The sequence below is a fragment of the Streptococcus sp. GMD4S genome (assembly GCF_000296955.1).
The window spans coordinates 1-54,598 of the sequence record NZ_AJRE01000033.1 but is presented as its reverse complement, the minus strand read 5'-3'; the positions used below and the strand labels follow the sequence as shown (position 1 = coordinate 54,598).

The 54,598-nt window shown below is 42.5% G+C and carries 52 protein-coding genes and 1 riboswitch; of the genes, 40 read left to right on the top strand and 12 right to left on the bottom strand.

Translation table 11 applies throughout. From position 1 onward, the window contains the following. From GMD4S_RS02875 to dltD, 9 genes are all read left to right on the top strand, one after another. Window positions 1–624: AzlC family ABC transporter permease (locus GMD4S_RS02875; RefSeq protein ID WP_000630714.1), on the top strand; the 624-nt coding region annotated here is incomplete at its 5' end. Beyond that, entirely contained in the window at window positions 614–937 is a 324-nt protein-coding gene (locus GMD4S_RS02870; RefSeq protein ID WP_000253936.1) for an AzlD domain-containing protein, read from the top strand. The genes GMD4S_RS02875 and GMD4S_RS02870, both read left to right, overlap by 11 nt. Before the next feature lie 103 nt (window positions 938–1,040). Next, the gene (locus GMD4S_RS02865; protein ID WP_000724967.1) at window positions 1,041–1,883 is read left to right on the top strand and encodes an amino acid ABC transporter substrate-binding protein; all 843 of its coding nucleotides are present in this window, start codon (window positions 1,041–1,043) and stop codon (window positions 1,881–1,883) included. Window positions 1,884–2,037: 154 nt separating this feature from the next. Further along, window positions 2,038–2,892, top strand: coding sequence for a MetQ/NlpA family ABC transporter substrate-binding protein (locus tag GMD4S_RS02860; protein WP_000694511.1), 855 nt, complete (start codon window positions 2,038–2,040; stop codon window positions 2,890–2,892). Window positions 2,893–3,010: 118 nt separating this feature from the next. Next, window positions 3,011–4,384: a M20 family metallopeptidase gene (locus GMD4S_RS02855; RefSeq protein WP_000231793.1), complete on the top strand. Its 1,374-nt coding sequence runs from the start codon at window positions 3,011–3,013 to the stop codon at window positions 4,382–4,384. Next, window positions 4,377–5,438: a methionine ABC transporter ATP-binding protein gene (locus GMD4S_RS02850; protein WP_000085691.1), complete on the top strand. Its 1,062-nt coding sequence runs from the start codon at window positions 4,377–4,379 to the stop codon at window positions 5,436–5,438. Before GMD4S_RS02855 ends, GMD4S_RS02850 begins: the two co-directional genes overlap by 8 nt. 1 nt (window position 5,439) lies before the next feature. Continuing rightward, window positions 5,440–6,132, top strand: coding sequence for a methionine ABC transporter permease (locus tag GMD4S_RS02845; protein WP_000137509.1), 693 nt, complete (start codon window positions 5,440–5,442; stop codon window positions 6,130–6,132). 158 nt (window positions 6,133–6,290) lie between these two features. Further along, window positions 6,291–7,445, top strand: a complete 1,155-nt coding sequence (gene dltB / locus GMD4S_RS02840; protein ID WP_001105737.1) for a D-alanyl-lipoteichoic acid biosynthesis protein DltB — start codon at window positions 6,291–6,293, stop codon at window positions 7,443–7,445. 47 nt (window positions 7,446–7,492) lie between these two features. Further along, window positions 7,493–8,665, top strand: a complete 1,173-nt coding sequence (gene dltD, locus GMD4S_RS02835; RefSeq protein ID WP_000593512.1) for a D-alanyl-lipoteichoic acid biosynthesis protein DltD — start codon at window positions 7,493–7,495, stop codon at window positions 8,663–8,665. A gap of 174 nt (window positions 8,666–8,839) precedes the next feature. Here the strand turns inward: dltD and GMD4S_RS02830 are convergent, their stop codons facing one another. Continuing rightward, the gene (locus GMD4S_RS02830) at window positions 8,840–9,409 is read right to left on the bottom strand and encodes an MptD family putative ECF transporter S component (RefSeq protein ID WP_000739510.1); all 570 of its coding nucleotides are present in this window, start codon (window positions 9,407–9,409) and stop codon (window positions 8,840–8,842) included. 133 nt (window positions 9,410–9,542) lie between these two features. On the opposite strand from GMD4S_RS02830, the gene GMD4S_RS02825 reads away from it, so the two are divergent. The 5 genes from GMD4S_RS02825 to nrdI all read left to right on the top strand — a co-directional run bounded on the left by GMD4S_RS02825 (window position 9,543) and on the right by nrdI (window position 14,242). Beyond that, window positions 9,543–10,157, top strand: coding sequence for a YesL family protein (locus GMD4S_RS02825; protein WP_000514461.1), 615 nt, complete (start codon window positions 9,543–9,545; stop codon window positions 10,155–10,157). Further along, entirely contained in the window at window positions 10,135–11,805 is a 1,671-nt protein-coding gene (locus tag GMD4S_RS02820; protein WP_000800572.1) for a sensor histidine kinase, read from the top strand. Before GMD4S_RS02825 ends, GMD4S_RS02820 begins: the two co-directional genes overlap by 23 nt. An 11-nt stretch (window positions 11,806–11,816) precedes the next feature. Next, window positions 11,817–13,103 carry a response regulator transcription factor gene (locus GMD4S_RS02815; protein WP_000278921.1) on the top strand — a complete coding sequence of 429 codons (1,287 nt, stop codon included), beginning with the start codon at window positions 11,817–11,819 and terminating at the stop codon, window positions 13,101–13,103. A gap of 58 nt (window positions 13,104–13,161) precedes the next feature. Beyond that, complete coding sequence (locus tag GMD4S_RS02810; RefSeq protein WP_000740038.1) at window positions 13,162–13,695, top strand: ABC transporter permease; 534 nt, start codon at window positions 13,162–13,164, stop codon at window positions 13,693–13,695. A gap of 76 nt (window positions 13,696–13,771) precedes the next feature. Beyond that, window positions 13,772–14,242 carry a class Ib ribonucleoside-diphosphate reductase assembly flavoprotein NrdI gene (gene nrdI / locus GMD4S_RS02805; protein WP_000724244.1) on the top strand — a complete coding sequence of 157 codons (471 nt, stop codon included), beginning with the start codon at window positions 13,772–13,774 and terminating at the stop codon, window positions 14,240–14,242. An 80-nt stretch (window positions 14,243–14,322) separates the two neighbouring features. Here nrdI and GMD4S_RS02800 read toward each other — a convergent pair whose 3' ends face one another. The 3 genes from GMD4S_RS02800 to argS all read right to left on the bottom strand — a co-directional run bounded on the left by GMD4S_RS02800 (window position 14,323) and on the right by argS (window position 18,054). After that, entirely contained in the window at window positions 14,323–15,585 is a 1,263-nt protein-coding gene (locus GMD4S_RS02800; RefSeq protein WP_000084703.1) for an NRAMP family divalent metal transporter, read from the bottom strand. Window positions 15,586–15,782: 197 nt separating this feature from the next. Further along, on the bottom strand, window positions 15,783–16,028 hold the full coding sequence (locus GMD4S_RS02795; protein WP_000084866.1) for a hypothetical protein: 246 nt from the start codon (window positions 16,026–16,028) through the stop codon (window positions 15,783–15,785). Window positions 16,029–16,362: 334 nt separating this feature from the next. Further along, window positions 16,363–18,054: an arginine--tRNA ligase gene (gene argS / locus GMD4S_RS02790; RefSeq protein ID WP_001092718.1), complete on the bottom strand. Its 1,692-nt coding sequence runs from the start codon at window positions 18,052–18,054 to the stop codon at window positions 16,363–16,365. A gap of 154 nt (window positions 18,055–18,208) precedes the next feature. Between argS and argR the strand changes: the two genes are divergently transcribed. Together argR and mutS are read left to right on the top strand one after the other, a co-directional pair. Further along, window positions 18,209–18,655, top strand: coding sequence for an arginine repressor (gene argR, locus GMD4S_RS02785; protein ID WP_001231483.1), 447 nt, complete (start codon window positions 18,209–18,211; stop codon window positions 18,653–18,655). Between the two features lie 50 nt (window positions 18,656–18,705). Then, on the top strand, window positions 18,706–21,240 hold the full coding sequence (gene mutS, locus GMD4S_RS02780) for a DNA mismatch repair protein MutS (protein WP_000179928.1): 2,535 nt from the start codon (window positions 18,706–18,708) through the stop codon (window positions 21,238–21,240). Window positions 21,241–21,280: 40 nt separating this feature from the next. Here the strand turns inward: mutS and GMD4S_RS02775 are convergent, their stop codons facing one another. Together GMD4S_RS02775 and GMD4S_RS02770 are read right to left on the bottom strand one after the other, a co-directional pair. Further along, window positions 21,281–21,739 carry a DUF3021 domain-containing protein gene (locus GMD4S_RS02775; RefSeq protein ID WP_000743970.1) on the bottom strand — a complete coding sequence of 153 codons (459 nt, stop codon included), beginning with the start codon at window positions 21,737–21,739 and terminating at the stop codon, window positions 21,281–21,283. Beyond that, window positions 21,736–22,176 carry a LytTR family DNA-binding domain-containing protein gene (locus tag GMD4S_RS02770; protein ID WP_000861939.1) on the bottom strand — a complete coding sequence of 147 codons (441 nt, stop codon included), beginning with the start codon at window positions 22,174–22,176 and terminating at the stop codon, window positions 21,736–21,738. Before GMD4S_RS02770 ends, GMD4S_RS02775 begins: the two co-directional genes overlap by 4 nt. Window positions 22,177–22,384: 208 nt before the next feature. Between GMD4S_RS02770 and mutL the strand changes: the two genes are divergently transcribed. After that, window positions 22,385–24,334 (top strand): DNA mismatch repair endonuclease MutL, encoded by a 1,950-nt coding sequence (gene mutL / locus GMD4S_RS02765; RefSeq protein ID WP_000078275.1) that lies wholly within the window; start codon window positions 22,385–22,387, stop codon window positions 24,332–24,334. 141 nt (window positions 24,335–24,475) lie between these two features. Here mutL and GMD4S_RS02760 read toward each other — a convergent pair whose 3' ends face one another. Beyond that, the gene (locus GMD4S_RS02760) at window positions 24,476–24,982 is read right to left on the bottom strand and encodes a helix-turn-helix domain-containing protein (protein ID WP_008277272.1); all 507 of its coding nucleotides are present in this window, start codon (window positions 24,980–24,982) and stop codon (window positions 24,476–24,478) included. Window positions 24,983–25,154: 172 nt separating this feature from the next. Here GMD4S_RS02760 and GMD4S_RS02755 point away from each other — a divergent pair, with 172 nt between their 5' ends. From GMD4S_RS02755 to GMD4S_RS02745, 3 genes are read left to right on the top strand one after another with little or no spacing between them, the layout of a single operon-like run. Beyond that, on the top strand, window positions 25,155–26,387 hold the full coding sequence (locus GMD4S_RS02755; protein WP_000657470.1) for an MFS transporter: 1,233 nt from the start codon (window positions 25,155–25,157) through the stop codon (window positions 26,385–26,387). A gap of 12 nt (window positions 26,388–26,399) precedes the next feature. Beyond that, the gene (gene ruvA, locus GMD4S_RS02750; RefSeq protein WP_000273401.1) at window positions 26,400–26,993 is read left to right on the top strand and encodes a Holliday junction branch migration protein RuvA; all 594 of its coding nucleotides are present in this window, start codon (window positions 26,400–26,402) and stop codon (window positions 26,991–26,993) included. Window positions 26,994–27,002: 9 nt separating this feature from the next. After that, window positions 27,003–27,569: a DNA-3-methyladenine glycosylase I gene (locus tag GMD4S_RS02745; RefSeq protein ID WP_001126063.1), complete on the top strand. Its 567-nt coding sequence runs from the start codon at window positions 27,003–27,005 to the stop codon at window positions 27,567–27,569. 79 nt (window positions 27,570–27,648) lie between these two features. On the opposite strand, the gene GMD4S_RS02740 is transcribed toward GMD4S_RS02745, so the two are convergent. The 5 genes from GMD4S_RS02740 to GMD4S_RS02720 form a co-directional block, all read right to left on the bottom strand. Then, on the bottom strand, window positions 27,649–27,912 hold the full coding sequence (locus GMD4S_RS02740; RefSeq protein ID WP_000166112.1) for a SemiSWEET family transporter: 264 nt from the start codon (window positions 27,910–27,912) through the stop codon (window positions 27,649–27,651). 105 nt (window positions 27,913–28,017) lie between these two features. Continuing rightward, window positions 28,018–29,052, bottom strand: a complete 1,035-nt coding sequence (locus GMD4S_RS02735; RefSeq protein ID WP_000255130.1) for a S66 family peptidase — start codon at window positions 29,050–29,052, stop codon at window positions 28,018–28,020. A 167-nt stretch (window positions 29,053–29,219) separates the two neighbouring features. Next, window positions 29,220–29,567 carry a TfoX/Sxy family protein gene (locus tag GMD4S_RS02730; protein ID WP_000331822.1) on the bottom strand — a complete coding sequence of 116 codons (348 nt, stop codon included), beginning with the start codon at window positions 29,565–29,567 and terminating at the stop codon, window positions 29,220–29,222. Between the two features lie 15 nt (window positions 29,568–29,582). Next, the gene (locus GMD4S_RS02725; protein WP_000077993.1) at window positions 29,583–30,260 is read right to left on the bottom strand and encodes a DUF1129 domain-containing protein; all 678 of its coding nucleotides are present in this window, start codon (window positions 30,258–30,260) and stop codon (window positions 29,583–29,585) included. An 11-nt stretch (window positions 30,261–30,271) separates the two neighbouring features. After that, entirely contained in the window at window positions 30,272–31,216 is a 945-nt protein-coding gene (locus GMD4S_RS02720) for a magnesium transporter CorA family protein (RefSeq protein ID WP_000815617.1), read from the bottom strand. 136 nt (window positions 31,217–31,352) lie between these two features. Between GMD4S_RS02720 and uvrA the strand changes: the two genes are divergently transcribed. The 20 genes from uvrA to nrdD all read left to right on the top strand — a co-directional run. Then, window positions 31,353–34,184 carry an excinuclease ABC subunit UvrA gene (uvrA, locus tag GMD4S_RS02715; RefSeq protein WP_001152875.1) on the top strand — a complete coding sequence of 944 codons (2,832 nt, stop codon included), beginning with the start codon at window positions 31,353–31,355 and terminating at the stop codon, window positions 34,182–34,184. Then, window positions 34,177–35,238, top strand: a complete 1,062-nt coding sequence (locus GMD4S_RS02710; protein ID WP_001042876.1) for a M24 family metallopeptidase — start codon at window positions 34,177–34,179, stop codon at window positions 35,236–35,238. Before uvrA ends, GMD4S_RS02710 begins: the two co-directional genes overlap by 8 nt. 55 nt (window positions 35,239–35,293) lie before the next feature. After that, window positions 35,294–35,445, top strand: a riboswitch (M-box (ykoK) riboswitch). Window positions 35,446–35,640: 195 nt separating this feature from the next. Further along, window positions 35,641–38,301, top strand: a complete 2,661-nt coding sequence (gene mgtA, locus GMD4S_RS02705; RefSeq protein WP_000858853.1) for a magnesium-translocating P-type ATPase — start codon at window positions 35,641–35,643, stop codon at window positions 38,299–38,301. A 134-nt stretch (window positions 38,302–38,435) separates the two neighbouring features. Beyond that, entirely contained in the window at window positions 38,436–38,834 is a 399-nt protein-coding gene (gene spx, locus GMD4S_RS02700) for a transcriptional regulator Spx (protein WP_000591165.1), read from the top strand. Between the two features lie 66 nt (window positions 38,835–38,900). Beyond that, on the top strand, window positions 38,901–39,470 hold the full coding sequence (locus GMD4S_RS02695) for an SP0191 family lipoprotein (RefSeq protein WP_000734687.1): 570 nt from the start codon (window positions 38,901–38,903) through the stop codon (window positions 39,468–39,470). Window positions 39,471–39,556: 86 nt separating this feature from the next. After that, window positions 39,557–39,823 carry an IreB family regulatory phosphoprotein gene (locus tag GMD4S_RS02690; protein WP_000507059.1) on the top strand — a complete coding sequence of 89 codons (267 nt, stop codon included), beginning with the start codon at window positions 39,557–39,559 and terminating at the stop codon, window positions 39,821–39,823. 3 nt (window positions 39,824–39,826) lie between these two features. Next, entirely contained in the window at window positions 39,827–40,246 is a 420-nt protein-coding gene (gene ruvX / locus GMD4S_RS02685; RefSeq protein WP_002876031.1) for a Holliday junction resolvase RuvX, read from the top strand. 15 nt (window positions 40,247–40,261) lie between these two features. Then, entirely contained in the window at window positions 40,262–40,567 is a 306-nt protein-coding gene (locus GMD4S_RS02680; RefSeq protein WP_000017624.1) for a DUF1292 domain-containing protein, read from the top strand. Window positions 40,568–40,877: 310 nt separating this feature from the next. Continuing rightward, window positions 40,878–42,128, top strand: a complete 1,251-nt coding sequence (locus tag GMD4S_RS02675) for a bifunctional folylpolyglutamate synthase/dihydrofolate synthase (RefSeq protein WP_000464360.1) — start codon at window positions 40,878–40,880, stop codon at window positions 42,126–42,128. Between the two features lie 90 nt (window positions 42,129–42,218). Further along, on the top strand, window positions 42,219–42,674 hold the full coding sequence (locus GMD4S_RS02670; protein WP_000853130.1) for an SP_0198 family lipoprotein: 456 nt from the start codon (window positions 42,219–42,221) through the stop codon (window positions 42,672–42,674). Between the two features lie 184 nt (window positions 42,675–42,858). Continuing rightward, window positions 42,859–44,010, top strand: a complete 1,152-nt coding sequence (locus tag GMD4S_RS02665) for an iron-containing alcohol dehydrogenase (protein WP_000190390.1) — start codon at window positions 42,859–42,861, stop codon at window positions 44,008–44,010. 104 nt (window positions 44,011–44,114) lie between these two features. Next, the gene (locus GMD4S_RS02660) at window positions 44,115–45,383 is read left to right on the top strand and encodes a glycosyltransferase (protein WP_001226466.1); all 1,269 of its coding nucleotides are present in this window, start codon (window positions 44,115–44,117) and stop codon (window positions 45,381–45,383) included. Window positions 45,384–45,386: 3 nt separating this feature from the next. After that, window positions 45,387–46,367, top strand: a complete 981-nt coding sequence (locus GMD4S_RS02655; RefSeq protein WP_000757307.1) for an NAD-dependent epimerase/dehydratase family protein — start codon at window positions 45,387–45,389, stop codon at window positions 46,365–46,367. Next, on the top strand, window positions 46,342–47,157 hold the full coding sequence (locus tag GMD4S_RS02650) for an MBL fold metallo-hydrolase (RefSeq protein WP_000034634.1): 816 nt from the start codon (window positions 46,342–46,344) through the stop codon (window positions 47,155–47,157). Before GMD4S_RS02655 ends, GMD4S_RS02650 begins: the two co-directional genes overlap by 26 nt. Then, window positions 47,135–48,397 (top strand): F390 synthetase-related protein, encoded by a 1,263-nt coding sequence (locus GMD4S_RS02645; RefSeq protein ID WP_000724365.1) that lies wholly within the window; start codon window positions 47,135–47,137, stop codon window positions 48,395–48,397. Before GMD4S_RS02650 ends, GMD4S_RS02645 begins: the two co-directional genes overlap by 23 nt. A gap of 14 nt (window positions 48,398–48,411) precedes the next feature. Next, window positions 48,412–49,356, top strand: coding sequence for a 3-oxoacyl-[acyl-carrier-protein] synthase III C-terminal domain-containing protein (locus GMD4S_RS02640; RefSeq protein WP_000141197.1), 945 nt, complete (start codon window positions 48,412–48,414; stop codon window positions 49,354–49,356). 135 nt (window positions 49,357–49,491) lie between these two features. Beyond that, window positions 49,492–51,024 (top strand): cardiolipin synthase, encoded by a 1,533-nt coding sequence (gene cls, locus GMD4S_RS02635; RefSeq protein ID WP_000126977.1) that lies wholly within the window; start codon window positions 49,492–49,494, stop codon window positions 51,022–51,024. 75 nt (window positions 51,025–51,099) lie between these two features. Next, window positions 51,100–51,243 (top strand): hypothetical protein, encoded by a 144-nt coding sequence (locus GMD4S_RS13485; protein ID WP_000933184.1) that lies wholly within the window; start codon window positions 51,100–51,102, stop codon window positions 51,241–51,243. Window positions 51,244–51,278: 35 nt separating this feature from the next. Further along, complete coding sequence (locus GMD4S_RS02630) at window positions 51,279–52,796, top strand: hypothetical protein (protein WP_001103711.1); 1,518 nt, start codon at window positions 51,279–51,281, stop codon at window positions 52,794–52,796. 120 nt (window positions 52,797–52,916) lie between these two features. After that, a partial coding sequence (gene nrdD / locus GMD4S_RS02625) for an anaerobic ribonucleoside-triphosphate reductase (protein WP_008289088.1) occupies window positions 52,917–54,598 on the top strand: 1,682 nt, incomplete at its 3' end.

Genomic DNA, 54,598 nt, shown 5'->3' with positions numbered 1-54,598 from the left:
CTGGCTTGTGGGATTATCGGTGCGCCCTATGTGACACCTGTTGAGATGGGCTTGATGAGCCTCTTTGTTTATGCTGGGAGCGCCCAGTTTGCCATGTTGGCACTGATTGCGGTCCAAGCGCCTGTGGCAGCCATTGCTATGACAGTTTTTTTGATCAACTTGCGACTTTTTTTACTGAGCTTGCATGCATCGACCTATTTCCGTCATACTAGTCTCTGGCAAAATATCGGCATGTCCAGTCTCTTGACAGATGAGACCTATGGGGTTTTGATGGGCGAATTAGCCCATACAGATAAAGTCCATCCCATGTGGATGCACGGGAACAATCTCAATAGTTATGTAGCCTGGTTTATTGGGACAGTGGCGGGGACAGCTTTAGGTGGGCTTCTTCCAAATCCTGAGGTCTTTGGATTGGACTTTGCCCTTGTAGGAATGTTTATCGGGATTTTTACTTCGCAATTTCAGATTATGCAAAGACGGGTTCCTGTCCGCAATCTGCTGCGGATCCTAGCCGTTGTTGCGGTGTCCTTCTTTTTGCTCTTGACAGTGGTGTCTCAGTCGCTAGCTGTTCTGTTTGCGACTTTGCTAGGTTGCACTATGGGGGTGGTCTTAGATGGTCAGTAAATATCTTTTGTTAGCCGTTATCTTTTCAGGCCTAGTGACTTGGATTCCCCGTATGATTCCCTTCATCTTGGTTAAGTACAAGGGCTTGCCAGCTATCGTCGAGCGGTTTTTGAAGTTTTTGCCTGTTTCCATTATCTTTGCCTTGATTCTTTCAAGCGTAGTGACTGGCAAAGTTGGCAGTCTTCCTCAAATCAAATGGCTGGACTTTTTAGCAGTCTTTCCAACGGCTTGGGTAGCCTTTCGCTACCGCAATCTAGTAGGTACGGTTCTTTTTGGGGTAGTCTTGATTGCAGTCTTGCGTCTGGTCTTTTAAATCAGCCATAAAAAAAACCTATCACCGAGATAGATATCATATAATGGCGAAAAAAAATATTTTCTGTTAAGATAGTAAAGTATTCTATTTTGGAGGAAATGACATGAAAAAAATCGTCAAATATTCATCTCTTGCTGCTCTAGGACTTGTTGCCGCAGGTGTACTAGCAGCTTGTTCAGGTGGAGATAAGAAAGATACTGCAACTAGCGAAGCAGCATCTGGTAAGAAAGAAATTATCGTTGCAACCAATGCTTCACCAAAACCATTTAACTACGAAGAAAATGGTGAGTTGACTGGTTATGAGATTGAAGTAGTCCGTGCTATCTTTAAAGACTCTGACAAATACGATGTTAAGTTTGAAAAGACAGAGTGGTCAGGTGTCTTTGCAGGTCTTGATAGCGACCGTTATCAAATGGCGGTGAACAATATCAGCTATACCAAAGAACGTGCTGAAAAGTACCTTTATGCAGCTCCAACTGCTAAAAACCCTAACGTTCTCGTTGTGAAGAAAGACGACGACAGCATCAAGTCACTTGATGATATCGGAGGCAAGTCTACTGAGGTCGTTCAAGGGACAACATCAGCTAAACAGCTAGAAGATTATAACAAACAACACGCTGACAATCCAACGGTTCTTAACTATACCAAGGCTGATTTCCAACAAATCATGTCTCGTTTGAGCGATGGTCAGTTTGACTACAAGATCTTTGATAAGATTGGTGTTGAAACAGTTATCAAGAACCAAGGTTTGGACAACTTGAAAGTCATTGAACTTCCAAGCGACCAACAACCTTACGTTTACCCACTTCTTGCTAAAGGTCAAGATGAGTTGAAATCATTTGTAGACAAACGTATCCAAGAACTCTACAAAGACGGAACTCTTGAAAAATTGTCTAAACAGTTCTTTGGAGATACTTACCTTCCAGCAGAAGCTGATATTAAATAGTCGTATGAAATCATCCAGTCTGAGAAAGACGGATGATTTCTCAATTTTCAGGTATATAGTTTCAAACTATATGTCTGCCTATCTAATAACAATTTGCTAATTCAAATAAAGTATGAGATACTATTACGGTATTATTTTTAAAGGAGAAAGAATCATGAAAATTAAAAAATGGCTCGGTTTAGCAGCTCTTGCTACAGTCGCAGGTTTGACTCTTGCAGCTTGCGGAAATTCAGAAAAGAAAGCAGACAACGAAACAGTTGTCAAAATTGCAACAGTTAACCGTAGCGGTTCTGAAGAAGCGCGTTGGGATAAAATCCAAGAATTGGTTGAAAAAGATGGAATTAAATTGGAATTCACAGAGTTCACAGACTACTCACAACCAAACAAGGCAACTGCTGATGGCGAAGTAGACTTGAATGCTTTCCAACACTACAACTTCTTGAACAACTGGAACAAAGAAAACGGGAAAGACCTTGTAGCGATTGCAGATACCTACATCTCACCAATCCGCCTTTACTCAGGTAAAAATGGGGAAGAAAACAAGTACACTAAAGTGGAAGAAATCCCAGATAACGGTGAAATCGCCGTACCAAACGATGCAACAAACGAAAGCCGTGCACTTTACTTGCTTCAATCAGCTGGTTTGATCAAATTGGATGTTTCTGGAACTGCTCTTGCAACAGTTGCTAACATCACGGAAAATCCAAAGAACTTGAAGATTACTGAATTGGACGCTAGTCAAACAGCTCGTTCATTGTCATCAGTTGATGCTGCCGTTGTAAACAATACCTTCGTTACAGAAGCAAAATTGGACTACAAGAAAGCACTCTTCAAAGAACAAGCTGATGAAAACTCAAAACAATGGTACAACATCATTGTTGCGAAAAAAGATTGGGAATCATCACCTAAGGCTGATGCCATCAAGAAAATTATCGCAGCTTACCACACTGATGAAGTGAAAAAAGTTATCGAAGAAACATCAGACGGTTTGGACCAACCAGTTTGGTAATAAGACATAGGGAGGTGGGAGAGAGTTTCCACCTCTTACTTTTGTATAGAGAGTTGATTTTAAAGAGGCACTTGTGGTCGTTCTGAGGACACAAGTACGTAGTAGAAAGAGAGAGAAAATGGTTTTTCCTAGCGAACAAGAGCAGATTGAAAAATTTGAGAAGGATCATGTGGCCCAGCATTATTTTGAAGTTTTGCGTACCTTGATTTCCAAGAAATCAGTCTTTGCCCAGCAGGTTGGACTCAAGGAGGTCGCAAACTATCTGGGTGAGATTTTCAAGCGTGTAGGGGCTGAAGTGGAGATTGATGAGAGCTATACGGCTCCCTTTGTCATGGCGCATTTCAAGAGTTCGCGTCCAGATGCTAAGACTTTGATCTTCTATAACCACTATGACACTGTACCAGCGGACGGAGATCAGGTGTGGACAGAGAATCCCTTTACGCTTTCGGTCCGCAATGGATTTATGTATGGGCGTGGTGTTGACGACGACAAGGGCCATATCACGGCTCGTTTGAGTGCTCTGAGAAAGTATATGCAGCACCACGATGATCTGCCAGTCAATATCAGCTTTATCATGGAAGGGGCAGAGGAGTCTGCTTCTATGGATTTAGACAAGTATTTAGAGAAACATGCAGACAAACTTCGTGGGGCGGATTTACTAGTCTGGGAACAAGGGACCAAGAACGCCTTGGAACAGCTGGAAATCTCTGGAGGAAACAAGGGCATTGTGACCTTTGATGCCAAGGTAAAAAGTGCGGATGTGGATATCCACTCGAGTTATGGTGGTGTCGTGGAATCAGCTCCATGGTATCTTATCCAGGCTTTAAGTAGCCTACGTGCAGCAGATGGGCGTATCTTAGTAGAAGGCTTGTACGAGGATGTTCAAGAGCCAAATGAACGAGAACTAGCCTTGGTGGATACCTACGCCCAACGCAATCCTGAGGAAATCAGTCGCATTTATGGCTTGGAATTGCCTCTCTTACAAGAGGAACGTGTAGCCTTCCTAAAACGTTTCTTTTTCGAGCCAGCCCTTAATATCGAAGGGATTCAGTCAGGTTATCAAGGGCAAGGGGTTAAAACGATTTTGCCAGCAGAAGCCAGTGCTAAGCTAGAAGTTCGTTTGGTTCCTGGTCTAGAACCGCATGATGTTCTGGAAAAAATTCGGAAACAGCTAGACAAAAATGGCTTTGATAAGGTAGAATTATACTATACCTTGGGAGAGATGAGCTATCGAAGCGATATGAGCGCGCCAGCCATTCTCAACGTAATCGAGTTGGCCAAGAAATTCTATCCACAAGGCGTATCAGTCTTGCCGACCACAGCGGGAACAGGACCTATGCATACGGTCTTTGATGCCCTAGAGGTACCAATGGTGGCCTTCGGTCTAGGAAATGCCAATAGCCGAGATCACGGTGGAGATGAAAATGTGCGAATCGCCGATTACTACACCCATATTGAATTAGTAGAGGAGCTGATTAGAAGCTATGAGTAGAGATATTATCAAGTTAGATCAGATCGATGTGACTTTTCACCAAAAGAAAAGAACCATCACAGCGGTCAAGGATGTGACTATTCACATCCAAGAAGGGGATATCTACGGAATCGTTGGATATTCTGGAGCAGGGAAATCAACCCTTGTACGGGTGATTAACCTCTTGCAAAAACCATCTGCTGGGAAAATTACCATTGATAACGACGTCATTTTTGATGGCAAGGTAACCTTGACGGCAGAGCAGTTGCGTCGCAAACGTCAAGATATCGGGATGATTTTCCAGCATTTCAACCTAATGAGTCAAAAGACAGCAGAGGAAAATGTGGCCTTTGCCCTCAAACATTCTGGACTCAGCAAGGAAGAAAAGAAAGCAAAAGTAGCTAAGTTGTTGGACTTGGTTGGCTTGGCGGATCGTGCTGAAAACTACCCTTCACAACTATCAGGAGGGCAAAAACAGCGTGTAGCCATTGCGCGTGCCTTGGCAAATGATCCGAAAATTTTGATTTCAGACGAGTCAACGTCTGCCCTCGACCCTAAGACAACTAAGCAGATTTTGGCCTTGTTGCAAGATTTGAACCAGAAATTAGGTTTGACGGTTGTCTTGATTACGCATGAAATGCAGATTGTCAAAGACATTGCCAACCGTGTGGCGGTCATGCAGGATGGCCGTTTGATTGAAGAAGGCAGTGTCCTTGAAATCTTCTCAGACCCTAAACAACCTTTGACACAGGACTTTATCTCAACAGCTACAGGTATTGATGAAGCCATGGTCAAGATTGAGAAGCAAGAAATCGTAGAACATTTATCTGAGAACAGTATCTTAGTGCAGCTCAAGTATGCAGGGGCTTCGACAGATGAACCACTTTTGAATGAATTGTACAAACATTACCAAGTAACGGCCAATATCCTCTATGGAAATATCGAAATTCTCGATGGCACTCCTGTCGGAGAATTGGTGGTGGTCTTGTCAGGTGAAAAAGCAGCACTAGCAGGTGCCCAAGATGCCATCCGTCAGGCTGGCGTCCAGTTAAAAGTATTGAAGGGAGGACAGTAAAATGACAGAGTTGATTCAAACTTATCTACCAAATGTCTATAAGATGGGCTGGGCTGGTCAGGCAGGCTGGGGAACAGCCATCTACCTAACTCTTTATATGACAGTTCTTTCCTTCATCATCGGAGGGTTCTTGGGGCTGGTGGCAGGTCTCTTCCTCGTCTTGACAGCGCCAGGCGGTGTCTTGGAAAATAAGGTTATCTTCTGGATTTTAGACAAGATTACCTCTATTTTCCGTGCGGTACCATTTATCATCCTCTTGGCAATCATGTCGCCACTGTCTCACTTGATTGTCAAAACAAGTATCGGGCCAAATGCAGCCCTTGTCCCACTTTCTTTTGCGGTCTTTGCCTTCTTTGCCCGTCAGGTGCAGGTTGTCTTGGCTGAGTTAGATAGTGGTGTCATTGAGGCGGCTCAAGCGAGCGGAGCGACCTTCTGGGACATCGTGGGTGTTTACCTATCAGAAGGTCTTCCAGATTTGATTCGTGTGACGACTGTGACCTTGATTTCCCTTGTTGGGGAAACAGCTATGGCCGGTGCGGTTGGAGCTGGTGGTATTGGTAACGTAGCCATTGCCTATGGATTTAATCGTTACAATCACGATGTGACTATCTTGGCGACCATTATTATCATCTTGATTATCTTTACAATCCAGTTCTTGGGAGATTTCTTGACCAAGAAATTAAGTCATAAATAATGGAAGGAGTTCAACGGGACTCCTTTTTGTTTTCTAACCGAAATGCAAGAAGGATAAAGCTTCTTTTTAGAAATATGCTATAATAAACAAAGGTCCCCAATTAGCAAGTCAGAAACTTTGCTGTAGAAGGGATGATAATGTAAAGGAGTTTGGCTGGTATGAATTATTTCGAGGGGAATGAGTTTTTCCTTCTCTTGTTTGTAGTTTTACTGATTGGTTTTGTGGTAAACTTTTTTGAAAAACGTAAGGACTACTATATTTTGGCCCTCTCCCTCTTATTTGCAGGAGCTATCTATGGTAAGAGTCGAGCGATGATTGTCTATTTGCTCGCCTTTATCGTTTACCAGTATTTTCTGGTTTTTCTAGCACAGCGGATAGAGGCAAAGTGGCTGAAACCACTGGTTTTCCTTTCCATCCTTCCTTTGGTGATCAATAAAGTCTTTGCTCTGACTTCTCTGCATTTGTTGGCCTTTATTGGAATTTCTTACATGTCCTTTAAGACCATTCAGATCATGCTAGAGATATCGGATGGCTTAATCAAAGAAAAAATCAGTGTAAAAGATTATCTACAGTTTTTGCTCTTTTTCCCAACAGTTAGTGCTGGTCCAATTGATCGGAGTAGGAGATTTTTAAAAGAGATAAACGAGGTCATGCCCCGAAAAGAGTATCTAGAATTAGCAGGGGACGGTGTGTATCGTATCGTTCTAGGACTCCTTTACAAGATTGTTTTATCAACCTATGTTTATCAGATGTTACTCGCTCTAAATAATACTGGCACAGTCGTTTACTCAATCAAGTATATGTACCTCTATACCTTGTATCTGTTCTTTGACTTTGCAGGCTATAGTCTAATGGCCGTTGGAAGTAGTAATATTCTAGGTATTCAGACACCGATGAACTTTAACAAACCTTTCTTGAGTGTCGATATCAAGGATTTTTGGACTAGATGGCATATCACCTTGTCGACCTGGTTGAGAGATTTTGTATTTTCAAGAGTATTGATGCAGGTTATCAGGAAAAAATGGTTTAAAAATAGACTACACAATGCAACCTATGCCTATATGATCAATATGTTGGTCATGGGTTTTTGGCATGGTCTCAGTGTTAGCTACATTGTCTATGGTTTTTACCATGGTGTCTTGATGGCTGGATTTGAAGTGTATCAAAAGAAAAGCAATTTTTATAAGAAAAATAAAAACAAAAACTGGTATAAGCTACTAAGTTGGTTTGTGACCATGAATTTGGTTATGATTGGTTTCTTTATCTTTTCAGGTGAACCCTATAAAATCTTACTGACGATTTTAAAGAGATAAGAGATTGAAAAGAAATAGGCTAGATCGAAGGGATAGGATAAAACGAGATGATTAAATTAAAAGCATTTTTACTATCGCTTGTGCTCGTAATTGCGACGCTTGCCCTTTTAAATGTGACGTATGTCAAGAAGATTGATGATTATTATAAAGTCAAGGATAACAGTATTCGTTATAGCACCTCGTATGAAAAGTATAAAAGTAGAGATATTCTAACAAGCAATATCACCCCCAATACACTGGTTCTAATGGGTTCCTCAGAGTTGGTCGCAACGATAAATGAAGACTATCATCCAAATAAAATTTTTAACTACAACGATTTTAATATCATGCAGATTGGGACCAGTTATTCTCAAAACATCATTCAGGCTACGACCTTGGGCTCTATTGAAGGATCAATGAGTAAGCGAAAAGTAGCTATAGTAGAGTCGGTTCAGTGGTTTGAAAAAGATGGGACCCATCAAGATGCCTTTTTGAACAAGGCTTCTCAGGAACATATTTTTCACATGCTAGATAATGATAAGATTAGTAAAGAAACGAAAGAAAAAATAATCAATCGCATTATCGAGATTACCAAAGGAAATAAGCAACAAAATGACATCTACAAAAAATACAAAAGTTATTTCATAGATGGAAAAGGAACTATTGTTGATAAAAAACTATTAGAGTTAGATAACGCGATGTATTCCTTTAAGCTTAAACAGACTTTTTATCAAAAACATGCTAAATCAGATTATCCTTCACTAGGAGACAAAACCCCAGACTATGATTGGGAAAAGATGACGGATCAGTTTGTGGAAGAGGTCAAAAAGAAAACAGACAATAATGACTATGCTGTTGATAATAACTACTACAATACTTACTTAAAAGATCGCTATGCATCGCTGAAAGATTCCAATAAAGATTTGAGCTACCTAGAGTCACCAGAATATTCAGATATGGAACTCTTCTTGACAGTTGCTAAAGAATTGGGCATTGAAGTTGAGGTTATTATTTTCCCAGTAAACGGGAAATGGAATGACTACACTGGTGTCTCAAGAGAGATGCGAGAAAAAACTTATAAAAAAATAGAAGATGTCGCAAAAAGCCATGGTGCAACCGTATTAAACTATGGAAACAGAGAGTATGATGATTACTTTTTATTTGACGTGATGCACGTTGGAGTGAAAGGATGGATGGAAGTTGAAAAAGAACTTTACAAATTTGCAAACCAAGCTAACTAACACACATCGTTTAATCTTGTGGACACTATTTTTCTATACGGTCATCTTGAGCATCGTGATCTACTGTTTTGTGACCGATTTTTCGAATATTCAAGAATTTATCTATAGTGAATTTTAAGATTGTATACAAAAAGGCCCTGGAGCTAGGCATTGCTAGTCTTCAGGGCTTTTACCTTATAGTTTATCAGCTATTTTTTGACTTAGAAATTGCCCAACCACAGCCCCAATCAAGGCACCTAGGAGGATGCTTGAAACAAAGAGAAGGATTTTGTCCAACTCTGGAGCGACCATGATACGGTCAATGTATTCTTGGGATTTCCCACGCGCAAGTAAAGTGGCCACGTAAGCTTTGGGACGGATCCACATGAGAAAGATAGGACCACTTGTGCTAAAAGCAAAGACGAGGAAGGAGAGGGTGTTTTTGATTCGGTCTCTGTAGTTGCCGAGACGAGCGATGGCATCTGCTGCAAGACCACAGGCGAGTCCTGGGAGAAAGGCACCAGCGCCATGCTTGCTAGCTAGGAAGAAAAGTGCCATAAAAAGTCCCAGAGTGGTGATAGCGCCAAAACGAGGGACCTTCGTCAAAAGAAGCATGTAGACACTGCCACCGACAAGGGCAGAAAAGGCCGGCGCGTAGAACATATTGCCTGTTTGATCGACCAGGTGTCCTAGGAAGACTCCAATCCCTACACAGAGAAAGTAGAGGACGGCGGCCAAGAGGGTGGTTAAGATATTTTTCTTCATGAGAATCTCCTTGATGTGAATTAACAAAACCAATTGTATCACGCTTTTTGAGGATTGTAAATGGGAGTTCTAAATTTTTGAAAACGCTTGAAATATGATATAATAGTTACATCGTTAGTTTAAGGAGAGTAGCATGGGAAAGTTTCTAGAATTCGTCTTTAATCGTATCTTTTTGGGAATGATTGCGACGGCTTATTTCTGGCTATTAACACTAGCAGGAGGAGTGGTCTTTGGTTTGGCACCAGCTAGTGCCACCCTGATGAGTTTGTATGCGGAGCATGGTTATACCTATCGAGCCTACCATTTGAAGGAAGCTTGGGAATTGTATAAGAGCAATTTTGTCAAGAGTAATTTGGCTTTCTATAGTTTTGTGTTTGTGGATCTTGTCCTAGTTTATGGTTTGTATCTTCTAGTTCAATTGCCCCACCAGACGATTTTCCACCTTTTGGCGACCTTTCTCAACGTCCTTGTAGTTGCTCTTGTCTTTCTAGCCTACACTGTTTCCTTGAAACTTCAGGTGTACTTTGATTTATCCTACCAAAATACCTTGAAACTGTCCCTTATCGGGATTTTTATGAGCTTACCTGCGATTGCCAAGGTTTTACTCGGGACGACTCTCCTTGTAGGAGTTGGTTATTATATGCCTGCCTTGCTCTTTTTTGTAGGAATTGGAATGTGGCATTTCTTTATCAGTGATATGTTGGAACCTATTTATGAAAGTATCCATGAAAAATTGGCGACAAAATAGAATGAAGCAGTTTTGGCTTCACTCTCTTTTACGGATTTATAGTTTGGTTATGATCGTGGTCATTGCCAGTTTTGCGATTATGCTATCGTATGCTGACTGGGACTCGCGTGAGAAAGAGGCCCAACGGGTTGCAGAACGTGTGACCACTCGGACAGTGAGTGAAGTGGAATACTATCACAGAGAGTCAACCCAACTTGCTCAGTCTTTGGTTGAAAATCAGGCCCGCATCGAAGGGATTTACAAGTATTTCAGTCTCAGCACACCAGACTATTTCTATTGGCAATTAGAGCGTAAAACTTCGCCTTATATCTCGGTTTCCCTGTATGAAAATATTGATGACCTCTATGTTCGGAATGATTTTGTGACTGGAGTGGCTATTGTTCTTCAGGACTACAAGGAAGTATATGTTTCGACTAGAGAAAAACGCAGTGGAGAGAAAGTTCCTGCGGAGGATTTTAAGCCAACAGCCAATAGTTTTGCTATTCCTGTTTCTGATCCTGTGTCTGACAAGGATTTAGGAGTGATCTATATCTCTCTATCCCCAGATGTTTTACATGGAGCTATTGACAATACTCGGGGTCATATCCCAATGGCTGTAACAGTAACTTCGCCTTTTGAGACTGAGATGTTCCATATTGGGGAGAAGGTCTCAGCCGAGCGAGAAAACTGGTTTGTGGGTGTCACCTCTCATGGTTATCAGGTTCGAGTTGCTGTTCCTAAAAATTTTGTTCTTACAGGAACTTTGACGAGTTCAGCTGTCACTATTGGGCTAAGTATTCTCTTTATCATCATTTTGTACGTGACCCTTAGACAGACTTTCTCAAATTACCAAAAGCAGGTCGTAGACCTAGTAGATTCGATCGAGGTGATTGCTCAAGGAGAAGAAGGCCTTCGAATCGATACCTCTGAAAAAGACCAAGAGTTGCTTCTCATTGCAGAAACAACCAATGATATGTTGGACCGCCTGGAAAAAAATATCCATGATATCTATCAGCTAGAGCTCAGTCAAAAAGATGCCAATATGCGAGCCCTGCAGGCTCAAATCAATCCTCACTTTATGTACAATACTCTGGAGTTTTTACGGATGTATGCCGTCATGCAAAGTCAGGATGAACTGGCAGATATTATCTATGAATTTAGTAGCTTGTTACGCAACAATATCTCTGACGAGCGGGAAACGACCTTGAAGCAGGAGTTGGAATTTTGCCGAAAATATAGCTATCTCTGCATGGTGCGTTATCCTAAATCCATTGCCTATGGTTTCAAGATTGCACCAGAATTGGAAGAAATGAGGATTCCAAAATTTACACTCCAACCATTGGTAGAAAACTACTTTGCCCATGGTGTTGACCATCGCAGAACGGATAATGTCATCAGTATCAAAGCCTTGAAGGGCCAAGGCTTCGTTGAAATCCTAGTGGAAGACAATGGTCGAGGAATGCCCGCTGAGAAACTAGCTAGCTTGCAAGAAAAATTAGCTCAACGAAGTTTTGAACACGAGGCAAGCTATAGTGGGGAGCGGCAATCAATTGGAATAGTAAATGTACACGAACGCTTTGTTCTCTACTTTGGGGATCGCTACCAAATCAGTGTAGAGTCAGCTGAGCAAGAAGGTGTTCGTTACCATATCACTATCCAGGATGAATAGAAAGGGTAGAAATGTATAAAGTTTTATTAGTAGACGATGAGTACATGGTGACAGAGGGGCTCAAGCGATTAATCCCCTTTGAAAAATGGGATATGCAAGTCGTCGCAACAGCTAATCACGCAGATGATGCTTTGGACTATGTTAAGAAAAATCCAGTAGATGTGGTCATTTCCGATGTCAACATGCCAGATAAGACCGGACTTGAGATGATTAGGGAAATGAAAGAGCTACTTCCAGATACCTATTATATCTTGCTGTCTGGTTATCAGGAGTTTGAGTACGTTAAAAAAGCCATGAACCTTAGTGTCGTGGATTATCTGGTCAAGCCAGTAGACAAGGTGGAGTTGGGCAATTTATTAGAAAAAATTGCGCAGCAGCTTCAGGAAAAGGTGGAACAAAGTCAGACCCTCAGTCAAGAATTGGATGAGACAGGATTTACGAACTACCTGTCAGGTAAAGACAGCTGGTGGATTGGTCTATCCAAGGAAAAGCAGGGTTCTTTTACCATTCCTTACTATGTTTTGGGGCAAGACTGGCAGATTTTCATCTCTGATCAACCGCTCGATGGCATCGTCGTGACACCATTTGAAGCACCCTACCAGCAGTCCTTTGAGAATTGGAAGATCAACGCTGAAAAAGCCCTCTTCTACGGTTCAGTTAATCTAGAAAAATCCGAGAGTTTGTTTGCCTATTACGAGCCGATTTATCGGGTGATTATCCAAGGGAATATCAATCAAATCATCGAAGAATTAACCTTGCTAGAGAAGGTCGTCTTGGAGAATACCCCGCGCGTGGCTATCACGAAGCAGCTCTTTACCCAGTTTGTCATGGATGTCTTTCATTTGTTTGAACACCTAAAAGCAGATGATATGACCGAGATTGTCAAAGCTATCCATGCCATTAACACCTTTGAAGAATTGGTTGCCTATATCAAAGAAACCTTGACCAAGTTCTTTGGCCAGTATCGCATGAATGAAAATGTGGTGAGCGTTCTGGAGGTGATTGGGCGTGATTATCAGAAAGAGCTCTCACTTAAGGATATTAGCAAGGATCTCTTTATCAATCCTGTCTATCTCGGTCAGCTGATCAAGAGGGAAACCAACTCAACCTTTGCGGAATTGCTCAATAAACAGAGAATTAAGGCAGCGCAGCAACTCTTACTGTCGACCAGTGATAGCATCGAAGATATTTGCTATGCAGTTGGCTATAGTAATGTTGGATATTTCTATAAGGTTTTCCGTAAATTGTGCGGAAAATCACCGAAAGCTTATCGGAAACAAGTTGAAACTAGCTTGTAAAAGTTGTATTCCTGTACAAAAAATGCTATAATGTTCAAAATATCTTTTGGAGGAAAACATGAAAAAGAATCCTATTTATCTTTGGGTTTTGTTAGTCTTATCAGCCCTCATTTCATCTATGTCATTATTTGGAATCTTGAGTCCATTGCCAAGTAAAGATGTGCTTCGTGCTAGCCTGGCGAATAGCGGGACGCTTACTGCTCAGCAATTAGAAGACACAGTCAACTATACTTACCAAGTAACAGCGTCATCGCACTCTATTTTTAATACGTTGTTGATTGTTTTATCTGCAATTTTAGTTGTAGTAGCCTTTGTATTTCTAGTACGTAAAAATGTGCAATTCGCAAACTATGCTTATATTGGCTATGTTCTACTAGCGATTGTTGGTTTGGTTTATAGCTATATGAATGTTCAAGATGCGGTTCAATTAATCAAAGATTCTACCCTCGGCCTAGGAATGGGAGCATTTGCACAAGGAACGAATATTTTGTTCATCATTATCAATGTTCTCTTTTTAGCCTTAGTCTTTTACAAGATGTGGCGCCAACAAAAAGATTTGGCCGAAGAAGTCGAAGCAGAAGAAGTTGCCTAAGTATTGACAAAAAAGGACTATCAAGTTACAATCTTGTTAGTTCTTTTTAAATCGTAAACAAAAAATCGAGGTCAACATGAAAAAAATATCCCTAGTGTATATCAGTCTGAGTGGGAATACAGAGAGTTTTGTAACCCGACTCAAGGACTATCTCTTGTCTCAGTATGAGGGAATTGAGGTCCAAAAAATCCATATCAAGGATTTGGTCAAGGAAGGCCAAGAATTCTTTGAAATGGAACATCCCTATGTCGCTTTCTTGCCGACCTATCTGGAAGGTGGAAATGGTGTCGATAACGGCGATGTTGAGATTCTAACGACTCCAGTGGGCGACTTTATCGCTTATGGAGACAATGCTAGTAAGTGTTTTGGGGTAGTGGGATCTGGTAATCGCAATTTTAACAATCAATACTGCCTAACAGCCAAGCAGTACAGCCAGCGTTTTGGTTTCCCCGTTCTAGCAGATTTTGAAATGAGAGGCATGCTGGGAGATATTAAAAAAGTCGCAGCAATCATTGCAGACTTGTATGAGTTAGAGACAGAAAAATAAAGTAGTACTGAGGGGCAGTTGAGATTTTCAACTGCTTTTGAGTATGCAAAAAGCACCCTGTCAGGGTGCCATTTTATAAACTATCCTGCTTTTCCGATGGCAAGTGCATAGATAAAGAAGATAGCGAAGCCAAAGAGGAAAATCAATCCTGCGATAGCGAGGAGTTTTAGCCAAGAAGGAAGATTTTTATTCTCACGTGTCACCAATACATAGTTCAAAAGAGCGAAGAATGGTGTTGTCAGGAAAGAACCGATCATGGCAAAGCGAAGCATGGTGGAAACTTGACCAGCAAAGAATTTAATAATTACGATACCAATGATAGCGGTAATGGTCATCCAGATGTTCAAAGATTTGCGAGAATCCTCTTTTTGACGAATCAAGAGTCGCAGCGATTCCTGATTGACACGAGAGTAGCCATCGATAACGGTGATGACCGTTCCAAAGATACAGAGAAAGGCGATAAAGGTGATCAAATAACGGGACCATTCTCCAAGAACAGAGGCATACATACCCACAAATTGAGAAATGTACTTGGCTGAAGCTGCTTCAACTGCTTGTCCTGTAGGATACTGAATCAGTGCTCCTAGTGCCACGAAGAATACAGCTAGGATAGCAGTTCCAATGTAACCAACGTTAAAGTCGAAAAGGGCGTCCGCTGTATTAAAGTTGACGGTCTTTTTCTTTTCAGCAGACCAGAGTGAATTGACGGCTGAAATTTCAATAGGGGCAGGCATCCATCCTAAGAGGGAAACGATAAAAGGGAGTGCCGCCATTTGCCAAGGTGTCTTTTCGACAAAATCAGAGCTGTATTCTGGATGTTTAATTGCTGCAATGATAACTGCAAGAACAGTTGCAATGGTCAAAGCAGACATGATCCATTTTGCCATACCATCTAATAGTTTGTAGCCACCAAAGAGTAGCATGGCCCAAATGACTGCAACAAGGATAAGGGACCACTGAGTGATGCTAAGTCCAATCATTGGGAAGGCGCTAGCGATGATGGCTGAGCAAAGGATAGCGACTCCAGCTGTATTAACCATAGCAGAGAAGACATTGAGGACAAAGAAAATCCAGAGATAGATTTTTCCTTTTTCAGCATAGCCTTCTACCAAGGTTTTACCAGTGTCGGCAGTATATTCGGCACCAAAACGGAAAAATGGATATTTAAAAACATTGGCCAAGATAACCAAGAGGAGTAGTGACCACCCATAAGAACCACCAGCTTGAGTAGAGGATACAATGTGAGAACCTCCAACGGCAGCAGAAGCCATTAGGATTCCTGGCCCCATTGCCTTTAGTTTGCTTGCCCAGGTTGACTGGTTTGATAACGTAACTTGTGACATAATAAACACTCCTATTTTTGAATTTTCAGAATAATCTGAATAGATAGCTACTATTCTACAAAAATCTTAAAGGAAATGCAAGACCATTTTGAAAAAATATAGAAAATTACAGAAAACTTTACATGCATTAATGAAATTTCTCCAAGGAGAATATGGTAAGCCTAAAAAATCCGAGAAGAAAGCTTCTCGGATTTTGATTATTTCAATTGATCTGTGACGTCTTTTGAGAGCAACATTCCCAGACGGTAAGTTTTATTGATATGTGCAATGACATCATTGATATTTTCAGTCGTGTGAATTTTCTCTTTGATGTCAGACCTAAATGTCTCGTCCTTCAAAAGTTGCTCTTGGTAGAGTCTTTGAAGTCTTTCCTTCTCGTACTTATTGAGCAGAAAAAGGAAAACCAAGCTAAGTACAACGAGGATATAAGCATATTGGCTCATAAGGAATCTCCCAGTGTGATAAAGAAATAGTAAAAGTGAATAAATTGTTTCATTGAAATGCTACAATGCCGAACACAATATAAATGTTATTTTGCCTCAATCTTTCAGATTGCTTTCAAGTAATTTAAAAGATTACGACATGAGCCTAACCAAATCGATATTATTTGGTCTGGTGAATTAGTAAAGCGTTTGGGCAACTCGTACTGGTTACGACGTAAAGAAACATAAATCGACAATATTTATGTTTCTTTACTAGTGAAGCGCCTAGCCAAAGTCCGAATAGGATTTGGCGTTAGTTACTTAGATTGCTTTGCAATCAAGTAACTTTGGCGATTTACATCTTCTCTGGCGCTTCTACTCCGAGCAAACGAAGGGCTTCTTTGAGGACCACTGCGGTTGCGTAGCTGAGTGCTAGACGACTGTCGCGCTCAGGACTTTCATCTAGGATACGTGTATGTGCATAATATTTGTTAAAGGCTTGAGCCAGACTAATCGCAAATTTCGCAATGATAGAAGGTTCAAAGTTATCTGCTGCACGATTGATAATACGTGGAAAGTCTTGGAGTAGTTTTATGATTTCCCAGCTTTCAGCATCATTCAGGCTGTAGTTGCCAACTGTATCTGGCTTGAAATCGGCTTTGCGCAAGATAGATTGGATACGAGCGTAGGCGTATTGAACGTAAGGTCCAGTTTCCCCTTCAAAGGATACCATAGCTTCAAGGTCGAAGTCATATCCATTTGTACGGTCGGTCTTAAGATCATAGAACTTGATAGCCCCAACTCCAACAGCGTGGGCAGCCTGGTCTTTATTTTCTAACTCAGGATTTTTCGCCTCGATTTGGGCCTTGGCACGACTAACAGCCTCAGCGATAGTCGGTTCTAGCAAGATGACATTTCCTTTACGGGTAGAGAGTTTTTTCCCTTCTTTTGTTACCAATCCAAACGGAACATGGACAATGTCTTGGCTCCAATCGTAGCCCATCTCTTGTAGTACTGCCTTGAGTTGTTTGAAGTGGGCAGATTGCTCTTGACCAACAACATAGATGGATTTTGCAAATTGGTATTCCTTTTTACGGTAAAGGGCTGCAGCCAAGTCTCGTGTGATATAGAGAGTTGCACCATCAGATTTTTTGATAAGGGCTGGGTGTTCAATTCCATATTTCTCAAGATTGACAACTTGGGCTCCCTCTGACTCAACAAGAAGTCCTTTTTCAGCGAGAATATCTACAACAGCATCCATCTTATCGTTGTAGAAGGCTTCTCCGTTGTAGCTGTCAAATTCAACTTGTAATTCATTGTAAAGGCGGTTGAATTCCACTAAACTTTCATCACGGAACCATTGCCAGAGAGCGAGGGCTTCCTCATCTCCATTTTCCAGTTTGCGGAACCATTCGCGTGCTTCTTCATCCAAGCTAGGGTCTTTTTCAGCTTCAGCATTGATGCGAACGTAGAGTTTAAGAAGTTCATCGATTGGATGCGCTTTAACGGCTTCCTCATTTCCCCATTTCTTGTAGGCAACGATCAACATTCCAAACTGTTTGCCCCAGTCTCCTAGGTGGTTGACCTTGACCGTTTGATAACCGATTTTTTGAAAAATATGTGATAAGCTATCTCCGATAACTGTTGAACGCAAGTGCCCAATAGAGAATGGTTTTGCGATATTGGGACTAGACATATCGATAACGATATTTTCTTGCTTGCCAATGGTTTGGTCAGCATAGTGCTCTTTTTCAGTGATAACATCCTGTAATACCTGAGCCGAAATAGCCGATTTATCAAGGAAAAAGTTGACGTAAGGTCCAGTAGCAACAACCTTTTCAAAGGCTTGACTATTGATTTTTTCAGCAATATCTGCTGCAATCATTTGAGGAGCTTTACGCTCGACCTTTGCTAGAGAAAAGGCAGGGAAGGCGATATCTCCCATTTCTGAGTTTTTAGGTGTTTCCAGTAAATTTAAAATAGCCTCTTGGTCCAGGCTATCAATGACGCTAGCCAACTCGCTAGCAATCAATTCTTTTGTATTCATAAGGGCTCCTTTTGGGCTTTTTTACTATTTTAACACAATTTACTACATTTTTTGAGAAAGAAAAGAATTTTTTTGAATTATCTAGTTTTTTTGGTATAATGTAGTTATAAAATAAATGTAAAACTTGTTATAAATATTCACTTAAGAGGATAATATGAGAAAAAGAGAACGGCATCAGTTGATTAAAAAGATGATCACCGAAGAAAAACTTGGGACACAAAAAGAGATTCAAGATCGTTTAGAAGCTCGTAATGTTTATGTGACACAAACGACTTTGTCACGTGATTTGCGTGAAATCGGCTTGACCAAGGTTAAGAAAAATGATATGGTGTATTATGTACTAGCAAATGAGACAGATAAGATTGATTTAGTTGAGTTTTTGTCTCATCATTTAGAAGGTGTTGCAAGAGCAGAGTTCACCTTGGTACTTCATACCAAACTTGGGGAAGCTGCAGTCTTAGCAAACATTGTAGATGCAAACAAGGATGAATGGATTTTAGGAACGGTTGCTGGTGCTAATACCTTATTGGTTATTTGTCGAGACCAGCACGTTGCCAAGCTGATGGAAGATCGTTTGCTAGATTTGATGAAAGATAAATAAGGTCTTGGGAGTTGCTCTCAAGACTTATTTTTAGCAAGGAGAGACGGAAAATGGCAACAGAAAAGCTATCACCCGGCATGCAACAGTATGTGGATATTAAGAAACAATACCCAGATGCTTTTTTGCTTTTTCGAATGGGTGATTTTTACGAGTTGTTCTATGAAGATGCAATTAATGCAGCGCAGATTTTAGAAATTTCCTTAACAAGTCGGAATAAAAATGCAGAAAATCCGATACCCATGGCGGGTGTCCCCTATCATTCTGCCCAGCAGTATATCGATGTTCTGATTGAGCAGGGCTATAAGGTAGCCATAGCCGAGCAGATGGAAGATCCCAAACAAGCAGTTGGTGTTGTCAAGCGAGAGGTGGTCCAGGTCATCACACCTGGAACGGTCGTTGATAGCAGTAAGCCGGATAGTCAGAATAATTTCTTGGTTTCCTTAGATTGTGATGGCAATCAATTTGGTCTGGCTTATATGGATTTGGTGACGGGTGACTTTTATGTGACAGGTCTATTAGATTTCACGTTGGTTTGTGGGGAAATCCGTAATCTCAAGGCTCGAGAAGTGGTGCTGGGTTATGACTTGTCTGAGGAAGAAGAACAAATCCTCAGCCGTCAGATGAATCTGGTGCTTTCTTATGAGAAGGAAGGCTTTGAGGATATTCATTTACTGGATCCACGACTGGCAGCTGTGGAGCAAGCGGCAGCTAGTAAGCTCCTCCAGTATGTTCACCGTACCCAGATGCGAGAATTGAACCATCTCAAACCAGTTATCCACTATGAAATTAAAGATTTCTTGCAGATGGATTATGCGACCAAGGCTAGTCTGGATTTGGTTGAGAATGCCCGTTCAGGCAAGAAGCAGGGGAGTCTTTTCTGGCTTTTGGATGAAACCAAAACAGCTATGGGCATGCGGCTCTTGCGCTCTTGGATCCATCGTCCCTTGATTGATAAGGAACGAATCGTCCAACGTCAAGAGGTGGTGCAGGTCTTTCTTGACCACTTCTTTGAGCGTAGTGATTTGACAGACAGTCTCAAGGGTGTTTATGACATCGAACGTTTGGCTAGTCGGGTTTCTTTTGGCAAGACCAATCCAAAGGATCTCTTGCAACTGGCGACTACCTTATCTAGTGTGCCACGGATTCGAGCGATTTTAGAAGGCATGGAGCAGCCTGCTCTAGCCTATCTCATCGCACAGCTGGATGCCATTCCGGAGTTGGAGAGCTTGATTAGTGCTGCGATTGCTCCTGAAGCTCCTCACGTGATTACGGAAGGTGGTATTATCCGGACTGGATTTGATGAAACCTTGGATAAATACCGTCGAGTGCTCAGAGAAGGGACCAGTTGGATTGCTGAGATTGAGGCTAAGGAGCGAGAAAACTCTGGTATCAGCACGCTTAAGATTGACTACAATAAAAAGGATGGCTACTATTTCCATGTGACTAATTCGCAACTGGGAAATGTGCCAGCCCACTTTTTCCGCAAGGCGACGTTGAAAAATTCGGAACGCTTTGGTACCGAGGAATTAGCCCGTATCGAGGGAGATATGCTGGAGGCGCGCGAGAAGTCAGCCAACCTAGAATATGAAATCTTTATGCGTATCCGTGAGGAAGTCAGCAAGTACATCCAGCGTTTGCAGGCTCTAGCCCAAGGAATTGCAACGGTTGATGTCTTGCAAAGTCTAGCAGTTGTGGCTGAAACCCAGCATTTGATCCGACCTGAGTTTGGAGACGATTCACAAATTGATATCCAGAAAGGGCGCCATGCTGTCGTCGAAAAGGTCATGGGAGCTCAGACCTATATTCCAAATAGTATCCAGATGGCAGAAGATACGAGTATTCAGCTAATTACAGGGCCCAACATGAGTGGGAAATCAACATACATGCGCCAGTTAGCCATGACTGCGGTTATGGCCCAGCTGGGTTCTTATGTGCCGGCAGAAAGCGCCCATTTGCCTATCTTCGATACTATCTTTACCCGTATCGGAGCAGCAGATGACTTGGTTTCAGGTCAATCAACCTTTATGGTGGAGATGATGGAGGCCAACAATGCCATTTCGCATGCGACCAAGGATTCCTTGATTCTCTTTGATGAATTGGGACGCGGAACTGCAACTTATGACGGAATGGCTCTGGCCCAATCCATCATCGAATACATCCATGAACATATCGGAGCCAAAACTCTCTTTGCGACCCACTACCATGAGTTGACCAGTCTGGAGTCCAGCTTGGAACACTTGGTCAATGTCCACGTGGCAACCTTAGAACAGGATGGACAGGTCACCTTCCTTCACAAGATCGAACCAGGACCAGCTGACAAATCCTATGGTATCCACGTTGCTAAGATTGCTGGCTTGCCAGCAGAACTTTTAGCAAGGGCGGATAAGATATTGACTCAACTGGAGAATCAAGGGACGGAAAGTCCTGCTCCCATGAGACAAACAAGCGCTGTTACTGAACAGATGTCACTCTTTGACGCGCCTGCAGAGCATCCTATCCTAGCAGAATTAGCTAAACTGGATGTATACAATATGACACCGATGCAGGCTATGAATGTCTTGGTCGAGCTCAAACAAAAGTTATAAAAAAATCCCACTCACATTTTTGTGAGTGGGATTTTCTCTATTACTTTTTATGGGCCAAGAGTTGATTGATGTGGTCTACTTTTTTAGCTTCTCTTTTATAGAGAATAGTCCAGATGATGAGGTAGACAATCGCAAACTCTGGAATAAGCTGGAGATAGAAGGTCCAGTGGAAGGGGAACCAACCAGCCAGAGTTGCTAGTGGAACAAAGCCAGCCAGCATGAGGAAGAAATGGGAAAGTGTGGCACGGAGCAAGCTCCAGTCACGGCTGAATAAACGACTGCCAAAGCTAAAGAGAACACCGATAGCTGACCAGATGACCATACAGTAGAGCAAGACTAGAGCACCGTGAACCTGATGTTGAGCCATCGCTTGGCCGATAAGAGACTCGGGGCTTAGTGGGGCATAGGTATTTGGTGCATAAATGAGTGAAAAGAGGATAGAGAGGATGAGGCCGATAAGTACACCAGCGGCTGCATCGTGAAAGATTTGTTTTTTCATAGTTCTAATTTCTCCTTGATGGTTTTTAGGTAACGGCGTGAAGAGTAGGTGAAGCTTTCGTTTTTGAGAAAGATTTCGACCAGGCCGTTGGGGGTTAGTTTGAGATGAGAGATAGCGTCAATATTAACGATTTCAGATTGGGAAATTTGGATAAAAGTGGTCGGCAGAATGTCAAGCACTTGATAGAGCCGAAAATCAATGGTATAGGTCTGAGATGCAGTTTCTGCTAGAACCTTCCGATTCTCGATATAGAAGCGTTGTATCTTACCAATCTTAACTAGATAGACCTGATCATCAATCTTTCCTTTGATTGTTTCTTTTTGGTCAAGATTTTCTGCGAACTCGATGACTTTTTGGACTTTTTCGGTCGGCTGAGGTGCTTGGATAATCAGCTTTTCCTCCTCGTAAGTCTCCTTAATCTGTAGTTCTACTTTCATAAATTTCCCTCCTTTTCAGTTATACAAGGTTGTGATCACTTCCTGTACACCTTTATTAAACACTATTTTACGACCCCTAGCAAGAGCTTTTGCCTATGTGGACAGATTTGGAGTCTATGTGGTATTTGCTTTTTCTGATAGTATCTGAAATATGGTATAATAGCACTAATCAATTTCTAGGAAAATAGATACAGAAAGGGGCTGAAAGATGTCTCAAATTATTGAATTGCCAGAGGTGCTGGCAAACCAGATCGCAGCAGGAGAGGTTATTGAACGTCCTGCCAGTGTGGTCAAAGAGTTGGTAGAAAATGCCATTGACGCGGGCTCAAGTCAGATTATCATTGAGATTGAGGAAGCTGGTCTTAAGAAGATTCAAATCACAGATAATGGTCATGGAATTGCCCACGATGAGGTGGAGTTGGCCCTGCGTCGACATGCGACCAGTAAGATAAAAAATCAAGCAGACCTCTTTCGGATTCGGACACTCGGTTTTCGTGGTGAAGCCCTGCCTTCTATCGCTTCTGTCAGTGTGCTGACTCTGTTGACAGCGGTGGATGGTGCGAGTCATGGGACTAAGCTCGTTGCGCGTGGGGGTGAAGTTGAGGAAGTCATTCCAGCGACTAGTCCTGTGGGGACCAAGGTTTGTGCGGAGGACCTCTTTTTCAACACACCTGCCCGCCTCAAGTATATGAAGAGCCAGCAAGCTGAGCTGTCTCATATCATTGATATTGTCAACCGTCTGGGATTGGCTCATCCCGAGATTTCTTTTAGTTTAATCAGTGATGGCAAGGAAATGACGCGGACAGCAGGGACTGGTCAACTGCGTCAAGCCATCGCAGGGATTTACGGTTTGGTGAGTGCTAAGAAGATGATTGAAATTGAGAACTCTGACTTAGATTTCGAAATTACAGGTTTTGTGTCTCTGCCTGAGTTAACCCGAGCAAATCGCAACTATATCAGCCTCTTCATCAATGGCCGTTATATCAAGAACTTTCTACTCAACCGTGCTATTCTTGACGGTTATGGAAGCAAGCTCATGGTAGGGCGTTTTCCACTGGCTGTCATTCACATCCATATTGATCCTTATTTGGCAGATGTCAATGTGCATCCGACCAAGCAAGAAGTGCGGATTTCTAAGGAAAGAGAACTGATGGCGCTGCTTTCAGAGGCTATTTCAAATAGTCTCAAGGAACAAGCCTTGATACCTGATGCTTTAGAAAATCTTGCCAAGTCGACCGTTCGTAATCGTCAAAAGGTAGAGCAGACCATTCTCCCACTCAAAGAAAATACGCTTTACTATGAACAAACAGAAGTAACAAGACCGACTCAAGTTGAGGTTTCAGACCATCAAGTAGGCTTGACTGAAGAAAGACAGGATTTAACCCTGTTTGCCAAGGAAACCTTGGACCAGTTGACCAAGCCTGCAAAACTGCATTTTGCAGAGAGAAAGCCAGCTAGCTATGACCAACTAGACCATCCAGAGTTGGACCTTGCTAGTCTCGATAAAGCCTATGATAAGCTGGAGCGAGAAGAATCATCAAGCTTTCCAGAATTGGAATTTTTCGGACAGATGCACGGGACTTATCTCTTTGCCCAGGGGCGAGATGGACTCTATATCATTGACCAGCATGCAGCTCAGGAGCGGGTTAAGTACGAGGAATACCGTGAAAGCATCGGCAATGTTGACCAGAGTCAGCAGCAACTCTTAGTGCCCTACATCTTTGAATTTCCTGCGGATGATGCCCTTCGTCTTAGAGAAAGAATGCCTCTCCTAGAGGAAGTAGGTGTTTTTCTAGCAGAGTATGGAGAAAATCAATTTATCCTGCGTGAACATCCTATTTGGATGGCCGAAGAGGAAATCGAATCTGGTATCTATGAGATGTGCGATATGCTCCTCTTAACTAAAGAAGTTTCGATCAAGAAATACCGAGCAGAGCTGGCTATCATGATGTCCTGCAAGCGGTCGATCAAGGCCAATCACCGTATCGATGACCATTCAGCCAGACAGCTCCTTTATCAGCTTTCTCAATGTGATAACCCCTACAACTGTCCACACGGACGTCCCGTTTTGGTGCATTTTACCAAGTCAGATATGGAAAAAATGTTCCGACGCATTCAGGAAAATCATACGAGTCTTCGTGAGTTGGGGAAATATTAAGAACACAAAAAGCCTTTGTTCCTTTTGAACAAGGCTTTTTAGTTTTTCTAAGGTGGGAACTTGATTGGACATGGGCAACTTGACACGATATTTACACTTGCTTGACAAGACCAGTTCTATAAAAATGTTGTGAAAACTGAATTAGGTGATTCCAGGCTTTGTAGAATCGTCGTTGTCTGAAGGAGTCTCAAGACCAATGACCTTATCAAGATAACGTTGTTTGGTTTTGAGAACCTTATTGATAGCGACAGCAGAAGCGATTAAGAGAACGAAGGTTAGCCAGATCCAAGCGGTGAATTCAGCTGGAAAACTAGAACCGGCTAAAAAGAGATAGATAGCCAGAGCCAATACAAAAATATAAATCACCTGCCAAAGACCAAAGGATTTAACCTTTTTATAGTAGTTGTCTTTGTCTTCCTCCAAAATCACTGCTGTGGAAACTTTTTCAATGCTTTCATCCAGTAGTAGATAGTCAGTTGTCACTTGAAAAATCTTGCTTATTTCAATGATTTTTTCGATTTCAGGAAGGACTTGTCCAGACTCCCATTTGGAGATGCTTTGCCGAGAAACATTGATTTGTTCTGCTAGCTTTTCTTGGGACCAACCTTTTTCCTTTCGGAGTTCAAATAGTTTTTCTGCGAGTTTCATCATTCTATCCTCCTTTTTCTACTTCTATCCTAACAATTTTTACTTATTATGAGAATACAATCTCCTGTACTATTTGTCAACCAGAGGTTGCACTTGTGTTTGCAGTTTTCAGCAAAAAAATATGATATACTAGGTAAGAAAAAGCGAAGAAATTATGAAAAAGGAATGAAAGATGAAAGAATTTTTTGCCCTCCCCAAGCAAATTCAAATGCGGGAATGGATGAGCTTTGTAGCACGGATTTTAGAGAGTGCCATTACTCCTTTTATGGCCATGTACTATGTTCAATATTTTGGAGCCTTTTGGGCGGGGTTATTGATGATCACAACCAAACTCATTGGTTTTTTAGCTGGGCTGTATGGTGGACATTTGGCGGATCTTTGGGGACGTAAGAAAGTCATTGACTGGGGAAACTTTGGTCTTGCGAGTGGCTACTTTCTTGTGCTGCTGGCAAATATGCCTAATCATATTTTTCCCTTTTTGACTTTTGTCGGAATGTTGCTGGCAGAGACCGCAGGAACTTTCTCTTGGCCGGCTATTGATGCGATGATTATTGATTTGACCGACGAGCAAAATCGCCGTTTCGTTTATACGATTAGTTATTGGTTTGTCAATGTATCCGTTATGTTAGGAGCAGGGCTTGCAGGTTTCTTTTACGACCACCATTTTTTTGAGTTGCTTCTGGTTTTGACGGTGATTAGCTTCTTGAATTTTTTCCTCGCTTGGAAATATTTTTCAGAAAGCAAGCCAGCTAATCTGGTCTTTGAGCATGGTAGCAGTCCTTTGGCAACTGTGAAAAATTATGTTTCTGTTTTTCAGGACAAAATTTTCCTACTTTATACGTTAGGGACTGTATTTAATGGAGTTATCTGGTTGCAAATTGACAATTATATACCCGTTCATTTGAAAGAGTCATTCATCGCGAGTAGTATTTTCGGTATTCATATTTCAGGAGCTAAGATGCTCAGTATCATGGTCTTTATCAATACCCTGATTATTGTTTGCTTCATAACGACTGCCAATCGTTTGACCAAGGAAATGAAGCTCATACCGCAGTTTTTATTGGGAAGTATTATCTTTGACTTGGGTATGCTTTTCACCATTGTCTTCAGGAGTTTCTGGGCTCTGTTTTTGCTAGCCATTCTCTATACTATGGGGGAACTCATCTGCATGCCGCCAAGCCAAGTTTTGCGGGCGGAAATGATGAATGAGAATAAGCTCGGAACCTACTCAGGTTTCCTTAATATGGCGCAGCCTTTAGCGTCTATTTTAGCGGGGGCGATGATTTCTATCAGCGCTGCAACAGGTGCTGTAGGTGTTTGGCTCGTTTTTATTGTGTGTGCAGTACTTGGGTTGCTTCTTATCATCAGAGCAGCGCATTTACAAGGAATTGCAAATCAATTATAGAAAGTGAAAATTATGTACGAATATCTAAAAGGAATCATTACCAAAATCACTGCTAAATATATCATCCTTGAGGCAAATGGTATCGGTTATATCTTGCATGTAGCCAATCCCTATGCCTACTCAGGTCAGGTCAATCAAGAAACTCAGATTTATGTGCACCAAGTTGTTCGTGAGGATGCCCATCTGCTCTACGGTTTTCGCTCAGAAGATGAGAAAAAGCTCTTTCTCAGTCTGATCTCGGTCTCAGGGATTGGTCCTGTGTCAGCTCTTGCTATCATCGCAGCTGATGACAATGCTGGCTTGGTTCAAGCGATCGAGACTAAGAACATCACCTACTTGACCAAGTTCCCTAAAATTGGCAAGAAAACAGCCCAGCAGATGGTGCTGGACTTGGAAGGCAAGGTAGTCGTGGCTAGTGATGACCTTCCTTCCAAGGTCGCAGTGCAAACCAGCGCTGAAAACCAAGAACTGGAAGAAGCTATGGAAGCCATGCTGGCACTGGGCTACAAGGCGACTGAACTTAAGAAAATCAAGAAATTCTTTGAAGGAACGACGGATACAGCAGAGAACTATATCAAGTCGGCCCTTAAGATGTTGGTCAAATAGGAGTATAATATGCCAAAACGCTGTGGTTGGGTAAAAATGAATAATCCCTTATATGTAGCCTATCATGATGAGGAGTGGGGGCAACCCCTTCATGATGACCGCGCTCTTTTTGAACTGCTCTGTATGGAGACTTATCAGGCTGGTCTGTCTTGGGAAACGGTACTCAACAAACGCCAGGCTTTCCGAGAAGCATTTCATGGCTATCAAATTCAAGAGGTCGCGGAAATGACAGATGGGGAGTTGGAAGCCATGTTAGAGAATCCAACCATCATTCGAAATCGAGCCAAGATTTTTGCGACGCGTGCCAACGCCCAAGCATTTTTACAAGTCCAGAAAACCTTTGGCTCTTTTGACGCTTATCTCTGGTCCTTTGTTGAGGGAAAAACGATCGTGAATGATGTTCCTGACTATCACCTAGCACCTGCTAAAACAGCCTTGTCTGAAAAGTTATCTCAAGATCTCAAAAAACGAGGCTTCAAGTTCACAGGTCCAGTCGCAGTTTTAGCTTTTCTACAAGCGGCAGGTCTGATTGACGACCACGAAAATGATTGTGAGTGGAAAAGCGGAAATAAGTGAGTGCAGGCGTCTAATTATCTGAGAATATAGAAAAAGCTGAGATGAGTTTCTCAGCTTTTTGATTATATGCTAGTAATTTTTATAGTGCAGTGAGAAATGTCAGTCCACCTAAGACAACGCCGGCTGAGTTTGGAATAATTAGTATCCAATCCTTCTTAGGTTCTTTTGTCCATCCGTAAATAACCCAAATTAAACAAGATACTGCTGCGGATAAAGGCTGAAATGGTTGAGCCTTGTTGCCTTGTAAATTGGCAAAAATTTGTGGGATGTAGGCGATAAATACAATAATCCCGATAAAGGCCCCGATTGAACCGACAATTTGATTTATTTTTTGTTTAGTCATATACACCTCCTTTAAAAAGATATCATAGAAATAAGCAAAATGCAATAAATTCAGACACAAATTGTAACGAAAATCAATACCAAAGCACAAAAATGGAGAAATTGTTTATTTTTTGTTATAGTCAAAGCGAATGACTTGCTTCTGTGTATCCACATAAGCGTGAACGCCAAAGGGCACAATGGCTCTTGGAGTTGCGTGACCGACATTCAGATTATAGACAATCGGGATATTGTTATCAATGATATCCAATAGTGCTTCCTTATAGTCGTCATAGAAGGTTTCATCCATTGGCTTTCCGACCAAGAGTCCACTGATAACCCCAAATATCCCCGTGTCCTTTAAAGTCCGCAACATTTTTTTGAAATCATCAGGTTCAGGCTTTTCTTCGCTTGTTTCTAGCAAGAGAATCTTTCCTTCCCAGTCACATAAGTCAGGGAAGAGTCGGTACTCTTGGCAGAGGTCCGTGCTGTCTGCGTATCGAGAATTGTCAAAGATATCATAGAGGGACTCAAGGCAACCACCGAGAATTTCTCCCTCAAACTGAGCATTTCCTTGCAACAAATCAAAGCCTGTATTTACATGACTGATACGAGCTGTTCCCAGAGCCTTGGGACTAAAATCAGTCCGTTCCTCATACCAAAGGTCGCTAGGGCGGATTTCTGAGATTCTTCCCGTCTCGATCAATTCTTTAAAGTAGTGGAGACTATAGGGCAACATCTCCTTGTCCAATTCACAAATGTCTGCTAGAAAGGATTGCCCATAAAAAGTCTTGATCCCTAGTTTGTGCAACATAAGGTGGTTCATGGTTGTATCCGAGAAGCCAAGAAAAATCTTTTGTTGGATAACCTTTTGGAGCTGGTCGTTTTCAAAAAGGTAGGGTAGCAAGCGATAGGTATCATCCCCACCGATGGCGCATAGGATCATGTCGATGCTATCATCAGAAAAGGCCTGCATCAAATCCTCTGCACGTGCCTCCGGATGGTCCTTGATAAAGTCTAACCCTTTTAGCGAATGGGGCAGAAAGACAGGATTGAGTCCCAAATCCTTGAGACGTTGAATACCCAAATCGACTTCGTGTTTGACAAAATCCTCTCCGATAACACCACTAGACAAACTCACGATACCAATAGTAGAAACCATATCTCATCCTCCTAGAAATTGATTGAGCCTATTTTATCATAAAAGATGGGAGAAAACTATAGGGATTGGGGGTAGAAGTTCTATTGGATATCAAGAAAGCAAGAAAAAAGCAACCGCTAGTGCAGTTGCTTATCGTTTTACTAATCTGTAATCTCACTAGATATGAGTTACTTGGTTAACTCTTGATTATAGGAGAGGGCTAAATCAATCCAGTAAGGAAGTTCTTTTTGACCTTCAATATCTAGGTCTATATAGCCATGATAAGGTCGCCCTCTCATCAATGTAGTATGAGCTCCTGTTCGGGGTAGAACTTGCTTTTCTATTTCTTTGCCAATTCTGACCATAACCAGTTCGTCCTTTCTGGAACTGACTGTAAGGACCATTTTCCCACGAATCATAAAGGCAAGGCCACCAAACAGTTTCTTTTCTTCTAGCTCTTCTTCGAAAATTTGGGGAGGAAGTTTGAGTGCTAGAATTTTTCGAATCTGCTGAGCTAAAGATTGACTATATGCCATAGCTTTTCACTTCTCTTAATAACGTGATGGGCCTGCGCTTGCGCTTCGGATATTGAAACGTTTCTTGAGATAGAAGCGAAGGGCGAGAAGGGCTGCTCCTAGGACAGCCAAAGGCAATGGAGCAAGGACTGGATTGAGGTTGGCTGGTAGGAAGCTTGTTGCAAAGAAGACAACCAACCAAAGAAGCATAGCAGCGAGGATGACGAGGATTGATTTCCAGAAAGGAGGGCGCTGGCTACGATCTGTGTCTGGTCCATAGTACTGGTAGACAAAGTAGTACATCAAGTAGAAGGCAAGTCCTCCTACAAGTCCAACCAACAAGAGGGTAATCAAGCCATAGCCAATAGCCTGATCTGTAGAGAAGAAGGTAGTCAGAGCGCTAACCAATGCAAAGAGACTGGTGATAAAAAGGGCTGAGTCCATAATCATGAGTTTTGGATCGTCATTTTCTTTTGGATGCTCTTTTTCGTATTGCTCCTTGACAGTGAAGCTATGAGCCCAGTGGGTTGGAGCCCCGTAGAGGGAACGTGCAGTCGTCCCCTTGGCTTGCTCTTCAAGGATTTTAGGAATGACTTCCTCAAAGACAGCCTTGATTTCAGCGTCTGTTTTACCATCTTTAATAAATTGTTGGGTAGCGATGTGGATAAACTCTTGGTTTTTCTTAGTTAATTTTTGTAAATCAATCTGAGACATAGGGATTCCTCTTAGAACCATTTTTTATGGATGAGATAGAGAGTGAGCGAAACACTCATAGCAAAGGCGATAAAGACGATTAACCAGAAGGCATGAGGCTCACCGTTTAGAGGGATTTCATTATCCTTAAAGTTCATCCCGTAGGCTGAGAAGATCATGGTTGGGACAGACATAACGATGGTCACGAGAGCCAGGGTCTTCATGATGTTGTTCTGGTTGTTGGAAATGATAGAGGCAAAGGTCTCTGTCATAGAGTGAAGGACATTTCCATAGATATCTGCCATCTCGATGGCCTGTTGGGTTTCAATCAGAGTGTCTTCGAGTAGGTCTTCGTCTTCTAGGTATTTCTTGATATTGCTAGTTGCGCTAGTCAATTTCTTAATCACGCGCTCGTTCGTCTTCAGTGAGGCCTTGAAATAGACGATGGTCTTTTCCAATTCCATGAGCTCAATCAGCTCTTCGTTTCGAGTGGATTTGTGAAGTTGACTTTCGATTTGTTCACTCTTACGGTCAATCGAACGAAGGGCCGTAAGGTAAAGTTCGGCGTTGCGATAGAGAATCTGGAAGATAAAGCGTGAACGCATGAAGGTGTAAAAGTTGCGCAGTCTACGGTTGATAAAGACATCGAGAACGGGGAGGGGTTCCAAGCAGGTGGTGATAATGGTTTCCTCTGTGATGATAATCCCCAGCGGAATCGTAACGTAGTAGGTACGATTGTTTCTTTCCTCTGTGATGGGAACGTCCACGATGATCAAAGTGTACTCATCTTCGATGGTAATACGGGACATTTCTTCCGCATCGAGCGGTGCTCGAAGGTCGGCAATGTCAATGTCGAAGGCGTTAGCGATTTCCAACGATTCATTTTGTGTAGGATTGACGAGGTTGATCCAAGTACCTGGTTCAAGCGTGTCGATCTCTTTAAATTCCGTTGTTGTTGAGAGAAAAACTTGTTTCATATCCCCTATCCTTTCCTACTATTCAGTGATTCATTTTTTGCACCGTACTATTATACTATAAAAACAGCTTTTTGGGTAATAGAATTTCACATTTTTTGGTATAATGGAAAGCAATAATGGACTAGAAAGAACAAAGATGCAAGATAAAATTGTGATTCATGGGGCACGTGCCCATAACTTAAAAAATATTGATGTGGAGATTCCGCGAGACAAGCTGGTTGTTGTGACTGGTTTGTCAGGGTCTGGGAAATCCAGTCTGGCCTTTGATACCCTCTATGCTGAGGGCCAACGTCGCTATGTAGAGAGTCTATCAGCCTATGCTCGCCAGTTTTTGGGCAACATGGAAAAACCAGATGTAGATGCCATTGATGGTCTCAGCCCAGCTATTTCCATCGACCAGAAAACGACTAGTAAAAACCCTCGTTCGACCGTTGGAACAACGACTGAAATCAATGACTATCTGCGTCTCCTCTACGCACGTGTGGGGACGCCTTACTGTATCAACGGACACGGGGCTATCAAGGCTTCTTCTGTAGAGCAAATCGTGGATAAGGTTTTGGAATTACCAGAACGCCAACGTCTGCAAATTTTAGCTCCGGTCATTCGTAAGAAAAAAGGGCAACACAAGAGTGTCATTGAAAAGGTTCAGAAAGATGGCTATGTCCGTGTCCGTGTGGATGGGGAAGTCTATGATGTGACCGAAGTGCCAGAGTTGTCCAAGAGCAAGCAACACAATATCGATGTTGTGGTTGACCGTATTGTTATCAAGGAGGGCATTCGTAGCCGTCTCTTTGACTCCATAGAGGCTGCCCTTCGTATCGCAGAAGGTTATGTCATTATCGACACTATGGACGATTCTGAGTTGCTCTTTTCTGAGCACTATGCCTGTCCAGTTTGTGGTTTTACTGTTCCAGAGTTAGAGCCACGTCTCTTCTCCTTTAATGCTCCTTTTGGCTCATGCAGTGAGTGTGACGGTTTGGGCATCAAGCTGGAGGTGGATGTTGACTTGGTGGTTCCTGATACCAGCAAAACTTTGCGTGAGGGAGCCTTGGCACCTTGGAATCCTATCTCATCCAACTACTATCCAAACATGCTAGAGCAGGCCATGACAGCCTTTGGAGTGGATATGGATAAGCCTTTTGAGGACTTGTCAGAAGAAGATAAAAACTTGATTCTTTACGGGTCTGATGGCAAGGAATTCCATTTCCACTATGAAAATGAATTTGGCGGTGTGCGCGATATTGACATTCCTTTTGAGGGAGTTGTCAATAATATCAAGCGTCGTTACCATGAGACTAACAGTGACTACACCCGTACCCAGATGCGACTCTACATGAATGAGCTGACTTGTGGAACCTGTCATGGCTATCGTCTCAACGATCAGGCCTTGTCTGTCCGTGTGGGTGGTGAGCAAGGACCACATATTGGTGAAATCTCAGATCTGTCTATCGCAGACCACTTGGAGTTGGTGAGCCAGCTGACCTTGTCTGAAAATGAAGCGATTATCGCCCGTCCCATTCTCAAGGAAATCAAGGATCGATTGACCTTCCTCAATAACGTAGGTCTTAACTATCTGACCCTGTCACGTTCGGCAGGAACCCTATCAGGTGGAGAGAGTCAGCGTATTCGCTTGGCAACCCAGATTGGGTCCAATTTATCAGGTGTCCTTTATATCCTGGATGAGCCGTCGATTGGTCTTCACCAGAGGGATAATGACCGCCTGATTGCTAGTCTGAAAAAGATGCGTGACTTGGGCAATACTCTCATCGTGGTGGAACACGACGAAGATACCATGCGCGAGGCGGATTATCTGATTGACGTTGGTCCAGGTGCCGGTGTTTTTGGTGGCGAGATTGTTGCTGCAGGAACACCCAAGCAGGTGGCCCGTAATAGTAAGTCTATTACAGGCCAGTACTTGTCAGGTAAACGTGCCATTCCAGTACCAGAAGAGCGCCGTGCCGGAAATGGTCGCTTTATCGAAGTGACAGGTGCGCGTGAGAACAACTTGCAAAATATCACTGCTCGCTTCCCATTAGGAAAATTCATCGCGGTGACAGGTGTGTCAGGTTCAGGGAAATCGACCTTAATCAACAGCATCCTCAAAAAAGCCATTGCGCAGAAGCTCAATCGCAATTCAGACAAGCCTGGTAAATTTAAGACGATTACAGGGATTGAGCATGTAGACCGCTTGATTGATATTGACCAGAGTCCAATCGGGCGAACGCCAAGGTCTAACCCGGCTACCTATACGGGAGTTTTTGACGATATACGTGACCTTTTTGCCCAGACAAACGAAGCTAAGATTCGAGGCTACAAGAAGGGCCGTTTCAGTTTCAACATCAAGGGCGGTCGTTGCGAAGCCTGCTCAGGTGACGGGATTATCAAGATTGAGATGCACTTCTTGCCAGATGTTTATGTTGCTTGTGAAGTTTGCCATGGGACTCGCTACAACAGTGAAACCCTCGAAGTTCACTACAAGGAAAAAAATATCTCGCAGGTTTTGGACATGACCGTCAACGATGCGGTGGAATTTTTCCAACACATTCCCAAGATTCAACGCAAACTTCAGACCATCAAGGATGTGGGGCTGGGCTATGTAACGTTAGGACAACCAGCTACCACCCTTTCAGGTGGAGAAGCCCAGCGTATGAAGTTAGCTAGTGAGCTCCACAAACGCTCGACAGGAAAATCCTTCTACATTCTGGATGAGCCGACGACAGGGCTTCATACCGAGGATATCGCTCGCTTGCTCAAGGTTTTAGCTCGCTTTGTCGACGATGGCAATACTGTTCTCGTCATTGAGCACAATCTGGATGTCATCAAGACGGCAGACCATATCATCGATTTGGGACCTGAGGGCGGTGTCGGTGGCGGAACCATCATCGCAACAGGAACTCCAGAAGAAGTAGCAGCCAATGAAGCCAGCTACACAGGACACTATTTGAAAGGAAAGTTACATCATGAATAAACGTGTGCAAGCATTTCTAGCTAAAATGCAAGAAAAAGAACTAGATGGTATCATCATCAACAACCTTAAAAACGTCTATTACCTGACCGGCTTTTGGGGCTCAAATGGAACAGTCTTTATCAGCCGTGACCGTCAGGTTTTGGTGACAGACTCTCGCTATATCATTGCTGCTAAGCAAGAAGTGACAGGTTTTGAGATTGTGGCTGACCGCGATGAATTGGCTGTTATTGCAGGCATTGTTAAGGATATGGGCTTGTCTCGCGTTGGTTTTGAGGACGAGATTTCGGTTTCTTATTACCACCGTATGCAGGCAGCTTTTGCAGGTTTGGACTTGCTTCCACAGACTCAGTTTGTTGAAGCACTTCGTATGATTAAAGATGAGAAAGAGATTGCGACTATTCGCAAGGCATGTTCTATCTCAGACCAAGCTTTTCGTGATGCGCTTGACTTTATCAAACCAGGAAAAACTGAGATCGAAATTGCCAACTTCCTTGACTTCCGTATGCGTGAGTTGGGAGCATCTGGCTTGTCTTTTGATACCATTCTAGCAAGTGGAATCAACTCTTCTAAACCTCACGCCCACCCAATGCACAAGCCAGTAGAACTAGGCGAAGCAATCACCATGGACTTCGGCTGTCTCTACGACCACTACGTCAGTGATATGACACGGACCATCTATCTAGGACATGTCAGCGACGAGCAAGCAGAGATTTACAATACGGTTCTGAAAGCCAACCAAGCTCTGATTGACCAAGCTAAGGCTGGCTTAGGTTTCCGTGACTTTGACAAAATCCCTCGTGATATTATCATCGAGGCAGGCTATGGCGACTACTTTACCCACGGTATTGGACACGGTATCGGACTGGATATCCACGAAGAACCCTACTTTAGCCAAACTTCCAAAGAAGTCATTAAATCTGGTATGGTCTTGACTGATGAACCGGGTATTTATATTGAAGGTAAATATGGCGTTCGTATTGAAGATGATATCTTAATTACAGATAACGGTTGCGAATTGTTGACTCTAGCGCCGAAGGAATTAATTGTTATTTAAGAAAATTAAGATAAATCATTGACTTTTATATTTTAAAGGTTTATACTGATAGACGAAAACGGTAGGTGAGGCTACCATAGGGATACGGATGACTACCGCAAAGCAGTGGAGACACTACTCGTTGGTCAACAGTCCTGGTCGCGAAGGCCAAGACTAAGCTCATTACATCGCCCTATGGAGTTAAAGCTTGAACGAAAAAACAGATAATTAGTTTTTTAATCCTGCCATTTTATGGTGGGATTTTCTACTGTTTTAAGAAAAAGAAAGGAGAAAAACGATGCAAATTGACGATCATCCAGAACCGCACATACACAGCCAATCGCTGATTTGTGTCGTTCTGCCCTTATAAAGTGATTAGTCTCTGTGTATGAAACACATCATTCATACAGATAGGAGAAACCAATGAAAACTACAAAAGAAAGATTAGCAACAGCTATTCACACACCCTTAAACGAAACTCTATCTTTTTATAAGACAAGTCTAACAGGCTTGACTGAGGAGCAGGTGGAGAAAAATCGTGACCTATATGGCGAAAATACCATCACCAAGGGTCAAGAAGACAGTATCCTCAAAAAGATTTACGAATCCATCATCAATCCATTTACAATCATCCTGCTGGTCATCGCTATGATTTCCATGGTGACCAATGTCTGGCTGGCGAAGCCTGGACAAGAAGATCCGACGACCTCTATCATCATCGTTGTTCTCGTTCTAATCTCTGGTGGTATACGCTTTGTCCAAGAACTGCGTAGTGACAAGGCTGCGACCAATCTATCAAAAATGATTGTGAACACAGCCACAGTTATTCGTGAAGGCCAGAGTTTAGAGGTTGCAATTGAAGATTTGGTCGTTGGAGATATAGTCAAATTAAGTGCTGGGGATATGATACCAGCAGACCTCCTTTTGATTGAATCACGTGATTTCTTTGTTCAACAGTCTGGTTTGACAGGTGAAAGTGACTCGGTTGAAAAACTAGCCTTGTCAAAAATGAGTCAGTCAAATTTTGATAGTCTGCTAGAAGCAGAAGCGCTCGCTTTTATGGGAACCAATGTGATATCAGGAAGCGCCAAGGCTTTGATTCTAGCGGTCGGTGATGACACCATGATGGGAGAAATCGAGCAGACTCTCAATACCTATGACGAACCGACCTCTTTTGAACGGGAGATGAACAGTATCTCTTGGCTCTTAATCCGTTTGATGCTGGTCATGGTTCCCATCGTCTTTCTCTCCAATGGCTTGACGGATGGAGACTGGCTGGAAGCTGGCGTATTTGCACTGAGTGTTGGTGTTGGTTTGACACCTGAGATGCTTCCTATGATCATCACAGCCAGTCTAGCAAAGGGTTCTATTATCATGGCCAAGGAAAAAGTGGTCATCAAAAAACTCAATGCCATACAGGACCTAGGTGCTATTGATATCCTATGCACAGATAAAACCGGAACCCTTACCCAAGACGAAATTGTCCTTGAATATCCTTTGGATATACATGGAGATTTGGATTTGTCTGTGTTGAGACGTGCCTACCTCAATTCCTATTTTCAAACCGGTTTGAAAAACTTGATGGACCGTGCCATTATCAGTAGAACTGAAAAAGAAGCTAAAGAACACGCTATTCTACAAAATTTGGATACTAGCTTCCAAAAAATAGATGAATTACCCTTTGATTTTGAACGCAGACGGATGAGTGTCATCGTCAAGGATGAGAACGAAGTTGTTAGTTTGGTAACCAAGGGTGCTCTAGAGGAAATGCTTGCGATTTCAACCCATGTGGAATATCAAGGTCAGATTAGCCCTCTGACGGATGATATCCGAGCGGAAATCTTAAAAGAAGTAGATCAACTTAATCAACAGGGATTGCGAGTCTTGGGAGTCGCTTATAAAACAGGCTTAAAGGAAGGTTTTGCTTACTCCGTTGAAGATGAAAAAGAGATGATTCTAACAGGATATCTTGCCTTTCTAGATCCACCAAAACCATCAGCAGCACCTGCTATCCAAGCTTTGTTAGAACACGGTGTTCAAACAAAGATCTTGACGGGTGACAATGAAAAGGTAACCCAAGCAGTTTGCGAAAAAGTTGGTTTAGACGTTGATCAAATCTTGTTGGGTTCTGATATTGATGCCATGACGGACGAAGAATTGGCCCAAGCAGTTGAGAAAGTGACTGTCTTTGCCAAACTCTCTCCGGATCAAAAAGCACGAATCATTTTACAAATCAAATCGAATGGACATTGTGTCGGCTATATGGGAGATGGGATCAATGATGCCCCTTCTATGAAAGTGGCTGATGTGGGGATTTCTGTTGATACAGCAGTAGATATTGCCAAAGAAACGGCTGATGTCATTTTGCTAGATAAGGATTTGATGGTGCTTGAAAAAGGGCTGGTTGAAGGGCGTAAGGTCTACGCTAATATGACCAAATATATCAAGATGACGGTCAGCTCTAATTTCGGGAACATTTTCTCTCTTTTAGTGTCTGGTATCTTTTTACCTTTCCTTCCTATGGCTCCGATTCACTTGATTGTGTTAAACCTCGTCTACGACCTTTCTTGCATTGCCTTGCCATTTGATAATGTAGATGAAGACTTTTTGAAGCATCCCCATAAGTGGGAAGCTAAGTCTATTACTCGTTTTATGATTTGGATGGGTCCGATTTCTTCTGCCTTTGATATTTTGACCTTTATCTTGCTCTATTTTGTCATTGTTCCAATGGCGACAGGTCAAGCTTATGCTCACGGAGCAGAGTCTGCAACGGGCTTTATCATCTTGTTCCAGACAGGTTGGTTCATTGAATCCATGTGGTCCCAAACCATGGTTATCCATATGCTTCGTTCAGCAAAACTTCCTTTCTTACAAAGTCGTCCATCATGGTTTGTTCTTGGAACAACCTTGCTAGCAGCTAGTTTTGTGACCTTACTTCCCTACTCTTCAATTGCTAGCCTGCTTCATTTAACCCCTTTGGAACCAATTTATTTCCTCTTTTTGCTTTTGATTATCGTTCTCTATATGATAAGTGTTACAGTTGTAAAACGATTGTATATCAAAAAATTTAAAAGTTGGTTATAAATTGATTTTGTCAAGAAAAAAGTACGAAAATCGCGAAAAAAGTTAATTTTTTTTAAAAATAGGTCGCAAGTCGGATGTTTTTTATGGTATAATAGACTAAACTGATAGTAACATGTAGCGAAAGGGGTAGGTACATGATCAAAATTTATACAGTCTCAAGTTGTACTAGCTGTAAAAAAGCGAAAACCTGGCTCAATGCCCACCAGTTAAGTTATAAAGAACAAAATCTCGGTAAAGAAGGAATTACAAGAGAAGAGTTATTAGATATTCTCACGAAAACAGATAATGGAATTGCCAGTATCGTTTCGTCAAAAAACCGCTACGCTAAGGCACTTGGAGTTGACATCGAGGATTTGAGTGTCAATGAAGTGCTCAACTTAATCATGGAAACACCACGGATCTTAAAGAGTCCGATTCTCGTTGATGAGAAGCGCCTACAAGTCGGCTATAAAGAAGATGATATCCGTGCCTTCTTGCCACGCTCTGTCCGTAATGTAGAAAATGCAGAAGCACGTCTACGTGCAGCTCTATAAAACATCAAGGCTGGGAGTGACTCCTAGCCTTGTTTGCTCTTTTGTTTTAAAATCATGTGAGGAATTATGAAAAAGTTACTAATTGCTAGTTTTGCTCTCCTCTTTTTGCTTGCGGGATGTGGGCAAAAAAAGGAAACCCCTGCTGCTTCTACAACAGCATCTGAACCTCTCCAATCCAACCTTCCCGTTTTGGACAATGCCGAAAAGAATACGGTTGTCACCAAGACCTTGCTGATGCCGAAGTCAGAAAATGGAACGCAGCAGATTCAGACCATTACTTATAAAGGCAATCAGTTTTTGACCTTGACCATCCAGCAAAAACGACCTGTCGGGGATGAACTCAAGACCTTTATCTCTGAAAATGGCCTAGAGGAGACGCAAAAAGCGCTTCTAGAAGCGGAAGAAAAGGATGAGACCATCCAAGAGGCACGCAAACTAGCAGGATTCAAACTGGAAACCAAGCTACTCAGCGAGACAGAAATCCAGACGACAACGACTTATGATTTTCAAGTATTGGATGTCAAAAAGGCATCTCAGCTGGAATATTTAAAAAATATCGGCCTTGAAAATCTCTTAAAAAACGAACCTAGCCAATATATTGCAGATAGAGTGGCAAATGGGGCGACAGAACAATAGAAAATCCAAATTAATAGACTGACTTATTTGTAGAACGTCAGGGAATGTGCTATAATAGTACTATTCTAAGGAAAGAGGGTGTTAGAATGGGATTTACTGAAGAAACTGTACGGTTTAAATTGGATGATTCCAATAAGAAAGAAATTAGCGAAACATTGACAGATGTTTATGCTTCTTTGAATGACAAGGGCTACAATCCGATTAACCAGATCGTCGGTTATGTATTGAGTGGAGACCCTGCCTACGTTCCTCGTTATAACAATGCACGAAATCAAATCCGTAAGTATGAGCGTGATGAAATTGTTGAAGAATTGGTACGCTACTACCTAAAAGGACAAGGAGTCGATCTATAATCTATGAGAATTATGGGATTGGACGTCGGTTCAAAAACAGTAGGGGTGGCTATTAGCGATCCGCTCGGTTTCACCGCTCAGGGACTTGAAATCATCCAGATTAATGAGGACCAGGGCCAGTTTGGTTTTGACCGCATCAAGGAATTGGTTGACAGCTATAAGGTAGAACGCTTTGTAGTAGGTTTGCCAAAGAACATGAACAATACCAGTGGTCCGCGAGTAGAAGCCAGTCAAGCCTATGGTGCCAAGCTAGAAGAACTCTTTGGTTTGCCAGTAGACTATCAGGATGAGCGTTTGACAACGGTCGCTGCGGAGCGTATGTTGATTGAACAAGCAGATATCAGCCGTAACAAACGCAAGAAAGTTATTGATAAGTTGGCTGCTCAGCTGATTTTGCAAAATTATTTAGATAGAAAATTTTAAGACAGAGGAGAAACTATGTCACACGATCACAACCATGACCACGAAGAACGTGAATTGATTACACTAGTAGATGAGCAAGGAAATGAAACCTTGTTTGAAATTCTTTTGACCATCGACGGGAAAGAAGAATTTGGTAAAAACTATGTTCTGCTAGTGCCAGTTAATGCAGAAGAAGATGAAAATGGTGAAGTTGAAATTCAAGCTTACTCATTCATCGAAAATGAAGACGGAACAGAAGGCGAATTGCAACCAATTCCAGAAGACTCAGAAGACGAATGGAACATGATTGAAGAAGTCTTCAACAGCTTTATGGAGGAGTGATACAGTCTGGGAGACTGTATCAGCCCAACTCCCAGAAATTGGAGAGAGTTGGAACGTCCGGGGAACGTTTTTAGCCCAGTTCCTTAAAATAAGAGAGAACTGGTATGTCTGGGAGACTGTATCACCCCAACTCCTAGAAACTAGAAAGAGTTGGAACATCCAGTGGATGTTTTTAGCTCACGTTGAAATTCATAGTAGCTAGTGATTAGCTAACCAGGTAAGAGGTCGGGATTTTAGTCCCGACCTCGTTTTTTATTTGTAATCATACTTTGATGCGGTAGTTGATTGGACTTTTGTTAAGGAGACATGTATGTTTGAAGTAGAAAAATGGCTGCATAGTCGGATTGGTTTAAACTTTAGATCTGGACTTGGACGAATGCAGCGAGCTGTGGATTTGCTGGGGAATCCTGAGAAGACTTATCCTATTATCCACGTAACAGGTACTAACGGTAAAGGGTCAACTATTGCCTTCATGAGGGAGTTGTTTGTTGCTCATGGTAAAAAAGTTGGTACTTTCACCTCTCCTCATATCGTCAGTATCCATGATCGAATCTGTATTAATGGGCAACCGATTGCTGATGCAGATTTTATCCGTTTGGCGGAGCAGGTCAATGAGATGGAAAAGACGCTTTTGCAAACCTATGACCAGTTGTCCTTTTTTGAATTACTGACTCTGATTGCTTTGCTTTACTTTAAAGAGCAGGGAGTGGATCTGGTTCTGCTAGAAGTGGGGATTGGTGGTTTGCTTGATACCACTAATGTCGTAACAGGAGAGATTGCAGTTATTGCTTCGATTGGGCTAGATCATCAGGAGACCTTGGGCGATAGTCTGGAGGAAATAGCCGAGCAGAAAGCTGGTATTTTCAAGGCTGGCAAGAAGGCAGTCATTGCCAAGCTTACTCCAGAAGCGGAGCTTGTCTGTCAAAGTAAAGCGAGAGAGTTAGCTGTCGAACTTTATCAAGCTGGGCGAGACTTCACCTTGAATGCTGGGGATTTTTCAAGTAAGCTAGCAAACTTTTCACAGCTTGAAATCGGTTTAGAAGGTGCTTATCAGCAAGAAAATGCCGCCTTGGCTTTAGAAACTTTTCTTCTGTTTATGGCGTCAAGAGGTGAAAGGGTCGAAGAAGAGTTTGTCAGACGGGCTTTGAAGGAGACACATTGGGCAGGTCGATTGGAACGGATTCGTCCACAAATCTACCTAGATGGGGCTCACAATCTGCCAGCCTTGACTCGTCTAGTCGAGTTTATCCAAGGGAAAATCCAGCAAGGTTACCAGGTTCGCATCCTTTTTGGAGCACTTAAACGCAAGGATTATCAGGGGATGTTAGGCTATCTATCTAAGCAGTTGCCTGAGGTGGAACTTAAGGTAACAGGCTTTGACTACCAAGGCTCTCTGGATGAAAAGGATGTGGCGGGTTACGATTTGATTTCTTCCTATGGCGGTTTTATCAGAGAATTTGAAGAAAAGGCCAAAGATCAGGACTTGCTTTTCGTGACGGGCTCGCTCTACTTTATCTCGGAAGTCCGAGCGAGTTTGCAAGGAAGCGATGGGATTAGTTGACCTTCTAGGCTTAAGTTGTTATACTTGAGGTAGGAGGTATATCTGGAAACGATTCCAGCAAAACATTGGCACAAAAGAAAGGAAATCGCTATGAAAACGAAAACATTCACACTTTCTATTGCTTCCCTAGCAATTCTTAGTCTTTTAGCAGCTTGTGGACCTAAGGCACAAGCCCCTACCCAGCAATCTGCTCAGCAATCATCTTCTCAACAAGAATCATCTTCTAGCGCTGCGACAAGTGCTAGTCAACCACAGGCGTCCTCAAGTCAGGACACTACTGTAGCTCAACCTACGAATATCGATGGTACCTATACTGGAAAAGATGAGAATGACCAAATCACTCTTGTTGTAACAGGTAAAACTGGTACATGGACTGAGGTCGAGCCAGATGGAGATAAGGAAATCAAGCAAGTCAGCTTTGAACCAGAAAATCAACGTGTCATTATCGGTGATGATGTCAAAATTTACACGGTTAATGGTAATCAATTGATTATCGACGATATGGACCGAGAGACATCTGACCGAGTGGTATTAACTAAGCAATAATGATTAAGTAAAAGTTCCAATGAGATGAAATCCATCTTTTTGGAGCTTTTTTCTTGAAAAAGTGGCTGGCTGTTCTTTACTAACTTTTTACTTAAAACGCTTACAAATATTTGTAAAACTTCTTATAAGGTCGTATACTTATAGTAAATAATCAAATAGCGCAAAGGCGCAGGAGGAAAAGCATATGGCTACATTTTACGTTCCGGCAGTTAACCTTATTGGTAAAGGTGTTGTAAATGAAGTAGGTCCGTATATCAAGGAACTGGGGTATAAGAAGGCCCTTTTGGTGACAGATAAGTTCATCGAAGGTAGTGATATTTTACCCAAAGTCCTAAAACCGTTAGATGCTGAAGGGATCGAATATGTAATCTTTAGCGATGTGGAGCCAAATCCGACTTGCAAGAACGTCACAGACGGAGTGGCTGTCCTGAAAGAGCATGGATGTGACTTCATCATCAGTCTTGGGGGAGGATCTCCTCAGGATGCGGCTAGTTGTATCTCTATCATTGCTACAAATGGTGGCAAACCACAGGACTACGAAGGTCTCCACAAGTCTGCTAAAAAAGGCTTGCCAGTGGTTGCGATCAATACAACAGCTGGAACTTCTGCAGAAATCACCATTAACTATGTTATTACTGACGAAGAGCGCAAGGTCAAGATGGTAATGGTTGATAAGAATAGCCTTGCCCTTATCTCTGTCAATGATCCAGAACTCATGCTTTCAAAGCCGAAAGGATTGACAGCAGCGACAGGTATGGATGCTCTTACTCACGCTGTCGAAGCCTTGGTAACACCAGGTGCTTATAATGTGACCAAGAAACTTTCTATCGGAGCGATTGAACTCATCAAGGAGTATCTTCCTCGTGCTGTGGCAAATGGCCAAGATATTGAAGCGCGTGAGGGTATGGTCAATGCCATCTTCCTCGGTGGTATGAGCTTTAACAATGCTGGTTTGGGTTATGTTCATTCTATGGCTCACCAACTCGGTGCGGTATATAACTTGCCACATGGTGTCTGCTGTGCCATGCTTCTCCCAGTTGTAGAACGTGAAAATGCCAAGCGTGTACCAGAAGCATTCCGCAATGTAGCCAAGGCTTTGGGACTCCATGTGGAGGGGAAAACAGACCAAGAATGCGCTGACTATGCTATCGCTGAGATTGAGAAACTTTCTGAAACTGTTGGTATTCCGAAGAAACTCACTGAACTCGGTATCCAAGAAAAAGACTTTGACTTTGACTACCTTTCTAAGAATGCTTTGATTGATGCATGTGCGCCAGGCAATCCATTTATGCCAACTTTAGAAGAAACCATTGCTCTCTACAAAGAACTCTTCTAAAAATCAAGTAGAGTAGACGGGACTTGTTCCTCAAAATATAAATAATATTGGAAAGAACTATCATTTTGGTAGTTCTTTTTTTAAAAATTTGCTATCCTAGACATATGAGAAAAATCAAAATTGATGTGGTTGTAGTTCCCTTGAGTGGGCATCTCTTCCCAACACTGAATTTACTTGCCCCCTTGTTGAAGGATCCCTTGTATGAGATTCGATTATTTACAGGACCGCAACGAAAAACTGTAGCAGAGGAGATGGGATTCCGGGTGATTCCCATTTTAGAAAATTGTGTAGATGAGTTTGAGCGTGTAGCCAACAATGAAGGTCAATTAAACCTGTTTTCTGCTTATCGACAGTTGTCAGCTAGTCTTGATTTGATCAATGTGGTTTCAGATCAATTAGTGCAAGAGTGGCAGGAAAATAGACCGGATATTGTGATTGCGGACTTTATAACCCTCTCTGGAGGACTTGTTGCGGAACAGTTGAACATTCCCTGGATTACCACGATGGCGACACAGTTTGCCATTGAAACGACAGATGGACCGCCTTGTTTCTTTGGAGGAATGGGCAGTCCAAAAACATCTTTCCAATCTGGTCTGCAATGGCTAGGAAGAAAAGGGACTCGTTTAGGGAAACGAATCGTAAGCTTTTTATTGAGAGAACGATTGAAACGTTACGATTTTAGGCTCTACAATCAGAAAGGTCAGGAAACCATCTATTCACCCTATTCCATCTTGGGAATTGGGATGAAAGAGTTGGAGCTGAAAAGCGGTTTTCCAGAGCACTACCTTTGGGTGGGACCTTTTGGCTCTTCGATTGAGAGGGCAGAAAATTATCCACTCGATTTGTCTCCTTATGCAGGTTATAAGAAGGTCCTTGTCTCCTGTGGCACTCAGCTAGCATGGGCTAAAGACAATCTCCTCTATCAGACACAACAATTGGCAGAAGCACATCCAGATTGCCACTTCTTTGTGACTCTGGGGTTTGGCGGACAAGACTTCCAATGTGAAGAGCTCATGGACAATGTTTCTGTGGTATCCTATCTTCCCTATAAGGAGTACATTCCTCAGATGGATTATGTGATTCATCATGGTGGTGCGGGTATTTTTTACCAGTGTATCATCTATGGTAAGCCTGCCTTGATTCTCCCCCATGACTATGATCAGTATGACTATGCAGTTCGTGGATTAGAGGCAGGGATTGCCTTGACTGCTAAACGAGAGGATACGGAAGCGATTGGACGTGCCTTTGATGAGTTGTTGGCTAGAGATGACTGGCCAGACTTGAACAGACTTAGTCGTGCAGCTCAAATCTATCAGCCAACAGAGATTCTGAAGAGCGAAATACATCGGCTCTTAGGGGACAAGGAGAAGTAAAAAATGAAGAAAGTATTGGTGACAGGTGCTACGGGCTTTCTAGGCAAGTATGTTGTTGAAGAGCTTAGTCAGCAGGGCTATCAGGTACGCGCTTTTGGACGCAATCGCAATGTGGGTCAGTCTTTAGAAAACTCCTCTGTGGCATTTTTTCAGGGAGATTTGACCAAGCAAGAGGACTTGGCTCGGGTTTGTCAGGGGATGGACATGGTTGTGCATGCGGGTGCTCTTTCTACCGTTTGGGGGCCTTGGGAGGATTTCTACCAGACAAATGTCTTAGGGACCAAGTATGTTCTGGATGCTTGCCGAGAGGCTGATATTCTGCGTTTGGTTTATGTGTCCTCGCCTAGCATCTATGCTGCGCCTCGAGATCAGTTAGCTATCAAAGAAAGTGCTGCGCCTCAGGAAAATAATCTGAACAACTACATTCGTAGTAAGCTGGCTTCGGAGAAGCTGTTTAAGGACTATCCCGATGTTCCGAGTATTATCTTACGACCTCGTGGGCTTTTTGGGATTGGGGATACCAGTATTTTGCCCCGAGTTCTCAAACTCAGTCAGAAGATTGGCATTCCCTTGATAGGGGATGGTCGTCAGCTCATGGATATGACCTGTGTGGAAAATGTCGCTCTGGCAATTCGCTTGGCACTAGAGGCCCCTCAAGCTAGTGGCGAAGTTTATAATATTACCAATGGGGAACCAAGAGCCTTTAAGGATTTGATAGAAGAAACCTTGAGAGGGTTGGGTTATCCAATAACATACAGAAAAGTGCCAGCTCCTCTTCTTTCAGTTATTGCCAGTAGTTTAGAGTTTCTGTATAAGGTATTAAAACTCAAAGGTGAACCGCCACTGACACGCTATACCTATTATCTGCTCCGTTATAGTCAGACGCTGGACATCAGCAAGGCGGAGCGAGACTTGGGTTATCGCCCTCAGATCAGTATTTCGGAAGGGATTGAACAATATGTCCAAGATTATCGAAAGCATTGATTATTTCCCAGCAGGCTATTGTACCAGCTACACAGGTTTGCTATTTAAGGGAGTTAAGAATCAAAAGATGACCTTTCCAGCAGGTGTTTTTCTTATCAAACACAGGGACAAGGGCTATCTCCTCTATGACACAGGCTATCATTACGATATTAAGACCCGGCTTCGCTATGGTTTCTATCGGCTAGGAACGCCCGTTCAAATGACGGAGAAGGACCAGATTTCACGTTTGCTGGAAGCGAAGGGAATCAAACCAGAAGAAATTAACTATGTTCTTCTATCACACCTACATCCAGATCATCTGGGAGGAGCTAGTTTCTTTCCTCGTGCAACCTTTATCTTGACAAAAGAAGTATATGAAGTCTACCAAAAACCCAAGTTGAAAGACCTGATTTTCAAGGAGTTTTTACCAGCTTCTTTTGAGAAAAATCTAACCATTATCAGAGCTGACCAGCAAGTTTCAACTTTTCCCTATCGTCCGATTTGTGATCTTTTCGGAGATGGCAGTATCCTAGTAGCCTCTGTTGACGGGCATGCTAGGGGGCAAGCCTGTCTATATTTTCCAGACCTTAATCTCCTCATTGCAGCGGACCTCTGTTGGGGAATTGACCTCTTACCTTACACCAAGCAGATGCACCTGATTCCTTCCTTGGTCCAGGATAATAGGGCCGACTATATCAGGGGGACAGAGTTTCTGGAGGAAGTCTTAAAGGCCGGTATTGAGGTAGTTGTTAGTCATGATCCTGTAGAAAGGATAGAGTCAATCTTACATGAAAAAAATAACCTTTCTTAAAACCTTTATCCAAACTCGTTGGCTTCATCATTTCAAATCTCGAGAAGCTGTAGAAAACTATCAGAAAAAGCAATTAGCCAACTATATGGACTTTTTAAAGCGAGAGTCTCCCTACTTTAAAAATGGGATTCCTAGCAACTTTGACCATATGGACAAGGCTTTTATGATGGAACATTTTAATGAGCTCAACACCCAAGGAGTGGATAGAGATGAAGCCTTATCCTTAGCTATTGAAAGTGAGAAGACCCGTGACTTCACTGAACTTAAAGGGGAAGTAGCCGTCGGTCTGTCTTCAGGGACGTCTGGACATCGGGGGCTCTTTATCACAACAGAGAAAGAGCGAAGTATGTGGGCTGCAGCTATCTTGGCAAAGATGTTGCCCAAGGGTCAGCTTTTTGGACACCGCATCGCCTTTTTCCTGAGAGCTGATAATGAACTCTATCAGACCATCAATACGGCGCTCATTCGTCTAGAGTATTTTGATATTTTCAAACATACAGATGAGCATATCGAGCGACTCAACAACTATCAACCAACGATTATTGTGGCGCCAGCCTCGATGTTGATTGAATTGAGCAAGCGTCTCAAGGATGGAGAGTTAGCTATTCACCCACAAAAAATCGTTTCGGTGGCGGAAATCTTGGAAGATAGTGATAGGGGACGGATCGCAGAAGCCTTTTCACTATCCATCATTGACCAAGTTTATCAGGCGACAGAAGGTTTCCTAGCCTGCACTTGCTCAGCTGGAAATCTACATCTCAACGAAGACATTATCTTTGTGGAAAAGCAGTATCTAGATGACCGCCGTTTTTATCCAGTGATTACGGACTTTAAGCGAAGTAGTCAGCCTGTTTATCGCTACCAGCTCAATGATATCTTGGTTGAAAATCCGGAGCCTTGTCCCTGTGGCTCCTACTATACACGGATTGACAAGGTCGAAGGACGCTCTGATGATATCTTCTACTTTGAAGGGCAGAATGGGGGACAGGTAACCATCTATCCAGACTTTATCAGGCGTTGCATCCTCTTTGTGGAGAATGTAGGAGATTACCAAGTTAAGCAACATTCCGAGAAATTAGTGGAAGTTTGTTTAAGCCGACGAGATGAGGACGTAGAGACAGCAATTTTAGCACAGTTCCAACTCTTGGCCCAGCAAAAAGAGTTCATAGTTCCTCAAATCCAATTTTCAGATTATCACTGGGATACTAGCCGTAAACTCAAACGAATCCAACGTTTATGAAAGGATAAAAGACAATGACAGAAGTAAAAAGACATGTAGAAATCGCAGGTTATGGTGTTTGCCTTCCCAAGCATACCGTCCAATTCAAAGACCAGACCCGTTATCGTGTAGTTGAAAATGAAGAAACGCAACTCGACTTGGCAGAGGTAGCGATTCAGCGTGCGCTTGAACATGCAAATTTAGATATTAAAGATATCGATTGCCTTGTATCAGCTAGTGCAGTTGGAGTTCAGCCTATTCCTTGTACTGCTGCCTTGATTCATGAGCGCGTGGCAAAAGGACTCTCTATTCCAGCTATGGATATCAATACGACCTGTACCAGCTTTATTTCTGCTCTATCGACTATGTCCCACTTGATCGAGGCGGGCGAATACAATCGTGTCTTGATTGTGTCTAGTGAGGTTGGTAGTTTAGGGCTCAATCCCAAGCAGAAAGAAAGTTTTGAACTCTTTAGTGATGGGGCAGCAGCCTTTATTTTCCAAAAAAGTCATCAGGAAAAAGGGGTCATTGCTAGTCTCCAACGTACTTGGTCAGAAGGGGCTCACGATACGGAGATTCGTGGAGGTCTGACTTCTTTTCAACCAAAAGAGTACTCTGAAGCGACGAAGACCAACTATATGTTTGACATGAAGGGGAAGAAAATCCTCCTCTTGTCTGCTCGTAAAATCCCAGTCATGTTTGAAGAGTTTCAAGAAAAAACACAGCTAGCCTTGGCAGACGTGGACTATATCATTCCTCACCAAGCAAGTCGTGCTCTTCCTTTGGTCATGGAAAAACTAGGTGTGGCTGAGGATCAGTACCTCAATCTCGTCACTGACTATGGAAATATGGTGTCAGTCTCTGTACCGTTTGGCTTGGCTTATTCTTTGGAGCATGGACTTATCAAGGAGGGAGATGTCGTCTACCTTATGGGGACTGCAGCTGGTATGACGGTCAATATGTTGGCTTTGAAATTGTAATAATCATCTAAACACGGAACGACTGGAACTTGAGCAAAGGTAAAAGGTTGCCATCTACCCCTGAACTGAGGTATACTAGTAGAAACATTAATTTATCAAGCAGTTAAGGAGAATGTTAGAAAAGGAAGGGGATGTATGACAGCTAGAAAAATGCAGCTACTCATGTCAAAATATGGTTTTAGTATTACCATCATGTTGGCAGAGTTGTTTATCGTCTTTGGTTTATTTCTCTATCTTGGGCAAATGGCTCCAATTGTCTGGATTATCCTAGTCATTTTAGTGAGCTTAGCGACTATTGTATCGATTGTTAATCGATCTATGAATCCTGAGAGTAAGGTAACATGGCTATTAGTAGCCTTTGTGCCAGTGTTTGGTCCCTTACTCTATATCATGTTTGGAGAGCGTCGTTTATCTAAAAAAGAAATGAAGCAGCTAAAGCAGCTCCAATCAATGGTTGATCGAGAGGACAATAGCAGAGCTCTCCGTTTGGAGTTAAAAGAGCAAGACAAGTCGGCTTATGGCGTTATCAAATCTCTCCTCAGCATGGACACGAATGCCGATGTCTATGATCGAACGGATACACGATTTTTTGCATCTGGTGAAAGCATGTGGCATCAGATGCTAGAGGATCTCAGGAAAGCGGAGAAATTTATCTTTCTTGAGTACTATATCATCGAAGAAGGCTTGATGTGGAACAGTATTTTAGAGATTTTGGAAGAAAAGGCTGCTCAAGGAGTAGAAGTTAAGCTCCTCTACGACGATATTGGATGTATGGCAACCTTGCCTGGGGATTATACCATCCAGCTTCGTAGCCGAGGGATTGAAGCCTATAAATTTAACAAGGTGATTCCACGCTTGACTGTTGCTTATAACAACCGTGATCACCGTAAAATCATGGTTATCGATGGGCAGATTGCCTATACAGGTGGTGTCAATCTAGCAGACGAGTATATCAACCATATCGAACGCTTTGGTTATTGGAAGGATAGCGGTATTCGTCTGGATGGACCGGCAGTTAAAGCTTTTACCAGACTCTTTTTATCTGCCTGGTATATCAACCGTGGAGAGATTAGTGATTTTGACCAATACCATCTCGAAAATCAGCCCAAAGATGGGATGGGGCTCTGTATTCCCTATAGTAGTGGGCCAAAACCCATCTACAGAGCTCAAGTTGGAAAAACGGTTTACCAAAATCTTATCAATCAAGCTACAGATTACGTCTATATCACGACTCCCTATCTGATTGCTGACTACGATCTAACTGAAAGTATCAAAAATGCAGCTCTGAGAGGGGTAGATGTGCGAATTGTGACACCGTGTATCCCAGATAAGAAGGTTATTCAGTTAGTTACTCGAGGAGCCTATCCAGACTTGTTATCTGCGGGGGTTCGTATTTATGAGTACAGTCCGGGATTCCTTCATAGCAAGCAAATGCTTGTCGATGGAGAGGCAGCTACTGTGGGGACCATCAATTTTGACTATCGTAGCTTGCTCCACCACTATGAAAATGCCGTCTTACTTTATAGAACGCAGTCCATCATCGATATTGAAAGGGACTTCGAAGAGATTTTTAAAGTTTCTCAAGAAATTTATCCTCACACTATCAAAACAAGCTGGTATCAAAGCCTAATCAAGGAAATTGTCCAGTTGTTTGCACCTATGCTCTAACTATCCATCAAGATCTAGCCCAAGGCTGGATCTTATTTTTGTCTTCTTACGAATAGATAAGTAAAGGAGAAAACCATGCTTAATCTAGAAGATGATGATTTTATCAGAGAGTATAGAAACAGTCGATTCCACCGTTTTCGTGAAATCGAACGCTTTGCGCTATTGGATAAGAAATTCAGCAAATATCAATCCCAAGCTGACATTCCTGTAAGATTTTGATATACTAAAACAGATAAACTTAGAGGAGAAATTGAATGAACGTATACGGGAAAATAGATGAGAAACAAGAAGAATCTCATTACCAAGACTGGTCAGTGCCAGAAAAACGAGAAGGAGCTCCCATTCCCTTTTTTAGTATTTTGCTTTGGAGTTTAGTGGCCACAGCCATTTCGGTTGCCCTGCCTTTTATTTTTGGTTTAATCAGTCCGCAACAAACCCAGGATCTTTATACCGGTTGGGCCTTGCATCAAAATGGTCAAATGTATACAGATTATTTTGGGACGGAGGGATTGCTCTATTATGTGCTAACCTACCTTTTTCAAGGCAGTATTCTGATTGCTTTGGTTGAGTGGTTGGCTTTGTTTGGAGCAGGTGTTTTTCTTTTTAAGGCTGCGGATACTCTTGTCGGCCAAGAAAATGAAGCGAAGCGAGTTGTCTTTATTCTATACTTGCTTGTAGCGGGCCTCGCTTTTGGTGGCGGTTATGCTCTCTTGCTAGCCCTGCCTTTCCTATTTTATTCATTGAGTATCGTTACAAATTATCTAGCTTTTCCAAAGGATGATAAAGGATTTGTACGAGTGGGGATGAGCCTTGCTCTCGCTTTCTTCCTTGCGCCAATCCCAACCGTCTTGTTTGCGGCTGTACTGGCCTTGGGCATCATCGGCTATAATCTAGCTAAAGGTCACTTTGTTCATGGCTTATATCAGTTCTTTGCGTCAGCCCTAGGATTTTCACTCTTATTCTATCCTTTAGGCTACTATACAGTGTGGACAGGTAGTTTTGGAGATGCCATTAGCCAGACCTTGTATCCGGTAAATACTCTTAGCCTCTTTTCAAATTCGCATTTGCTTGAAAATGCAGCCTTCTACGGTTTGCTTGCTATTGGATTAGGTTCCCTTGTCTTGCTCTTTACAGGCTTGTTCCAGTCAAAACCAGCCAAGCAATATGCCCTCTCAATTGCTGCTAGCTTGGGATTGTTGGTTTCTTTGGGAATCTTGATTCTCTCCAAAGAACCTATCAACGGTACTCGTCTTGTGGTGCTAATTCCTTTCTTGGTCTTGCTCCTTCTGACAGGAATCAAGGAAGATGTTTCGGATGGAGGCGGTCGTCGTAGAAGAAGACGTGAGAAACAAACTTCTTTCCTTAAAGGAAATTTCTATCTACCACTGATTGCCCTTGCCTACCTTATTGTTCTTCCTATCGTGAGTCGCTACCTTTCGCACCCAGCGACTTATCAGGAGAGAGACCGTCTTGCTAGCGTGGTTAAACAACAAACGAGTTCTGAGGATCGTGTCTATGCTTGGGATGATCGTCCTGATTTCTACCGTACCAGTGAGCGCTTGGCGCCAACTTCTCTATCAACTCCAACACTCTATACTGCAAGCGATGAAAATAAAACTAAACTGATGAATGATCTGAAAGAGAATCAACCGAAGATGATTGTGGTCAATCAAAAAGTTGCCTTGTGGTCAGATGTAGAGAGCTGGCTCAGTGAAAACTATGAGCTTGTTCAGACAGATACTAGCGAGTTCAAACTTTATAAATCCAAATAACAAAAAATCAATATCTTGTGGAATTTTAAAATTTTTAGGATTTTTAACACAAGATATTGATTTTTATTTTTAGAGTGGTATAATACTTCATAGAACAACATTTTAGAAAAGAGCATGGATATGATTGTATTAGAAGAAAAGCTTGCAACCGTTCCCACCTTGTTCGTTGAAAAACGAGATGGTAGACGTGTGGTGTTTGATGTAGACAAGATTGACAAGGCTCTCCACAAGGCGGCGGAAAAGGTTATGGACGTTACGCCTCTAGTAGAAAAACGCCTAAATGGTCTAGTTGAAAGAATCGTGACTGAAATTCACAGTCGCTTCCCTCAAGGTGTCAAGATTTACGAAATTCAAAATGTCGTAGAACATGAACTCCTTGAAGCCAAAGAGTATGCGCTGGCTGAGGAGTATATCACTTATCGGACACAAAGGGATTTTGAGCGCTCAAAAGCGACAGATATAAACTTTAGTATCCATAAACTGCTCAATAAAGATCAAGCAGTTGTCAATGAAAATGCCAATAAAGACAGTGATGTCTTTAATACTCAGCGTGATTTGACAGCAGGGATTGTTGGGAAATCAATCGGGCTGCAAATGCTTCCTAAGCACGTAGCTAATGCTCACCAAAAAGGGGATATCCACTATCATGACTTGGACTACAGCCCCTACACTCCGATGACCAACTGCTGTTTGATTGATTTTAAAGGCATGTTGGAAAATGGTTTTAAGATTGGAAATGCAGAGGTAGAGAGTCCCAAGTCTATCCAGACTGCGACAGCTCAAATTTCACAAATCATCGCCAACGTTGCTTCTAGCCAGTACGGGGGCTGCTCAGCTGACCGTATTGATGAAGTCTTGGCGCCTTATGCAGAGAAGAATTACCAAAAGCACCTCAAGGATGCGGAAGAGTGGGTCTTGCCCGAGAAACGTGAAGATTACGCTTGGAAGAAAACCCAAAAGGACATCTACGATGCCATGCAATCTCTTGAGTATGAAATCAACACTCTCTTCACTTCAAATGGACAAACACCTTTTACTTCGCTCGGTTTTGGTCTAGGAACTAGTCGTTTTGAACGGGAAATTCAAAAAGCTATCTTGACCATTCGTATCAAGGGGCTTGGTTCAGAACACCGCACAGCCATCTTCCCTAAACTCATCTTTACGCTTAAAAGAGGACTTAACTTAGAGGAAGGTTCACCTAACTACGACATCAAACAGTTGGCCCTCGAGTGTGCAACCAAGCGGATGTACCCAGATGTTTTGTCCTATGATAAGATTATCGAACTGACTGGTTCTTTCAAGGTTCCTATGGGTTGTCGCTCCTTCCTCCAAGGATGGAAAGATGAGAATGGTGTCGAGGTCAATTCAGGTCGGATGAATCTAGGTGTTGTGACGGTCAATTTGCCTCGTATCGCCCTCGAGTCTGAAGGGGATCTGAATAAGTTTTGGGAAATCTTCAACGAACGTATGAACATCGCAGAAGATGCTCTGGTTTACCGTGTTGAACGGACCAAGGAAGCAACACCAGCGAATGCCCCTATCCTCTATCAGTACGGAGCCTTCGGTCGCCGTCTCGGAAAAGAAGAAAGTGTTGATCAGCTCTTTAAGAATCGCCGTGCGACAGTTTCGCTGGGCTACATCGGTTTGTATGAAGTGGCGACGGTCTTCTTTGGTAATAGCTGGGAAAGCAATCCTGAAGCCAAGGAATTCACGCTTGACATCATTCGTGATATGAAACGACGTGTGGAAGAGTGGTCAGATCAATATGATTACCATTTCTCTATCTACTCAACACCATCCGA

Coding starts and splice junctions, on each gene's coding strand:
- ruvA (WP_000273401.1), top strand. CDS start 26,400: ATGTACGAATATCTAAAAGGAATCATTACCAAAATCACTGCTAAATAT.
- GMD4S_RS02830 (WP_000739510.1), bottom strand. CDS start 9,409: ATGAAGAAAAATATCTTAACCACCCTCTTGGCCGCCGTCCTCTACTTT.
- GMD4S_RS02630 (WP_001103711.1), top strand. CDS start 51,279: ATGAACGTATACGGGAAAATAGATGAGAAACAAGAAGAATCTCATTAC.
- spx (WP_000591165.1), top strand. CDS start 38,436: ATGATCAAAATTTATACAGTCTCAAGTTGTACTAGCTGTAAAAAAGCG.
- GMD4S_RS02760 (WP_008277272.1), bottom strand. CDS start 24,982: ATGAAACTCGCAGAAAAACTATTTGAACTCCGAAAGGAAAAAGGTTGG.
- GMD4S_RS02645 (WP_000724365.1), top strand. CDS start 47,135: ATGAAAAAAATAACCTTTCTTAAAACCTTTATCCAAACTCGTTGGCTT.
- GMD4S_RS02695 (WP_000734687.1), top strand. CDS start 38,901: ATGAAAAAGTTACTAATTGCTAGTTTTGCTCTCCTCTTTTTGCTTGCG.
- GMD4S_RS02730 (WP_000331822.1), bottom strand. CDS start 29,567: ATGGCATATAGTCAATCTTTAGCTCAGCAGATTCGAAAAATTCTAGCA.
- mutS (WP_000179928.1), top strand. CDS start 18,706: ATGGCAACAGAAAAGCTATCACCCGGCATGCAACAGTATGTGGATATT.
- GMD4S_RS02855 (WP_000231793.1), top strand. CDS start 3,011: ATGGTTTTTCCTAGCGAACAAGAGCAGATTGAAAAATTTGAGAAGGAT.
- GMD4S_RS02710 (WP_001042876.1), top strand. CDS start 34,177: ATGAATAAACGTGTGCAAGCATTTCTAGCTAAAATGCAAGAAAAAGAA.
- GMD4S_RS13485 (WP_000933184.1), top strand. CDS start 51,100: ATGCTTAATCTAGAAGATGATGATTTTATCAGAGAGTATAGAAACAGT.
- GMD4S_RS02870 (WP_000253936.1), top strand. CDS start 614: ATGGTCAGTAAATATCTTTTGTTAGCCGTTATCTTTTCAGGCCTAGTG.
- GMD4S_RS02860 (WP_000694511.1), top strand. CDS start 2,038: ATGAAAATTAAAAAATGGCTCGGTTTAGCAGCTCTTGCTACAGTCGCA.
- GMD4S_RS02820 (WP_000800572.1), top strand. CDS start 10,135: ATGAAAAATTGGCGACAAAATAGAATGAAGCAGTTTTGGCTTCACTCT.
- GMD4S_RS02665 (WP_000190390.1), top strand. CDS start 42,859: ATGGCTACATTTTACGTTCCGGCAGTTAACCTTATTGGTAAAGGTGTT.
- GMD4S_RS02810 (WP_000740038.1), top strand. CDS start 13,162: ATGAAAAAGAATCCTATTTATCTTTGGGTTTTGTTAGTCTTATCAGCC.
- GMD4S_RS02720 (WP_000815617.1), bottom strand. CDS start 31,216: ATGAAACAAGTTTTTCTCTCAACAACAACGGAATTTAAAGAGATCGAC.
- GMD4S_RS02755 (WP_000657470.1), top strand. CDS start 25,155: ATGAAAGAATTTTTTGCCCTCCCCAAGCAAATTCAAATGCGGGAATGG.
- GMD4S_RS02825 (WP_000514461.1), top strand. CDS start 9,543: ATGGGAAAGTTTCTAGAATTCGTCTTTAATCGTATCTTTTTGGGAATG.
- GMD4S_RS02675 (WP_000464360.1), top strand. CDS start 40,878: ATGTTTGAAGTAGAAAAATGGCTGCATAGTCGGATTGGTTTAAACTTT.
- uvrA (WP_001152875.1), top strand. CDS start 31,353: ATGCAAGATAAAATTGTGATTCATGGGGCACGTGCCCATAACTTAAAA.
- GMD4S_RS02815 (WP_000278921.1), top strand. CDS start 11,817: ATGTATAAAGTTTTATTAGTAGACGATGAGTACATGGTGACAGAGGGG.
- mgtA (WP_000858853.1), top strand. CDS start 35,641: ATGAAAACTACAAAAGAAAGATTAGCAACAGCTATTCACACACCCTTA.
- argR (WP_001231483.1), top strand. CDS start 18,209: ATGAGAAAAAGAGAACGGCATCAGTTGATTAAAAAGATGATCACCGAA.
- ruvX (WP_002876031.1), top strand. CDS start 39,827: ATGAGAATTATGGGATTGGACGTCGGTTCAAAAACAGTAGGGGTGGCT.
- argS (WP_001092718.1), bottom strand. CDS start 18,054: ATGAATACAAAAGAATTGATTGCTAGCGAGTTGGCTAGCGTCATTGAT.
- GMD4S_RS02725 (WP_000077993.1), bottom strand. CDS start 30,260: ATGTCTCAGATTGATTTACAAAAATTAACTAAGAAAAACCAAGAGTTT.
- cls (WP_000126977.1), top strand. CDS start 49,492: ATGACAGCTAGAAAAATGCAGCTACTCATGTCAAAATATGGTTTTAGT.
- GMD4S_RS02850 (WP_000085691.1), top strand. CDS start 4,377: ATGAGTAGAGATATTATCAAGTTAGATCAGATCGATGTGACTTTTCAC.
- GMD4S_RS02845 (WP_000137509.1), top strand. CDS start 5,440: ATGACAGAGTTGATTCAAACTTATCTACCAAATGTCTATAAGATGGGC.
- GMD4S_RS02865 (WP_000724967.1), top strand. CDS start 1,041: ATGAAAAAAATCGTCAAATATTCATCTCTTGCTGCTCTAGGACTTGTT.
- GMD4S_RS02660 (WP_001226466.1), top strand. CDS start 44,115: ATGAGAAAAATCAAAATTGATGTGGTTGTAGTTCCCTTGAGTGGGCAT.
- nrdI (WP_000724244.1), top strand. CDS start 13,772: ATGAAAAAAATATCCCTAGTGTATATCAGTCTGAGTGGGAATACAGAG.
- dltB (WP_001105737.1), top strand. CDS start 6,291: ATGAATTATTTCGAGGGGAATGAGTTTTTCCTTCTCTTGTTTGTAGTT.
- GMD4S_RS02745 (WP_001126063.1), top strand. CDS start 27,003: ATGCCAAAACGCTGTGGTTGGGTAAAAATGAATAATCCCTTATATGTA.
- GMD4S_RS02690 (WP_000507059.1), top strand. CDS start 39,557: ATGGGATTTACTGAAGAAACTGTACGGTTTAAATTGGATGATTCCAAT.
- GMD4S_RS02640 (WP_000141197.1), top strand. CDS start 48,412: ATGACAGAAGTAAAAAGACATGTAGAAATCGCAGGTTATGGTGTTTGC.
- GMD4S_RS02735 (WP_000255130.1), bottom strand. CDS start 29,052: ATGGTTTCTACTATTGGTATCGTGAGTTTGTCTAGTGGTGTTATCGGA.
- GMD4S_RS02800 (WP_000084703.1), bottom strand. CDS start 15,585: ATGTCACAAGTTACGTTATCAAACCAGTCAACCTGGGCAAGCAAACTA.
- GMD4S_RS02740 (WP_000166112.1), bottom strand. CDS start 27,912: ATGACTAAACAAAAAATAAATCAAATTGTCGGTTCAATCGGGGCCTTT.
- GMD4S_RS02655 (WP_000757307.1), top strand. CDS start 45,387: ATGAAGAAAGTATTGGTGACAGGTGCTACGGGCTTTCTAGGCAAGTAT.
- GMD4S_RS02795 (WP_000084866.1), bottom strand. CDS start 16,028: ATGAGCCAATATGCTTATATCCTCGTTGTACTTAGCTTGGTTTTCCTT.
- dltD (WP_000593512.1), top strand. CDS start 7,493: ATGATTAAATTAAAAGCATTTTTACTATCGCTTGTGCTCGTAATTGCG.
- GMD4S_RS02650 (WP_000034634.1), top strand. CDS start 46,342: ATGTCCAAGATTATCGAAAGCATTGATTATTTCCCAGCAGGCTATTGT.
- GMD4S_RS02770 (WP_000861939.1), bottom strand. CDS start 22,176: ATGAAAGTAGAACTACAGATTAAGGAGACTTACGAGGAGGAAAAGCTG.
- GMD4S_RS02680 (WP_000017624.1), top strand. CDS start 40,262: ATGTCACACGATCACAACCATGACCACGAAGAACGTGAATTGATTACA.
- GMD4S_RS02775 (WP_000743970.1), bottom strand. CDS start 21,739: ATGAAAAAACAAATCTTTCACGATGCAGCCGCTGGTGTACTTATCGGC.
- mutL (WP_000078275.1), top strand. CDS start 22,385: ATGTCTCAAATTATTGAATTGCCAGAGGTGCTGGCAAACCAGATCGCA.
- GMD4S_RS02670 (WP_000853130.1), top strand. CDS start 42,219: ATGAAAACGAAAACATTCACACTTTCTATTGCTTCCCTAGCAATTCTT.